This is a genomic window from Brevundimonas sp., assembly GCF_036963785.1.
Classification (GTDB): domain Bacteria; phylum Pseudomonadota; class Alphaproteobacteria; order Caulobacterales; family Caulobacteraceae; genus Brevundimonas.
Map to the genome: position 1 here is coordinate 56,189 of NZ_JBALUS010000003.1, position 55,608 is coordinate 111,796.

54 protein-coding genes, 1 tRNA gene and 1 pseudogene (2 of these 56 only partly in view) are annotated in these 55,608 nt (G+C 68.0%); 26 read left to right on the plus strand and 30 right to left on the minus strand.

Features of this window, described 5'->3' with window-relative positions:
- Positions 1–84, minus strand: the 5' portion of a protein-coding gene (locus tag V7672_RS06965) for a BLUF domain-containing protein (RefSeq protein ID WP_335623874.1). 348 nt of this gene lie to the left of the window's left edge; 84 of the gene's 432 nt are visible here — the first part of the coding sequence; the start codon lies at positions 82–84; its stop codon lies off the left edge, out of view.
- Between the two features lie 159 nt (positions 85–243).
- On the opposite strand from V7672_RS06965, the gene hslV reads away from it, so the two are divergent.
- The 6 genes from hslV to V7672_RS06995 all read left to right on the plus strand — a co-directional run bounded on the left by hslV (position 244) and on the right by V7672_RS06995 (position 4,317).
- Complete coding sequence (gene hslV / locus V7672_RS06970) at positions 244–819, plus strand: ATP-dependent protease subunit HslV (protein WP_335623875.1); 576 nt, start codon at positions 244–246, stop codon at positions 817–819.
- Positions 820–861: 42 nt separating this feature from the next.
- Positions 862–2,172 carry an ATP-dependent protease ATPase subunit HslU gene (gene hslU / locus V7672_RS06975; protein ID WP_335623876.1) on the plus strand — a complete coding sequence of 437 codons (1,311 nt, stop codon included), beginning with the start codon at positions 862–864 and terminating at the stop codon, positions 2,170–2,172.
- 156 nt (positions 2,173–2,328) lie between these two features.
- Positions 2,329–3,039: a PAQR family membrane homeostasis protein TrhA gene (gene trhA / locus V7672_RS06980; RefSeq protein ID WP_335623877.1), complete on the plus strand. Its 711-nt coding sequence runs from the start codon at positions 2,329–2,331 to the stop codon at positions 3,037–3,039.
- 76 nt (positions 3,040–3,115) lie between these two features.
- Entirely contained in the window at positions 3,116–3,778 is a 663-nt protein-coding gene (phaR, locus tag V7672_RS06985; protein WP_335623878.1) for a polyhydroxyalkanoate synthesis repressor PhaR, read from the plus strand.
- The gene (locus V7672_RS06990; protein WP_335623879.1) at positions 3,775–4,164 is read left to right on the plus strand and encodes a hypothetical protein; all 390 of its coding nucleotides are present in this window, start codon (positions 3,775–3,777) and stop codon (positions 4,162–4,164) included. Before phaR ends, V7672_RS06990 begins: the two co-directional genes overlap by 4 nt.
- A 27-nt stretch (positions 4,165–4,191) precedes the next feature.
- A complete protein-coding gene (locus V7672_RS06995; protein WP_260155554.1) occupies positions 4,192–4,317 on the plus strand; it encodes a hypothetical protein in 126 nt (41 codons plus the stop codon).
- Here V7672_RS06995 and V7672_RS07000 read toward each other — a convergent pair whose 3' ends face one another.
- Genes V7672_RS07000 through V7672_RS07015 form a run of 4 tightly spaced genes read right to left on the minus strand, consistent with a single transcriptional unit; the run spans position 4,318 to position 7,351 of the window.
- Entirely contained in the window at positions 4,318–4,743 is a 426-nt protein-coding gene (locus V7672_RS07000; protein ID WP_335623880.1) for a hypothetical protein, read from the minus strand. It abuts the gene before it with no gap.
- A 54-nt stretch (positions 4,744–4,797) separates the two neighbouring features.
- The gene (locus V7672_RS07005) at positions 4,798–5,565 is read right to left on the minus strand and encodes an ATP-binding cassette domain-containing protein (protein ID WP_335623881.1); all 768 of its coding nucleotides are present in this window, start codon (positions 5,563–5,565) and stop codon (positions 4,798–4,800) included.
- Complete coding sequence (locus V7672_RS07010; RefSeq protein WP_335623882.1) at positions 5,562–6,572, minus strand: hypothetical protein; 1,011 nt, start codon at positions 6,570–6,572, stop codon at positions 5,562–5,564. Before V7672_RS07010 ends, V7672_RS07005 begins: the two co-directional genes overlap by 4 nt.
- A 38-nt stretch (positions 6,573–6,610) precedes the next feature.
- On the minus strand, positions 6,611–7,351 hold the full coding sequence (locus V7672_RS07015; RefSeq protein WP_335623883.1) for a glycosyltransferase family 2 protein: 741 nt from the start codon (positions 7,349–7,351) through the stop codon (positions 6,611–6,613).
- A 101-nt stretch (positions 7,352–7,452) separates the two neighbouring features.
- Here V7672_RS07015 and V7672_RS07020 point away from each other — a divergent pair, with 101 nt between their 5' ends.
- From V7672_RS07020 to V7672_RS07035, 4 genes are all read left to right on the plus strand, one after another.
- Positions 7,453–9,132, plus strand: coding sequence for an ArnT family glycosyltransferase (locus V7672_RS07020; RefSeq protein WP_335623884.1), 1,680 nt, complete (start codon positions 7,453–7,455; stop codon positions 9,130–9,132).
- Positions 9,129–10,040 carry a hydroxymethylglutaryl-CoA lyase gene (locus tag V7672_RS07025; RefSeq protein ID WP_335623885.1) on the plus strand — a complete coding sequence of 304 codons (912 nt, stop codon included), beginning with the start codon at positions 9,129–9,131 and terminating at the stop codon, positions 10,038–10,040. Before V7672_RS07020 ends, V7672_RS07025 begins: the two co-directional genes overlap by 4 nt.
- Positions 10,041–10,514, plus strand: coding sequence for a hypothetical protein (locus tag V7672_RS07030; protein ID WP_335623886.1), 474 nt, complete (start codon positions 10,041–10,043; stop codon positions 10,512–10,514).
- A 285-nt stretch (positions 10,515–10,799) separates the two neighbouring features.
- Entirely contained in the window at positions 10,800–12,017 is a 1,218-nt protein-coding gene (locus V7672_RS07035) for an RtcB family protein (RefSeq protein ID WP_335623887.1), read from the plus strand.
- A 243-nt stretch (positions 12,018–12,260) separates the two neighbouring features.
- On the opposite strand, the gene V7672_RS07040 is transcribed toward V7672_RS07035, so the two are convergent.
- Positions 12,261–13,154, minus strand: coding sequence for a hypothetical protein (locus V7672_RS07040; RefSeq protein ID WP_335623888.1), 894 nt, complete (start codon positions 13,152–13,154; stop codon positions 12,261–12,263).
- A 4-nt stretch (positions 13,155–13,158) separates the two neighbouring features.
- Positions 13,159–16,317, minus strand: coding sequence for a bifunctional proline dehydrogenase/L-glutamate gamma-semialdehyde dehydrogenase PutA (gene putA, locus V7672_RS07045; RefSeq protein ID WP_335623889.1), 3,159 nt, complete (start codon positions 16,315–16,317; stop codon positions 13,159–13,161).
- A 151-nt stretch (positions 16,318–16,468) separates the two neighbouring features.
- Between putA and V7672_RS07050 the strand changes: the two genes are divergently transcribed.
- The gene (locus tag V7672_RS07050; RefSeq protein WP_335623890.1) at positions 16,469–17,557 is read left to right on the plus strand and encodes a glycosyltransferase family 4 protein; all 1,089 of its coding nucleotides are present in this window, start codon (positions 16,469–16,471) and stop codon (positions 17,555–17,557) included.
- Positions 17,558–17,715: 158 nt separating this feature from the next.
- Positions 17,716–18,225 (plus strand): class I SAM-dependent methyltransferase, encoded by a 510-nt coding sequence (locus V7672_RS07055; RefSeq protein ID WP_335623891.1) that lies wholly within the window; start codon positions 17,716–17,718, stop codon positions 18,223–18,225.
- A gap of 9 nt (positions 18,226–18,234) precedes the next feature.
- On the opposite strand, the gene V7672_RS07060 is transcribed toward V7672_RS07055, so the two are convergent.
- The 7 genes and pseudogenes from V7672_RS07060 to V7672_RS07090 all read right to left on the minus strand — a co-directional run bounded on the left by V7672_RS07060 (position 18,235) and on the right by V7672_RS07090 (position 27,627).
- A complete protein-coding gene (locus V7672_RS07060; RefSeq protein ID WP_335623892.1) occupies positions 18,235–19,287 on the minus strand; it encodes a substrate-binding domain-containing protein in 1,053 nt (350 codons plus the stop codon).
- 37 nt (positions 19,288–19,324) lie between these two features.
- Positions 19,325–20,149 carry a phosphonate ABC transporter, permease protein PhnE gene (gene phnE, locus V7672_RS07065; RefSeq protein ID WP_335624405.1) on the minus strand — a complete coding sequence of 275 codons (825 nt, stop codon included), beginning with the start codon at positions 20,147–20,149 and terminating at the stop codon, positions 19,325–19,327.
- Positions 20,150–20,323: 174 nt separating this feature from the next.
- Positions 20,324–21,184, minus strand: a pseudogene (gene phnD, locus V7672_RS07070) (phosphate/phosphite/phosphonate ABC transporter substrate-binding protein); the annotation flags it as partial.
- Positions 21,181–21,990: a phosphonate ABC transporter ATP-binding protein gene (gene phnC, locus V7672_RS07075; RefSeq protein ID WP_335623893.1), complete on the minus strand. Its 810-nt coding sequence runs from the start codon at positions 21,988–21,990 to the stop codon at positions 21,181–21,183. The pseudogene phnD and the gene phnC, both read right to left, overlap by 4 nt.
- Positions 21,991–22,098: 108 nt before the next feature.
- Complete coding sequence (locus V7672_RS07080) at positions 22,099–23,322, minus strand: DUF2254 domain-containing protein (protein WP_335623894.1); 1,224 nt, start codon at positions 23,320–23,322, stop codon at positions 22,099–22,101.
- A gap of 24 nt (positions 23,323–23,346) precedes the next feature.
- The gene (locus V7672_RS07085) at positions 23,347–25,113 is read right to left on the minus strand and encodes a PAS domain-containing sensor histidine kinase (protein WP_335623895.1); all 1,767 of its coding nucleotides are present in this window, start codon (positions 25,111–25,113) and stop codon (positions 23,347–23,349) included.
- 240 nt (positions 25,114–25,353) lie between these two features.
- On the minus strand, positions 25,354–27,627 hold the full coding sequence (locus V7672_RS07090; RefSeq protein WP_335623896.1) for a TonB-dependent receptor plug domain-containing protein: 2,274 nt from the start codon (positions 27,625–27,627) through the stop codon (positions 25,354–25,356).
- 238 nt (positions 27,628–27,865) lie between these two features.
- On the opposite strand from V7672_RS07090, the gene V7672_RS07095 reads away from it, so the two are divergent.
- Entirely contained in the window at positions 27,866–28,930 is a 1,065-nt protein-coding gene (locus V7672_RS07095) for a phytase (RefSeq protein ID WP_335623897.1), read from the plus strand.
- Here the strand turns inward: V7672_RS07095 and V7672_RS07100 are convergent.
- The 3 genes from V7672_RS07100 to V7672_RS07110 form a co-directional block, all read right to left on the minus strand.
- A complete protein-coding gene (locus V7672_RS07100) occupies positions 28,927–29,637 on the minus strand; it encodes a TMEM175 family protein (RefSeq protein WP_335623898.1) in 711 nt (236 codons plus the stop codon). The genes V7672_RS07095 and V7672_RS07100 overlap by 4 nt on opposite strands.
- A gap of 125 nt (positions 29,638–29,762) precedes the next feature.
- Positions 29,763–29,837, minus strand: a tRNA-Gly gene (locus V7672_RS07105).
- A 121-nt stretch (positions 29,838–29,958) separates the two neighbouring features.
- Positions 29,959–30,741: an SDR family oxidoreductase gene (locus V7672_RS07110; protein WP_335623899.1), complete on the minus strand. Its 783-nt coding sequence runs from the start codon at positions 30,739–30,741 to the stop codon at positions 29,959–29,961.
- 59 nt (positions 30,742–30,800) lie between these two features.
- Between V7672_RS07110 and V7672_RS07115 the strand changes: the two genes are divergently transcribed.
- The gene (locus V7672_RS07115) at positions 30,801–31,199 is read left to right on the plus strand and encodes a YkvA family protein (protein ID WP_335623900.1); all 399 of its coding nucleotides are present in this window, start codon (positions 30,801–30,803) and stop codon (positions 31,197–31,199) included.
- Here V7672_RS07115 and V7672_RS07120 read toward each other — a convergent pair.
- Positions 31,196–31,918, minus strand: a complete 723-nt coding sequence (locus V7672_RS07120) for a 2OG-Fe(II) oxygenase (RefSeq protein ID WP_335623901.1) — start codon at positions 31,916–31,918, stop codon at positions 31,196–31,198. The two genes, V7672_RS07115 and V7672_RS07120, sit on opposite strands and share 4 nt — an antisense overlap.
- Positions 31,915–32,916, minus strand: a complete 1,002-nt coding sequence (locus V7672_RS07125) for an NADPH:quinone oxidoreductase family protein (RefSeq protein WP_335623902.1) — start codon at positions 32,914–32,916, stop codon at positions 31,915–31,917. Before V7672_RS07125 ends, V7672_RS07120 begins: the two co-directional genes overlap by 4 nt.
- Positions 32,917–33,047: 131 nt before the next feature.
- Between V7672_RS07125 and V7672_RS07130 the strand changes: the two genes are divergently transcribed.
- Positions 33,048–33,923 carry an isoaspartyl peptidase/L-asparaginase family protein gene (locus V7672_RS07130; protein WP_335623903.1) on the plus strand — a complete coding sequence of 292 codons (876 nt, stop codon included), beginning with the start codon at positions 33,048–33,050 and terminating at the stop codon, positions 33,921–33,923.
- An 8-nt stretch (positions 33,924–33,931) separates the two neighbouring features.
- On the opposite strand, the gene V7672_RS07135 is transcribed toward V7672_RS07130, so the two are convergent.
- The 3 genes from V7672_RS07135 to V7672_RS07145 all read right to left on the minus strand — a co-directional run bounded on the left by V7672_RS07135 (position 33,932) and on the right by V7672_RS07145 (position 36,041).
- Positions 33,932–34,756 carry a S1 family peptidase gene (locus tag V7672_RS07135; protein ID WP_335623904.1) on the minus strand — a complete coding sequence of 275 codons (825 nt, stop codon included), beginning with the start codon at positions 34,754–34,756 and terminating at the stop codon, positions 33,932–33,934.
- A gap of 8 nt (positions 34,757–34,764) precedes the next feature.
- A complete protein-coding gene (locus V7672_RS07140; protein ID WP_335623905.1) occupies positions 34,765–35,208 on the minus strand; it encodes a DUF350 domain-containing protein in 444 nt (147 codons plus the stop codon).
- A 509-nt stretch (positions 35,209–35,717) separates the two neighbouring features.
- Entirely contained in the window at positions 35,718–36,041 is a 324-nt protein-coding gene (locus tag V7672_RS07145; protein ID WP_335623906.1) for a metalloregulator ArsR/SmtB family transcription factor, read from the minus strand.
- An 86-nt stretch (positions 36,042–36,127) separates the two neighbouring features.
- Here V7672_RS07145 and V7672_RS07150 point away from each other — a divergent pair, with 86 nt between their 5' ends.
- Positions 36,128–37,039 carry an acyl-CoA desaturase gene (locus V7672_RS07150; protein WP_335623907.1) on the plus strand — a complete coding sequence of 304 codons (912 nt, stop codon included), beginning with the start codon at positions 36,128–36,130 and terminating at the stop codon, positions 37,037–37,039.
- 277 nt (positions 37,040–37,316) lie between these two features.
- Complete coding sequence (locus V7672_RS07155) at positions 37,317–37,601, plus strand: hypothetical protein (RefSeq protein ID WP_335623908.1); 285 nt, start codon at positions 37,317–37,319, stop codon at positions 37,599–37,601.
- Here V7672_RS07155 and rlmN read toward each other — a convergent pair.
- The 3 genes from rlmN to glmS form a co-directional block, all read right to left on the minus strand.
- Entirely contained in the window at positions 37,573–38,724 is a 1,152-nt protein-coding gene (gene rlmN / locus V7672_RS07160) for a 23S rRNA (adenine(2503)-C(2))-methyltransferase RlmN (RefSeq protein ID WP_335623909.1), read from the minus strand. The two genes, V7672_RS07155 and rlmN, sit on opposite strands and share 29 nt — an antisense overlap.
- A gap of 120 nt (positions 38,725–38,844) precedes the next feature.
- Positions 38,845–39,723, minus strand: a complete 879-nt coding sequence (gene galU / locus V7672_RS07165) for a UTP--glucose-1-phosphate uridylyltransferase GalU (protein WP_335623910.1) — start codon at positions 39,721–39,723, stop codon at positions 38,845–38,847.
- A 19-nt stretch (positions 39,724–39,742) separates the two neighbouring features.
- Entirely contained in the window at positions 39,743–41,557 is a 1,815-nt protein-coding gene (glmS, locus tag V7672_RS07170; RefSeq protein WP_335623911.1) for a glutamine--fructose-6-phosphate transaminase (isomerizing), read from the minus strand.
- A 196-nt stretch (positions 41,558–41,753) separates the two neighbouring features.
- On the opposite strand from glmS, the gene glmM reads away from it, so the two are divergent.
- The gene (gene glmM / locus V7672_RS07175) at positions 41,754–43,103 is read left to right on the plus strand and encodes a phosphoglucosamine mutase (protein ID WP_335623912.1); all 1,350 of its coding nucleotides are present in this window, start codon (positions 41,754–41,756) and stop codon (positions 43,101–43,103) included.
- Here the strand turns inward: glmM and V7672_RS07180 are convergent.
- The 3 genes from V7672_RS07180 to V7672_RS07190 are packed head-to-tail and all read right to left on the minus strand — an operon-like array spanning position 43,100 to position 47,190.
- Complete coding sequence (locus tag V7672_RS07180; RefSeq protein ID WP_335623913.1) at positions 43,100–44,380, minus strand: cystathionine gamma-synthase family protein; 1,281 nt, start codon at positions 44,378–44,380, stop codon at positions 43,100–43,102. The two genes, glmM and V7672_RS07180, sit on opposite strands and share 4 nt — an antisense overlap.
- Positions 44,381–44,391: 11 nt before the next feature.
- Entirely contained in the window at positions 44,392–45,696 is a 1,305-nt protein-coding gene (locus V7672_RS07185; protein WP_335623914.1) for an FAD/NAD(P)-binding protein, read from the minus strand.
- A gap of 45 nt (positions 45,697–45,741) precedes the next feature.
- A complete protein-coding gene (locus tag V7672_RS07190; protein WP_335623915.1) occupies positions 45,742–47,190 on the minus strand; it encodes a phosphomannomutase/phosphoglucomutase in 1,449 nt (482 codons plus the stop codon).
- Positions 47,191–47,342: 152 nt separating this feature from the next.
- On the opposite strand from V7672_RS07190, the gene gpmA reads away from it, so the two are divergent.
- Genes gpmA through V7672_RS07220 form a run of 6 tightly spaced genes read left to right on the plus strand, consistent with a single transcriptional unit; the run spans position 47,343 to position 53,793 of the window.
- Complete coding sequence (gene gpmA / locus V7672_RS07195) at positions 47,343–48,068, plus strand: 2,3-diphosphoglycerate-dependent phosphoglycerate mutase (RefSeq protein ID WP_335623916.1); 726 nt, start codon at positions 47,343–47,345, stop codon at positions 48,066–48,068.
- Positions 48,065–48,691, plus strand: a complete 627-nt coding sequence (ribD, locus tag V7672_RS07200; protein ID WP_335623917.1) for a bifunctional diaminohydroxyphosphoribosylaminopyrimidine deaminase/5-amino-6-(5-phosphoribosylamino)uracil reductase RibD — start codon at positions 48,065–48,067, stop codon at positions 48,689–48,691. Before gpmA ends, ribD begins: the two co-directional genes overlap by 4 nt.
- Before the next feature lie 48 nt (positions 48,692–48,739).
- Positions 48,740–50,011 (plus strand): pentapeptide repeat-containing protein, encoded by a 1,272-nt coding sequence (locus tag V7672_RS07205; protein ID WP_335623918.1) that lies wholly within the window; start codon positions 48,740–48,742, stop codon positions 50,009–50,011.
- The gene (locus tag V7672_RS07210) at positions 50,008–51,237 is read left to right on the plus strand and encodes a pentapeptide repeat-containing protein (RefSeq protein WP_335623919.1); all 1,230 of its coding nucleotides are present in this window, start codon (positions 50,008–50,010) and stop codon (positions 51,235–51,237) included. Before V7672_RS07205 ends, V7672_RS07210 begins: the two co-directional genes overlap by 4 nt.
- Positions 51,238–51,286: 49 nt before the next feature.
- Positions 51,287–51,946: a ribulose-phosphate 3-epimerase gene (rpe, locus tag V7672_RS07215; RefSeq protein WP_335623920.1), complete on the plus strand. Its 660-nt coding sequence runs from the start codon at positions 51,287–51,289 to the stop codon at positions 51,944–51,946.
- Positions 51,946–53,793: a heparinase II/III family protein gene (locus V7672_RS07220; protein WP_335623921.1), complete on the plus strand. Its 1,848-nt coding sequence runs from the start codon at positions 51,946–51,948 to the stop codon at positions 53,791–53,793. The genes rpe and V7672_RS07220 overlap by 1 nt, the downstream gene beginning before the upstream one ends.
- A 13-nt stretch (positions 53,794–53,806) precedes the next feature.
- On the opposite strand, the gene V7672_RS07225 is transcribed toward V7672_RS07220, so the two are convergent.
- Both V7672_RS07225 and V7672_RS07230 read right to left on the minus strand, forming a co-directional pair.
- Positions 53,807–54,196, minus strand: coding sequence for a hypothetical protein (locus V7672_RS07225; protein WP_335623922.1), 390 nt, complete (start codon positions 54,194–54,196; stop codon positions 53,807–53,809).
- Positions 54,196–54,540, minus strand: a complete 345-nt coding sequence (locus V7672_RS07230; protein ID WP_335623923.1) for a DUF883 family protein — start codon at positions 54,538–54,540, stop codon at positions 54,196–54,198. The genes V7672_RS07225 and V7672_RS07230 overlap by 1 nt, the downstream gene beginning before the upstream one ends.
- Positions 54,541–54,697: 157 nt before the next feature.
- Between V7672_RS07230 and V7672_RS07235 the strand changes: the two genes are divergently transcribed.
- Together V7672_RS07235 and maiA are read left to right on the plus strand one after the other, a co-directional pair.
- Positions 54,698–55,363 carry a fumarylacetoacetate hydrolase family protein gene (locus V7672_RS07235; protein ID WP_335623924.1) on the plus strand — a complete coding sequence of 222 codons (666 nt, stop codon included), beginning with the start codon at positions 54,698–54,700 and terminating at the stop codon, positions 55,361–55,363.
- A 7-nt stretch (positions 55,364–55,370) separates the two neighbouring features.
- Positions 55,371–55,608: the start of a maleylacetoacetate isomerase gene (gene maiA / locus V7672_RS07240; RefSeq protein ID WP_335623925.1), read on the plus strand. 395 nt of this gene lie beyond the right edge of the window; 238 of the gene's 633 nt are visible here — the first part of the coding sequence; it begins with the start codon at positions 55,371–55,373; its stop codon lies beyond the right edge, outside the window.

Consider the following 55,608-nt stretch of genomic DNA (forward strand, 5'->3'; position numbering starts at 1 on the left):
CACACCCAGGACCTGGGCAACCGACAGCAGGCTGGTACCGAGCGAGCCCAGGGCCTCGCTCACATAGGTGATGCGATGGAGCATTGTTCTGCCTGAATGGGGAGAATAGCGGAGGTGGGGACGCTACACGGAATTGAATTCTAATGTAACGGTTTACATGGGCAAGATTATGGCCGTCATTAGTCTGTTACATTTCAGAACCTTGAGCTTGCGGGCGCTCAATCGCGGCCCCATTTGGGCAGAATGAGCCATACAGAGTCCTCCTCCGCTTCGCACGCCGGCCCGGGCTGGCACGGCACCACCATCCTCGCGGTCCGCAAGGGCGGCACCACTGTCCTCGCCGGCGACGGTCAGGTTTCGATGGGGCCGACCATCGTCAAGGGCGCGGCGCGCAAGGTCCGCACCCTGGCCGGTGGCCGCGTCATCGCGGGCTTTGCCGGAGCGACCGCCGACGCCTTCACCCTGCTGGAGCGGCTGGAGGCCAAGCTGGAGCAATATCCGGATCAGCTGGCCCGCGCCTGCGTCGATCTGGCCAAGGACTGGCGCACCGACCGCTATCTGCGGCGGCTGGAAGCCATGCTGCTGGTCGCGGACAAGACCTCGATCTTCACCGTGACCGGCGTCGGCGATGTGCTTGAGCCCGAACACGGGGTGGCCGCCGTCGGATCCGGCGGCAATTTCGCCCTGTCAGCGGCCCGCGCCCTGATCGAGAACACCGACCTTGATGCCGAAGACGTCGCCCGCAAGGCCATGGCCATCGCCGCCGAGGTCTGTGTCTACACCAACGGCAATCTGACCGTAGAGCGGCTGGACCGCTGACCCCCCTCGTTTTCGACCCGCTGTCTGACTATCTGCGAGCCCATGACTGATCTGTCCCCCCGCGAAATCGTCTCCGAGCTTGACCGCTTCATTGTCGGCCAGGCCGATGCCAAGCGTGCCGTGGCGCTGGCCCTGCGCAACCGCTGGCGGCGCAAGCGTGTGCCGGATGAGCTGCGCGACGAGGTCACGCCCAAGAACATCCTGATGATCGGGCCGACCGGCGTCGGCAAGACCGAGATCGCCCGGCGGCTGGCGAAGCTGACCGGGTCGCCCTTCCTCAAGGTTGAGGCCACCAAATTCACCGAGGTCGGCTATGTGGGCCGGGACGTCGACCAGATCCTGCGCGATCTGGTCGAGGCGGCCCTGATCATCGTGCGGGACCGGCGCCGGGACGAGGTCCGCGCCCAGGCCGAGCGGGCGGCCGAGGACCGGATTCTGGATGCCCTTGTCGGTGCCGGCGCCCAGGCGACCACGCGCGACGCCTTCCGCACCCGGCTGCGCAAGGGCGAACTGGACGACAAGGAAATCGATCTGGCGCTGGCCGATACGGCCTCGCCGATGCCCGGACTGGACCTGCCGGGCATGGCGCCGGGCGGCAATGTCGGCATGATCAATCTGAGTGAGATGCTGGGCAAGATGGGCGGCCCGCGCACCAAGACGGTGCGGCTGTCGGTCAAGGCGGCCCATGCGCCCCTGATCGCCGAGGAATCGGACAAGCTGCTGGATAGCGACAGCCTGGCGCGCGAGGCCGTGCATCTGGCCGAATCCGAAGGCATCGTCTTCATCGACGAGATCGACAAGGTGGCGGCGCGCCAGGACCGGGGGGGCGGAGACGTGAGCCGCGAGGGCGTTCAGCGCGACCTGTTGCCCCTGATCGAAGGCACGACAGTGGCGACCCGCTATGGCCCTGTGAAGTCGGACCATGTGCTGTTCGTGGCCTCGGGGGCATTCCATGTGTCCAAGCCCAGCGATCTGTTGCCCGAGCTTCAGGGACGACTGCCGATCCGGGTCGAGCTGAAGGCCCTGACGCGGGATGACTTCAAGCGCATCCTGACCGAGCCAGAGGCCAATCTGATCCGCCAGAACCAGGCCTTGCTGGCGACCGAGGATGTGACGCTGGAGTTCACCGACGACGCTATCGAGGCGCTGGCCGACGCCGCCGTCGCGGCCAACGGCGCGATCGAGAACATCGGGGCACGCCGCCTGATCACCGTGGTCGAACGGGTGCTGGAAGAGACCAGCTACAAGGCCGCCGACCTGTCAGGGCAGACGATCCGCTTTTACGCCGACGCCGTGCGCGAGCGGCTGGGCGACCTGACCGGCGACAGCGATCTGAGCCGCTACATCCTCTAGATCGCCGCGACATCCGGTGTGGCGCAACTGCCGCAGGGGGAATTCTTGTCGGCCGGGACGGAGCGGATTCAGGGTCGAGTCATTCCACTGACCTAGTGTCGGCCACAGTGACTGTCTCGACGCGTCTTCTTTCACGGCCTGAAGAAAGCACGGCCCATGACCCGGACACTGCCCACCCTGATCCGCCGCCTGATGCAGCCCGATGAGCTGGACATGGCCGAGCACTATGAGACGCGCGGCGAACGCCTGGCCGATCTGTGGGTGCATCTGGTGGGTCTGGGGCTGGCCGCGATCGGCGGCATTGTGCTGGCCGTCATGTCGTCGTTTTCGGCTGCGGGCGCGGGCCTGATCATCGCGACGGCGGTCTATGCCCTGTGCCTGATCGCCATGCTGACGGCCTCGACCGTCTATAATCTGACCCATCCGGGACCTGCCCGGCCGCTGCTGCGGCGGCTGGACGAGGCCGCCATCTTCCTGATGATCGCCGGCAGCTATACGCCCTTCACCACCCAGAGGTTCGAGGGGGCCTGGTCGACCGGCTTCACCGTGCTGATCTGGGCGCTGGCGCTGGGCGGTGTGGCCGCCAAACTGGTGCTGCCGCGCCTGTCCGATGCGATCTGGAGCACCGTCTATGTGATCTTCGGCTGGCTGGCCGTGCTGGCGCTCAAGCCCCTGCTGGATACGGTGCACCCGGCCGCCCTGACCCTGCTGGTGATCGGCGGGCTGGTCTATACTTCCGGCGTCTTCGTCTTCATCAGCCCAAAGGTGAAGTTCCGCCGGGCCATCTGGCACGGATTTGTGGTCGCCGGAGCCGGTGTGCACTGGGCCGCCATCCTGGTGGGCGTGGTGCTGGCACCCGCAACCTGAGCCCCGCGCGGTGGAGGCTGGCGTAAAGCGTCGGGCCGCGCGATAGTGACCCCGGTTTCACGACAAGGACATCAGCGTGACGGATGCCAAGCCCGGTGGCGACACGGTCGTCATCAAGAAGTATGCGAACCGGCGGCTCTACAATACCGCCACCTCTTCATATGTGACGCTCGATGATCTGGCCGCCATGGTGCGCGAGGGGATCGACTTCGTCGTCTATGACGCCAAGACCAATGACGATCTGACCCGGACCATCCTGACCCAGATCATCTTTGAGGAAGAAAGCCGGGGCGAGGCCCTGCTGCCCGTGCAATTCCTGCGGCGGCTGATCGGCTTTTACGGCGGTCAGATGCAGGGCGTCCTGCCCAGCTATCTGGAGATGTCGCTGGATTCCTTCTCCAAGCAGCAGGAGCAGTTCCGCACCCAGCTGAACCGGGCGTTCGGCACCGGCGCCGGCGCGGGCCTGATGGAGGACGCTGTCCGCCAGAATATGGTGATGTTCCAGAAGGCCATGACCCTGTTCCCGGGCTTCAACGCCTATACGCGCCCCGGAGCGGCCGAAGAGACCGCCGAGGCACCCGAGACCCCGTCCCGGGCGGCGGCGGCGGGCGGGACATCGGGCGGCGACCCGGCGCTGGACGAGATGCGCCGCCAGATGGACGAGATGCGGGCCCAGATCGAGCGGCTGGCCGAGGGCAGCACCCGCGGCGGCAAGAAGGGCGGATCGGATCCGGCATGACAGGGCGCATCCCGCCTGTAGGTCCGGCCCCGCCCGTCACGGGCGTCGTGCCGGACCGGCGTGAGGGCCGACGTCGCGAGGACGAGCGCCGCCAGGCGGACCGCCGGGCCGAGGGCCGCGCCCTGGTGCCCCGGGAAACCCCTGCCGGGGGCCCGGACGAAACTGCCGATCCGGCGGCAGGCCCTGCCGCCACCCCGCCTCCGGTTTCCCCACTCGGGACGGGGGCGTTCGAGGCCCAGATGCTGGGGCAGACGGGGGCCCGCAAGGGTCTGAGAGGCGGCCCGCCGGTGCTGGATGCCGCCCGTTCGGCCTATCTGGGCAATGAATACTCCGGCGCGAAAGACCGTCGCCCGCCGCCGGGCAAGATCGACAAGACCGAGGTCTGAGCGGCAGCCGGTTCTGCGGCATGACCCTTGCTGGATGCGGGCCCCCTGTCCCGTATCGGAGCCCGGATCATGTCTCTGGCCAATCTGTTTTCGTTTACCGCCCGTGCCACCGATGTGATGATCGTGGCCCTGGTGTTCAGCGTCTTCGGCTGATCAGGCGCCGCTGAAGTCGAGGTCCTTGCGGGCCGCGATGATCGTCACGATGAACCCGGCCAACACATCCAGCATGACCATCACCGTGATCAGGAAGAAGGTCGATGTGGCAAAGGTCGGGATCAGCAGGAACTGCACCAGGCAGACGACGAACAGGATCATCGACAGGGCGTGATTGACGATCGCCACCTTCTGGCTGGAGGTCGATTTCAGCAGCTCGAAGAACAGGAAGATCAGGCCGAGGAACAGGATCATGTCGCCCACGCCGACGCTCCAGCGCACACCCGAGGTCATCGGCAGGGAAAAGACCGCCTGGCGCAGCGAGGGATCGGCGCCCAGCGACGGATCACCGCCCATCAGCCCCGTCAGAACGACGATGTTGTAGAGCAGCCACGGCACGACCAGCAGCGGTACAGCAATCCACATGATCCGTTCCCTCCATGTCCGCAGGGCGGACGTCCGATCTGATAGTGGGACCTGTTAACCTTTACGGCAAGCCTGTTCCCCTGTGCCGTGTCCGTCACGGCCCGCACCGGAGCGGAGCAGGTCGATCGTTCGACGCTCGAACAGGCGGGGCTCGCGGGCGGCTTCGGCCAGTCGCTCCCGGTCCAGCGTCAGGGCGGCCCGGCCCTCGGCCAGCATCAACCCCGAATCGCACGCGGTGGCGAGGGTGCCCAGGTCGTGAAGCGCCGTGATCAGCGTCAGCCCGTCGTTGACGCGCCCCCGCAAGGCCTCCCGCAGATCGAACGCGGCCACAGGGTCGAGCCAGTTGAACGGCTCGTCGAGAATGGTCATCGGACGCCCTTCGACGAAGGCAAGGGCGATGGCCACGCGTTGACGCATGCCGGCCGAACAGTCCCCGACCCACCGTCGGCACAGGGCCCTGATGCCCAGGGCCGTGCCCACCGGGCCGAGGCGATCAAGGGCCACCTCTGCGTCTCCGCCCACCAGTTCGAGGAGATCGCGCACCCGCAGAGCCTCGGGCAACCGGTCGGCGGGGGGCGCAAACCCGAACTGCCGGGCTCGGGCCATCCGGTCCGCACCCAGGTCGACGCCCTCGACGAGGCAGCGTCCCTCGGCCAGCGGCAGACGCCCCGCCAGGGCCCGCAACAGACTGGTCTTGCCCGAGCCATTCGCGCCGATCAGGCCGAACCAGGCGCCGGACGGCACCGACATGTCGACTCCGCCGACCACCCGCTTGCCCGAGCGCTCGACCGACGCCTGTGTCAGCTCGACCGCGACGGTCATGCCAGCCGCCATGTGGCCGGGACGGACCGCCGGGCCAGCCCCCAGAGGATGGCGAGGACGACCAGCGGCACCGCGGGCGGAAAGGTCAGCCCGGCCAGCGCACAGGCCACCACGCAAAGGCCGAGGACAAGGTCGGCGATGCGTCGATCATGGACCCGGTAGGCGAGGACGCGCGCAGCCATCAGGGCGAGCGCCGCCGCACCCGCACCGGCAATGGCGAGACCCGCCATCCCCCGGGACAGGAGGACGGCCGCAGGGAGGGTCAGCGCCAGACACAGGAGCAACGGGCGGGCCTGCCGGCCGATGATCCGCCCTGCCGGGTATCCGGACAGGGTCATGAACCGCACCGCCGCATCATCGACGGTCGTGAGCATGAGCGCCGCCCCCGCGCCGAGAATCCCGGCAAAGGCGGCGCCGCGGGCGACATCGAAAGCCCCGAGCGCCGGAAGGATCAGGATCAGCATTCCCGCCGCCAGGGCCCCGGACACCGGTCGCCTCAGGAAGGCCTGCAGGGCTCTGGGCACAAGGTCTTTGGCCCGCGCGCCGGGCCGGGGCAGGACGGCCCGCACCCCATGTCCGAGAGCGGCCCCGGCCAGATAGGCCGCCGGGGCGACCAGCGCGGCGTCCGGCCTGCCGATCAGGGCCACCAGCAACACAAGGGCGCCCCCCGCCAGATGAAGCACCAGACCGAAGTCACGCCGGGTTACGCGGTGCAGTGCGTCGGCAGCCAGAACACCGTCAGACGCATGAAACGCCAGCCGCCGGTGAACCAGATCCGCCAGCCCCATCCCGACAAGGGCAGAGGCAATGCCGACCAGGCCGATGGCTATCGGAAGGGGACGGCCAGCCAGAAGATGGTGCAGAGCCACAAGGGCGATCACCGCCATTGCGCCCACGAACAACCGGTCACCCCGGCGGCTCAGGGCCGACCGCAGGCTGTTCCCGGCGATCATCCGGTCATGGCGGACAAGGGGCGAGCGCAAGGCGTCAGCGATCATCGTCTTCACACCCCTCCTCGTCGTGCCGGTGCCGAGACCGGAGCGCCTTATTCGCGGCCCTCGACCTCGGTGACCTGTCCCGGATTCCGGGAGCGCGATTTCAGCCACATGACGCCCAGAAGGTCCGACAGGCTGGCCATCAGCCTCTCCCAGTTGGTGTATTTCGACTGGCCGGAATCGCGCGCCCTGTGCGTGATGGGCAGATAGCGGTTCTGGTAGCCCTCGCGGATCATCAGGGCCGGCAGATAGCGGTGGATGTGGTCGAAATACGGAAGCCTGAGGAAGACGTCCCGCCGGAAGGCCTTCAGCCCGCAGCCGGTGTCGTCGGCATCGTCGCCCAGCAGGCGCTTTCGAATGCGGTTGGCCCAGCGCGAGGCCCACAGCTTGGCGCCCGTGTCCTGACGCCGCTGGCGAACACCGCCGACCAGGGCGACCTCGGGTGGGGCGGCCAGCAGGGCATCGACCAGTTTCGGCGCCTCGGACGGCGGATTCTGGCCGTCCCCGTCCAGGGTCACCACCACTTCGCCGCGCGCCGCCAGAATGCCCGTACGCACGGCGCGGCTCTGGCCCGCATTGGCCCCGTGCGACAGGACGCGCAGCGCCGGAAAGCGGGTCTTCAGGCCCTGCAGGATGGCCAGGGTCTGGTCGCGGCTGGCATCATTGACCAGCACCATCTCATACGCCCGGCCCGAAAAGGCCTCGGCAATCTCGGTGACAAGGGTTTCGACCGCCCCTGCCTCGTCATGCACGGGAACGACCACGGAAATGCGGGGGAGCTCGGCTGTCATGGTCGCTCTCTAGCCCGTTTTGCGGCGAAGGGGGAGGGCGGGCCCTCACGGTCGCGCGAGACGGCTGACGCGATCCGAAACCGCGTGATAGAAGCGTGACCATGACCGGTTTCGATCTTGCTCATCGACTGCGCGGCTGGCGCGGTCTGGCCCTGGCGGCAATTGTGGCGCTGGTTGCGGGTTTGCCCAGCCTGATGCTGCTGCCGCCACTGGATCGCGACGAGAGCCGCTATGCCCAGGCCACCTCGCAGATGCTGGAGACCGGCGATTACGTCGACATCCGCTTCCAGGACGAGCCGCGCTGGAAAAAGCCCATCGGCATCTACTGGATGCAGGCCGCGGCTGTGGCCGTGACCGGCAGCGTCGAGGCGCGAAACATCGTGCCCTATCGTCTGCCCTCCCTGCTGGGGGCCATGATTGCCGCCATCGCCTGTGCCTGGGTGGGGTCGGCCGTGTTCGGCACCCGCACCGGCGTGCTGGCCGGCGCCATCATGGGGGCCAGCTTCCTGCTGTCGACCGAGGCCGGGATCGCCAAGACCGATGCCGTGCTGGTGGCCAGCGTCACGGCGGCCATGGCGGCCCTGATGCGCATCTATCTGGCGGTGCGGGCCAATGACCCGCCCAACCGGGGCCACAAGCTGATCTTCTGGGGGGCGCTGGGCCTGTCGATCCTGGTCAAGGGGCCGATCGGCCTGATCGTCATCGTGCCGGCCATCCTCGCCCTGTCGCTCTGGGATCGGGACATTCGCTGGCTACGGCCCCTGGGCTGGGGCTGGGGACTGGCGCTGGTGGCGCTGATCGTCGGGCCCTGGGCCCTGGCCATCACGGTCGCGACCGACGGCGGTTTCTGGCGCGAGGCCATCGGCGGCGATCTGGCGCCCAAGATCGCCGGCAGCCACGAGAGTCACGGCGCGCCTCCCGGGATCTATCTGCTGCTGCTGCCGCTGTTGTTCTTTCCCGCCACCCAGATGCTGCCGGCCTCCATTTCGACGGCCTGGCAGCGGCGCAGCGAGCCGGCCATCCGCTTCCTGATCTGCTGGCTGGTGCCCGCCTGGCTGATCTTTGAGCTGGCCCCGACCAAGCTGGCCCACTACACCCTGCCGACCTTCGGGGCGCTGGCCCTGCTGGCGGCGGTCGCCCTGACCCGGCCGATCGGCACCCTGTCACGAAGGCTGGGTGCGGTGCTCGGCCTGATCGCTGCCGGTTTGATCGTGGCGGTCACCGTCTATGGCGTATCGAACTATGCCACCTCGACGGCCCAGACCTGGGCGGCAGTCACCATGGTCACCGCCGTGGCGGCAGCAGCCATCGGCGGCTTCCTGTTGCTGAACAAGGCGCCGGTCGCAGGACTGGTCGCCGCGCTGGCGCTTGGCATCGTCAGCCACGCCGCCCTGTCCGGCACCATCCGCCAACTGCGCCCGCTGGCCATCGCCCCCCAGCTGACCCGCGTCCTGAAGGAGGCCAATCTGCATCCGCGTCAGGGCCTGACCACCAGCCCCGTGGCCATCACCACCTTCCATGAGCCCAGCTTTGTCTTTCTGACCGGCCGCGCGACCCAGCTGACCGATGCTGAAGGCGCGGCACGGGCCCTGGCCGAAGGGCGCCCGGCCATTGTCGAAGCCCGCGATGCCGAAGCCTTTGCCCAGGCCGCCGCCCGCCTGGGCGTGACCGGACGCGCGGTCGGAGAGGTCAGCGGCCACAACTATTCGACCGGGGATGACGTCAATCTGACCGTCTATGCTCCGCCGGGCAGCGAGGTCAGCCCCGGATCGGCCCGATGAGCCGCCCGATCCAGATCGTCGAGGTCGGGCCCCGCGACGGCCTGCAGAATGAAAAGGCGGTGCTGGAGCCATCCGTCCGGGCCGAACTGACCCGCAGGCTCGAGGCCGCCGGCGCCCGGCGGATCGAGGCCGTCAGCTTCGTCCATCCCAAATATGTGCCGCAGATGGCCGGCGCCGAAGAGGTCATGGCCGCCCTGCCCCCGGAGCCGGGCCGCAGCCGCATCGGCCTAGTCCTGAACGGCCGGGGTTATGACCGGGCGATCACGACAGCCGTCGATGAGGTCAATGTTTCGGTCGCCGCCACCGATGGATTCGGCCTGAAGAATCAGGGGCTGGACCGGGCCGGACAGCGCGCCATGGTCGAGGCCATCGTCGCCCGCCGCCATAATGCCGCGCCCGGAGACGCCGCGCCGTCGCTGTCGGTGACCCTGTCGTGCGTCTGGGGCTGCCCGTTCGATGGCGAGGTCAGCGTCGATGAGGTCGCCGATATGGTCGGGGCCTATGCCGCCATGGGCATCCGCGAGATCGCCCTGGCCGACACCATCGGGGCCGGCGACCCCTGGGCGGTCACCAAAAAGGTCGAGGCCGCGCGGAAGGCCGCGCCCGACGCCACCCTGCGCCTGCATTTCCATGACACCCGGAACACCGGTCTGGCCAATGCCCACGCGGGGATCGAGGCCGGAGTCGACGTTCTGGACGCCTCGGTCGGCGGCATCGGCGGCTGTCCGTTCGCGCCCGGCGCCACGGGCAATATCGCCACCGAGGACCTCGTCTATATGCTCGAGCGGGCCGGGTTCGACACCGGCTATGACCTCGACGCCCTGATCGAAACCGCCCGCTGGATCGGAGAGGCAATCGGCCGCCCCGCCCCCAGCGCCCTCAGCCGCGCGGGGGGATGGCCGGCGTAAATGACTGCACAGGCGAACCGGGAGGCACGTTTTAGATGGGCGATCGGCCTATTGGCCACTGTTGCACTATCAGCGCTCCCGGCACCACTTCGGCAGCCGACCCAAATGGCGGCGGCCTCAAAATCCGAAATCCTCTTGTCGGGGTTCGAGGCCCATGTGTTGAAGGCGTCCCACGCCATGGTCGAAGTCGAGATCAGATGGGCGATCAGCAATCTGCAAGGACCGCCCTTTGCGTTGATCAATATGCCAGAGGTCGCACTGACCACGACCGGTCAAATCCACCGGCTTGAGCCGCTGGTCAACGGAGCACCCGTTAGGGATCAGACCGTTCCCGCTGGCGAGACCGCCACCCTGAAGGCGACTGTTCGTATCGCCGACGCCGCGTGGGCGCGGGGATGCTGGACCGTGGGATATGCAATAGCCGGCTCCTTCGAGCCGGAGTGCATAAACCGGAGCGACGCTTCGGCGAACTAATTTCGGAGAGGGCTAGCCGCCCCGCCCTGTTTCGGCTAACAGCGCCCTCCCGAAACCGAGACACCCATGTTCACCAGAACCGCCCCTTCGTGCCTGCCCATGTTGCTCGACCGCCAGCCGGTCGAGGGCAATGGCGCGTGCGCGGGAGGGATCTGGTAAGCGACGGGGCGCAACGGCTTCGGTTTTTTCCAACCCCTCCTGCTTTCCGGCGGAGGGGTTTGTCATATCCAGACAGGCGTCCTCTGACCGGTTCGGGAGAACCAGACAGAAGAGGAGACGTCGGCCATGTCCGGCTATGACGTAATCGAAAGCGAGCGGGTGCCGATCAAGGCCTGGACCCGCGGGGTGCCGATCGAGGATGCGGCGCTTCAACAACTGAAGAATGTGGCCGCCCTGCCCTTCATCCACAAGCACGTCGCGGTCATGCCGGATGTGCACTGGGGCAAGGGCGCGACCGTGGGCTCGGTGATCCCGACGGTGGGCGCCATCATTCCGGCGGCCGTAGGGGTCGACATCGGCTGTGGCATGATGGCGGTGCGGACCTCGGTCCGGGCCGAACACCTGCCCGACGATCTGTCCGGCATCCGCTCTGCCATCGAGGCGGCGGTGCCCCACGGCCGCACCGACAACGGCGGGCGCAACGACAAGGGCGCCTGGCAGTCCGAGCCGCCGCCGTCCACGGCCACCCGGTGGGAGGCGCTGAAGGCCGGCTATGAGGCGGTGGTCGACAAGCACCCGAAGGCGGCGCATCCGCGCGGCTTTGGCCACCTCGGGACCCTGGGCACGGGAAACCACTTCGTCGAGCTGTGCCTCGACGAGGCCGGCGACCTGTGGGTCATGCTGCACTCGGGCTCGCGTGGGGTCGGTAACCGGTTCGGTTCCTACTTCATCGAGCGGGCGAAGCACGAGGCGCGGCGCTGGTTCCTGAACCTGCCGGATCAGGATCTGGCCTATTTCCCGGAAGGCTCCGAGGGCTTCATCGACTACATCCGCGCCGTGTCGTGGGCGCAGAAATACGCCCGCGCCAACCGCGAGGTGATGATGGAGCAGGTGCTCGGTGTACTGAAGGTCTTCTGGCCGGATCTGGAGACGACGCAGGAGGCGGTCAACTGCCACCACAACTACGTCTCGAAGGAGCGCCACTTCGGCAAGGACGTGTTCCTGACCCGGAAGGGCGCGGTCTCGGCCAAGGACGGTGAACTGGGGATCATCCCCGGCTCGATGGGGGCGAAGTCCTTCATTGTGCGCGGCAAGGGCAATGCGGACTCGTTCTGCACCTGCTCGCACGGCGCCGGTCGGGCCATGAGCCGGACCGAGGCGAAGCGTCGCTTCACGGTCGAGGACCACATCCGCGCGACCCAGGGCGTCGAGTGCCGCAAGGACGCCGAGGTGATCGACGAAACGCCGATGGCCTACAAGGACATCGACGCGGTCATCGCGGCCCAGGCCGACCTGATCGAGGTCGTGCACACCCTGCGTCAGGTGGTGTGCGTCAAGGGATGACGGGAGCCGGTTTCGCGCAAGCGGAGCCGGCTTTCGTCGTTCTGCCCCTGACGATCGATCAGCCCCGCGTCGCCCTCAGCCCGTCGATGAGGGTTCGGGCCACGATCCGCGTCAGGGTTTCGGTGCTGGTGCCGGCCTTGTCAGGCTGCAGCCGCCGGTCGATCAGCAGGACAGTTTGGACCTGTCTCGGCGAAAAGGAGATACCGCGAGAGGATGGTGAGCGCGCCGAGCAGGGTTCAGGCACTATCTCCTGAAAGCGCCGAGCGAGACCGCACCCGTTTTCCACGACCGCGTCAGGAACTGGTTCTCCGAGGTCATGCAAACGCTGAAGGGGCGACGGAGAACACGACGGCGCCCGATGACCTCGAATGTCTTCGGATCGAGCTTGAGGACGTCCCGGCTGAAGGGTCGTGCAACGGCCAGAACGCTGCCCCAATCATAGTTTCCTATGAACTGAGCCATATTGGGGGGCTTGGGGGGCTGCAACACCTCAGAGGTCTGGATAAGGCCTTGCGTCGCATCGACCAGACACAAGCTGTCATAGTTCGTGGCGGCAAAGGTGGTGTCCGAAAGACGCGTGAGGTTCCCGGCGCCGCCATGCCCCGACAGCTGGATCTCGTCCAGCTTCTGACCCGTGTGAATATCGAGCACCACAAGTGTACTGCTGCGGGTAATGGCGACGAGAATGACCCCCACCGCCGGCATCGCCAGACACTCGGTCGGTCCCTGATAGCCGAAGTCGTATTCACCTTCGAAGAACCAATTGAGCTCGTGTCGGGTGACCGTTTGGGCCGGTCCGTCGACGATGATCAGATCCGTGTGATTCCGCTTGCCCTTCACGAGAAGCGGCAGGGGCTCGATCCACAGGGCGCTGTCGCCATCGAATCGCCAGTCGTCCTCCGCCGTCCAAAGGCGACTGAGCTCGACGTGTGCTTCGGCGCACGCCCGGATGGATATGCCATGGGTGTCCCGGACCCGCATCAGTCCATCGCCGTGCCTTCGAACCCGCACATATCCGCCACCCGGCACAGAGACCCAGCGCTGTCGCCGCGCCTTCGTGTCCCACGACCAGATTCCGGAGCCCCTTCCAAAACCCGTGCCGTCGAAGACCGTGGCAGTGGCGGGGTCGAGGAACATTGCCCTACAAATTCATCAGCGCCGGGTCGCCGCCCTGGGCTGCGATGTTGTTCGAGATGGCCTTTTCGGCCGCGAAGCGGATCAGGCTGTGGGGACCGCCGGCCTTGGGACCGGTGCCCGACAGGCCCTCGCCGCCGAACGGCTGGACGCCGACCACCGCGCCGGTCATCGACCGGTTGATGTAGACATTGCCGGCGGGCACCAGGCGGATGACCTGATCGGCGAAGGCCTCGATCCGGCTGTGCACGCCCAGCGTCAGCCCATAGCCGCGACCGGCCAGCTTTTCCGTGACCGACTTCAGCTCGTTCGGGCCATAGCGATAGATGTGCAGGATCGGGCCGAACACCTCGCGCTCGAGGAAGTCGGGCGTGGGGATTTCGGCGATCACAGGGGCGAACAGGTCCCCGCGGCCGGCGTCGTCCGGAAGGTTGCCGCGGGCGATGACCTTGCCCTCCTTCTCCAGCCGGGCGACGTGATCCTCGAGGATCTTGCGGCTGTCGGCGTCGATCACCGGACCGATGTCGGTCGAGGGATCGGCCGGATCCCCGATCACAAGCGCATTCAGCGCCCCCTTCAGCCCGTCGATCAGGATCTGGGCGCGGTCCTTCGGCACATAGAGGATGCGGAGCGCCGAGCAGCGTTGGCCGGCCGAGCCGAAGGCCGAGACCAGCACATCGTCGATCACCTGTTCGCGCAGGGCGGTGGTGTCCACGAACATGGCGTTCAACCCGCCGGTTTCGGCGATGAAGGGCAGGATCGGGCCGGGCCGGGCGGCAATGGCCCGGTTGATGGCCCAGGCGGTTTCGGTGCCGCCGGTGAAGGCGACGCCGTTGATCCCGGGGTGCGACACCAGCTTGGAGCCAACCGTCTCGCCCCGACCCGGCAGCAGGGCCAGAACATCGGGCTCAAGGCCGCAGCGATGGAACAGGCGGACCGCCTCGGCGGCGATCAGCGGCGTCTGTTCAGCGGGCTTGGCCACCACGGCATTGCCGGCGGCCAGCGCGGCCGCGACCTGACCCGTGAAAATGGCCAGCGGGAAATTCCACGGGCTGATGCAGGCAAAGACGCCGCGGCCGTGCAGCATCAGCTTGTTTGTCTCACCCGCCGGACCGGTCAGGGTCTCGGCCCCCCCGAAATCCCGCTCGGCCAGCATGGCGTAGTAGCGACAGAAGTCGGCGGCTTCGCGCACCTCGGCCACACCGTCGTTCAGGGTCTTGCCCGCCTCGCGGCTGAGCAGGGCGACCAGACGATCGAGGTCGGCTTCAAGCCCGTCGGCCATGGCGCGCAGCACATGGGCGCGGGCATGGCCGCCCTTGCGGTCCCAGGCCACCTGGGCGCGGCCCGCCTGTTTGATGGCGGTGTCGATCTCTTCCGGAGACGCCTCGGACACATGTCCCAGAATGTCGTCGCGCCGGTAGGGATTGGTGACATCCTCGGCATGGACGCCGGCGTGCATCAGGCCGCCGATCATCGGACCGGACGTCAGGCGTTCGCGATCGACCAGTTCGAGGGCCTCGGCGTGGGTCTCGCGATCGCTCTTGCGGGTGTAGTCGCGGCCGAGCGAGTTCAGACGGTCGCCGTACATCGCCCGAGGCACCGGGATGCGGGCGTGGCGATCGGGCTGGGCCTCGACCAGCGAGACGGGATCGGTCGCGACCGATATGGCCGGCACCCGCTCGTCCATCAGCACATGGACGAAGGACGAGTTGGCGCCGTTCTCCAGCAGGCGGCGGACGAGATAGGGCAGCAGCTCCTCGTGCCCGCCGACGGGGGCATAGGCGCGCACCACCGGACGGTCGTCCTTCCAGCGCGCCTCGGCCGCGTCATAGAGCGCCTCGCCCATGCCGTGCAGACGCTGGAACTCGACCTTTACATCGGCGCGGCGTGCCATGCGGTGGATCGCGGTCAGGGAGACGGCGTTGTGGGTCGCGAACTGACCGTACAGATGCGGGGCCGCATCGATGATGGCCTGGGCGCAGACCAGATAGTTCACGTCGGTCGCGGCCTTGGTCGTATAGACGGGATAGTCGGTCCGCCCCATGACCTGGGCGCGCTTGATCTCGGTGTCCCAATAGGCGCCCTTGACCAGGCGGACCATCAGCCGCCGGCCCGAGGTGCGGGCCAGTTCGGCGACGCGGGCCACCACTTCGGGGCCGCGTTTCTGATAGGCCTGGACAGCGAGGCCGAGGCCCTTCCACTCCCCGAGATCCGGGTCATGCGCCAGCCGGTCGAGCAGTTTCAGCGAGATGACGAGGCGGTCGGCCTCTTCCGCATCCATGCAGAAATTCATGTCGTATTCGGCGGCGATCAGGGCCAGCCGCTTGATGCGGGGATAGAGCTCGTCCCAGACGCGGGCGCTCTGCACCGCCTCATAGCGGGGCGACAGGGCCGACAGCTTGACCGATACGCCGTGGCCGGTCTGGGGGCCCTTGGACTCCGGGCGCTGGGCCCGTCCCTTGCCGACCGCATGGATGGCGTCGGCATAGATTTTCTCATAGCGCTCGGCATCGGCCACGGTACGCGCGCCCTCGCCCAGCATGTCGAAGCTGCACAGCCACTTTTCGCGGCTGGCGCGCTTGAGGGCGCTGCCGATGGTGCGGCCCACGACGAACTGCTCGCCCATCATGCGGACGGCGGCGGCCACGGCCTGGCGGATGACCGGCTCGCCGACCCGGCCGGCGACCCGGCGCAGGAATCCCGGAAGGTCGCGGCGGGCATCCTCGTCCACCTCGACCAGCCGCCCCGTCAGCATCAGGCCCCAGGTGGAGGCGTTGACGAACAGGCTGTCCGACTGACCCATGTGCTTGGCCCAGTCGGCCGAGCCGATCTTTTCCGCGATCAGCTTGTCGCGCGTGTCTTCGTCGGGCGTGCGCAGCAGGGCTTCGGCCAGACACATGAGGGCCAGACCCTCTCGCGTGCCCAGCGAGAACTCCTGCAGGAAGCTCTCGACCACGCCTTCGAGGCGATAGTCCTTGCGGGCCGACTCGACGAGGGTGACCGCTTCGTCCACGGCGGCGGCGCGTTCCTCGCCCGAAAGCGGGATCTCGGCCAGCAGGGCGCGGACCGACTGGGTCTCGTCGATGAATTTCGCGTCGTCGAGCGCGTCCCAGTCCTGCGAGAGGGTCGTTTCGTCGAAGCGGGCGGAAAGGTCGTTCAGGGTCATCCGGCCCCCTTAGCGACTTCTTTCAAGGAGCGGGAGGGGGGCCTGGCCAAGTCTTTGCCGCCACGCTTGAAGCGGATCCCGGCTCGCCTTCGCTCCCGCTTCAGGTTAAGTCTCGACCTCTTCGAGACACAAAGGCTGCAACGGCCCCTCCATGCGCATCATTCTGGCCACCGACGCCTGGGAGCCCCAGGTCAATGGCGTCGTCCGAACCCTGACCCGCACCGTGTCGGAATGTCGCGGCATGGGCCATGAGGTCGAGGTCATCGAACCCAGCCAGTTCAAGACCATCCCCGCCCCGACCTATCCGGAGATCCGGCTGGCGCTCGGCGCCGAGGAAGAGATCCGCGAACGCCTGCGGGCCTATGAGCCCGACGCGGTCCATATCGCCACCGAAGGACCGATCGGCATCGCCACCCGGCGGATTTGCGTCGAATGGAAACTGCCGTTCACGACCAGCTATCACACCAAATTTCCGGAATACATCTCGGCCCGTTTCCCGGTCCCGGTGCAGGTCGGCTATGCCTATATGAAGTGGTTCCACAAGCCGTCGGGCCGGCTGATGGTGGCCACACCGACGCTGCGGGACGAGCTTCTGGAACGCGGGTTCCGCAATGTCTCGCCCTGGTCGCGGGGCGTCGACACCATACTGTTCAACCCCGACCTGCCGCGCATCTATGACGAGCTGGGCGGCAAGGACTGGGCGCGGCCCTTCTGGCTCAACGTCGGCCGTGTGGCTGTCGAAAAGAACATCGAGGCCTTCCTCGAAACCGACCTGCCGGGCACCAAGATCGTGGTCGGTGACGGACCGGCCCGTGCCGAGCTGGAACAGAAATATCCCGAGGCCAAATTCCTCGGCGCCCGGTTCGGCGAGGAACTGGCCCGCTGTTTCCGCGACGCCGATGTCTTCGTCTTCCCCAGCTGGACCGACACCTTTGGCCTGGTGATCCTGGAGGCCATGGCCACGGGCACGCCGGTCGCGGCCTATCCGGCGCACGGCCCGATCGACATCATTCCGGGGTCGGGCGCGGGGGCCATCGACGACGACCTCCGGGTCGCCTGCATGGCCTGCCTCGACCTCGACCGGGCCCAGGTTCGGGCCTATGCGGAGAAGTTCAGCTGGCGGGCCTCTGCCGAGCAGTTCGTAGAGAATCTCGAGCCCTATCCCGAGCCGGAGCGGGGCCGGTTCTGGCGCCGCCTGCGCCGCATCACCCGCCTGCGCCGCCGATCCCAGGCCGCGTGATGCTGCCGCTCGCGCTTACGCGGTGGATCTACCGCCGGCGCCTCGCCGGTCGCCTGCGCCCGAACGCGGCATCCCGCTTCGGTCTGGTGTTCCATGATCGGCGCTGGGAGTCGGCCGAAAGTGCCTCTGGCCCCGGGTCGGAACGCGCCTCGGAGCCCGTGCGCCACACGCTCGAAGTGCTGGAACGGATCCTCGGGGAGCGGGACGTCCACTCCATCGCCGACGTGGCGTGCGGCGACTTCAACTGGATGCCCATGCTACTGGGCGCCCATCCCCGGGTGGCCTATGTCGGCTATGACGTTGTGCCGGAGCTGGTGCGGCTGAACCGGCGCCGTTACCCCCATGTCCGGTTCGAGACGCTGGACATTACGCGCCGGGCGCCCGAGCGCGCCGATCTGGTGCTGTGCAAGGACCTGCTCAACCACCTGGACGAAGCGGATGTTCACAGGGCCCTCCGGAACATGGTGGCCTCCGGAGCGCGCTATCTTCTGATTACCAGCAATCGCGACCACGCAAACGCCGCGCTCTCCCCGCGCCACCCGCACGGCTCTCGTCATCTGAATCTGCAGGCACCGCCCTACAGCCTTCCCGAGCCGCTGGAGGCCGATCACTATCTGGCGCTATGGGAGACGCGCGCGGTCGCAGAGCATCTGGCCGCGCGCGCCTGAGCCGGGCCCTTAGTCCGCCGGGCGGGTCATCGGGGTGTGAGCGCGGGCGATCTCGCGCTGGGCGGCCAGTTCGGCCTGGGGAAGCGGCACCAGACCGCGATCCTGCAGATAACCGCCGGGGCCGGACGCGGCGTCCGAGACGAATTCGGCAATGAACTGGTCCAGGCCCGGCGTCACGCCGATGTGGGCCTTCTTGATGTAGATATACATCGACCGGCTGATCGGATATTCGCCCGACGAAATCGTCTCGAGCGTCGGATAGACGCCATTGACGCTGGCCGCCTTCACCGATTCCGAATTCTGTTCGAGGAAGGAATAGCCGAACACGCCGACCGAGCCCGGCGTGCGGGTCAGGGTCTGGACGATGGCGTTGTCATTCTCGCCCGAGTCGACCCAGACCTGATCTTCGCGCAGGGTGTGGGCGCGGGTTTCGAACGCGTCCTCATCGCTTTCCGACAGGGCCGCCAGCGTCGGATTGGCCATGGCGGCCGGCGCCATGCCGAGCTCAAGCCAGGAGTCGCGCGTGCCCGAGGTCGGCGGCGGGCCATAGACCAGAATGCGGGTGGACGGCAGGCCTGAGCGCACCTGATCCCAGCTGATGTTGGGGTTGGCGACAAAGCCGCCCTCGCCCGGCACATCCTTGGCCAGCGCCAGATACAGGTCATCGCCCTCGAAGGCGAAGTCGGCGCCGGTGCGGGCGGTGGCGATAACCAGTCCGTCAAAGCCGATCTTGAGCTCGATGATCTCTGTCACGCCATTGGCGGCGCACATGTCGTATTCCGACGGCTTCATCCGGCGCGAGGCATTGGCGATGTCCGGCGTCTGCGCGCCGATGCCCTGACAGAAGGCCTGGATACCGCCGCCAGTGCCGAGCGATTCGACGCGCGGCATGGCCCCGCCGGTGCTGCGGGCGAAATTCTCGGCCACGCGGGTGGTGAAGGGGAAGACCGTCGAGGAACCCGCAGCCCAGATGCCGTCACGGGTGGACGACCCGCCCTGATCGCCACAGGCGGCGAGGGCCAGGGCGGAGACAGCGGCAAGGGTCAGGAAGCGGAGACGCATGGAAATTACCTCGTATGCGGATGAGAGCCTGGCGCCCTTAAAGCAGACGTTTGCGCATGGCTTGTGACAGCATGTCGATCAGGGTCACCGCCACGATGATGATGATGGCGATGGTCGAGACCGTATTGTAGTCGAAGGCCTGCAGGCTTTCGAACAGGACCTGGCCGATACCCCCCGCACCGATCAGGCCCAGCACCGTGGCGGCGCGGCTGTTCGATTCGAAACGGTAGAGGGCAAAGCTGGTCCACAGCGGCGCCACCTGCGGGATGACGCCCCAGGCGATTTCGTGCAGGCGTCCGGCCCCGGTGGCCTTGACCCCGTCGATGGGGCCGGCGTCGATCGACTCGACCGCTTCCGAGAACAGCTTGGCCAGCACACCGGCGGTGTTCAGGCCGATGGCCAGCACACCGGCCAGCGGCCCCAGACCCACGGCGACGATGAACAGGGTGGCGCTGACCAGATCGGGGATCGACCGCAGCAGGTCCATGAAGCGACGCACCGGCCAGACCAGCCAGGGCGGCGACAGGTTGCGCGACGCCATCAGGCTGAGCGGCACGGCGATGAAGACGGCCAGGAAGGTGCCCCACAGGGCGATCTGGATCGTCAGCCACATCTGGCCGACCAGCAGTTGCCAGTTCGAGAAGTCGGGCGACAGGAAGTCGCGCCCGTAGTTCCGCATGTTCTCGCTGTTCGACAGCAGATTGCCGAGGTTCGGCATGTCCACGCGCCCGAAGCTGGCGATCAGGATGATGGCCAGACCGCCCCAGAGCAGCAGGTCGAGCGACCAGGCCGCCGTGGATTTCTCGGGCGGCGGCGGCACGGTGGCGGGGTCGCGCGACGCAGGCGCGGCCGGGCGACGCATATTGGCCAGCAGGGCGAAGACGATCAGCAGGCCGACCAGACCGAACGGCCCCCACTGGCGCGCCAATTGGACCAGGTTCAGGGCTTCGGGCGGAGCAACCTCGGGGGGCGTGCCCTCGCGCCGGGCCTGATCGGCCTTCATCTCGCGGATCGGGTTCAGATAGCTGTTATCGGCAGCCCGGAACTGGGAATAGTTCAGCCCCTGCATGATGCGACGTTGGCGTTCGGCCTCGGGACCGAAGCCCTGACCATAGCCCGTGAAGAATTCGGCGATCTCGGCCTTGAGCCAGCGCGGCAGGTCGCCCTTGACCAGAATGCCCGATTCCGGGATCGGCGGGGATTCCCAGATGACCTCGATCTGGGAGGCAATCTCGGGATTCTGGCGGGTCAGGAAGACGGTATTGACCGAGTTCGAGGTTGCGACATCGACCTGCCCATTGGCCGTGGCAAACGAATTGGCCTGGTGGTTCGCCGAGCGCACCGTGGCGAAACAGGCCCGCGGATCGATGTTTCGCGGGCTGAAGAAGTAGGTCATGGGCGCAAGCGTGCCCGAGGTCGACTGGGCGTCGCCCAGGCCGAAGTTCAGCGAGCGGTCGCAGCGTTCGATATCGGCGATGGTGATGCCGGACCCGCGGCGCACGATCAGGGTGGAGGTGTAGGAGTCCTTGCCGTCGACATCGACGGTCCGGGCGATCACCTCGGCCCCGGCGCGGTCGATGGCCTGGACGGCCGGCAGGGCCGAGAACCAGCCGATCTGGGTCTGGTTGGCGCTCATCGCCTCGACCAGAACCGAATAGTTGGAGCCGAAGATCGGTTCGACCGGAATGCCGAGGTGGCGCTCAAGGTCGTCCAGAAGCGGCGTCCACAGGGGGCCGGACGACGCCTGCCCCTCGGCCGAGAGGATCGAGAACACCAGCTTGTCCGGCGCGTCGGGCCGGGCCGGCGCGGTCTGGGCATGGGCGGGCAGGCCGAGCGTGACGACGGCGAGGGCGGCCGCGAGGGCGGGCGCCATGCGGGCGAACAGGGCGCGGATCATACCTTGGCCTCCCAGAAGGCATCCTCGAACTCGGGGCCATAGATGTCGATCAGACGGTCGTGGTCCAGCCCGGTGGCCGGGCCGTCATAGACCAGCTTGCCACCCTTCAGCGCCACGACGCGGTTGCAGTAGCGGATGGCGTAGTCGACCTGGTGCAGCGTCACCAGCACGCCCATGCCGTCGCGGGTGTTCAGTTCGACCAGCATCTCCATGACCTTGCGGGCCGAGACCGGGTCCAGCGAAGCGACGGGTTCGTCCGCCAGAATGGCGCGGGCGCCCTGGACGATGGCGCGGGCGATGGCACCGCGCTGTTGCTGGCCGCCCGACAGGGTGTTGGCGCGCTGGGCCGCATAGTCGGCGACGCCGACGCGGTGCAGGGCCGCCATGGCGCGCGTGCGGTCCTCCTGCGGCCAAATGCCCAGCAGGCCCTTCCAGGCCGGGATACGGCCGAGTGCGCCCAGCATCACATTGGTGAACAGGCTGAGGCGGCCGACCAGATTGAACTGCTGAAAGATCATGCCCAGCCGCGAGCGGGCGCGGCGCACGGCCCCGGTGGTGCGGCCATTGGCCTGAACCGTTTCACCGAACACCTCGATGCGGCCGCCGCGATCAATATCGACCAGACCGGTGATGGAGCGCAGCAGCGTCGATTTGCCCGAGCCGGATGGACCGATCAGGGCCACCATCTCGCCGGGCTCAACCGTCAGGGACACGCCATCCAGCGCCTTGAAGGCGCCGAACGTCTTGGACACGTCTTGCACGGAGACGAAGCCGGTGGACTCGGCGGGCGCAGCGGAGGAATTCATGAGCGGGCTGTTCGTGGTTAGACGGACGCCCGGGACGTGGCGCAGCCTGCGCACGGGCAGGTCTTAATGGCAGGCGGCGGCCATGCCGTCCAGACCACACAGGACGGATCAGACCTTTACCGCCTCGATCTGTGACCGGTCGGCCCGGGTTGAGGGTCCCCCCCGCACCCGCTCCAGCTGGTCCCGGGCCATCCGGCGCGCGGGCTCGCGGAACGGGCCGGGATGGGCCGCCAGACTGGCCAGCACCTTGCGCAGCCGGACCGACGCGCCGACATCGCCTGCGCCATAGCGGGCTGTGGTCGCCAGCACGTCCTCGAGCAGGTCCGCAGGATCAAGCGGCGAGGCGAGGAGGCGATCGCAGCTGACCGGGTCCGGGGTGGTTCGGGCCTGCTCCCATTCATCCAGAAGCCTGAGCCCCGCCGAGACCACCTGTATGGCGGTGCCGGGATCATTGATGCCGGGCGACAGGGCGCGGGCTGCGATCTCGCCCAGGACGATCAGGCCGTAGCGGGGGTCCTGATCGAACGAGCGGGTGTGGCCGACGGCAAAGGCCCCCTGCCAGTCTTCGAGAGCTTCATCGGTCAGGGTCTCCACCCCGACCCGCGCCAACGGTTCGCCACGCCGCACCAGGGTGCCCGGCATGGCGAGGATTTCCACGCGGCAGTCCGCATCCTCGGCCAACGCCTGAAGGCGTTCGGGATCGACGTTCTGGACATAGCCGGTGCGGAGAGCCGCAACCGTTGCGCCCGACTCCAGCTGCCCCTCCAGACCGCCCAGAAACGGGCGGGCGGCGCGGCGGCGCAAGGCCTGGGCCGCCTCGGTCTCGACCCGGTCGATCATGTGGCCGACCCGGGCCAGTTGCGCCAGGGTGTTGATCCAGGCCAGCAGCCGGAAGGCCACAAGGCCGACGACGACCAGGCTGGTCAGGAACAGGATGGCCCGACCACCGGCCCCGTAATATTGCGCATTGATCGCCGTGACCGCGACGATCGCATAGAGGAAGGCCCCCACGAAGGTCGACAGGGCCTTCTGGGTCCGGTCATCGGCCGTGACGAGGGCGGCGACGCGCGGCGTGGCGGAACTGGAGACCGAGGTATAGGCCGTCACCATGGCCCCCACCGAGAAGGTGGCCACCGCCAGCAGGCTGGAGGCCAGAATGGTCAGGATCTCCTCGACCGATTCATTGCCGATGCGCTCCGCCATTTCCGAAGGCACGAACGGTGCACCCCAGGCGGCGATCAGCGCCGCGCCGACCCCGAACCCGGCATAGGCGGTCGCCCGCACCCACAGCTGGCGGGTCATCCGGCGCCAGTAGAACAGCCAGCGGTTCATGAGGTGGGGCGGAGAGGCATCCGCCTAGCTTGCCTGACTTTGATCCAGAGACACAAGCTGATCCGCCGGCGCTTCGGGAAGAGACAGGCTGACCTCGGCGCCCCCGCCGGGCGCGCGGTCGATCGACATCCGACCCCGGACCTGCCGGGCAAAGGCGTGGGCCTGGGCCAGGCCGAGGCCCTGCGCGCCCGGCTTGGTCGTAAAGAAAGGTTCGACCGCACGGGTGCGGGCCTCATCGGAGAAGCCCGGCCCGCTGTCGCGCACCGACAACAGCCAGCCGCCCTCCATCTTCGGTTCCAGACGGACGGCCACCGATCCCCGACCGTCGACGGCCTCGATCGCATTGGCGACCAGCGCCCGGACAGCCCCGTCAAAGATCACGGGATCCAGCCGCACCGGGGCCGGTACAGACGGAACCTCGACCATCAGGTCAACGCCCGGGCCGACCTGGCTTCGCAGCCGTGTCTCCAGCCCCTTCAGCAGCAGGGCCACATCCATGACCTGCACGGGGGATTCGTCCTCACCCTCGCTGAAGGCGCCCAGACGCCGGGTCAGATTCTCGCCCCTCTGGCCGGCGGCCAGGGCCGCTTCGCCCAGACGGCGAATACGGCTGGGGTCGTCGGCCTGTTTCAGCATCATGTCGAGCGCGCTGGTCATCACCCCGATCAGGGCGTTGAGGTCATGGACCAGCCCCCCGGTCAGGCGGCCGACATCGGCCAGCCTCTGGCTGCCTTCGCGCTCCAGCCGCGCCTCGGCCTCGGTCCGGCGAAGGGCCTCGCGCTCGCTGTCCAGCTCGGCCCGCACCGCAACCAGCTCAGCCTCGAGTTCGGCCTGACGGGCGGTCGCGGCGTCAAGCTCAGCCGGATCGATCTGCGGCGTCTGCTCGACCGGCGTTTCCATTTCGGGTTCGGGTTCGCGCCGCTCTCCGGCCAGCAGCAGGGCATCGACGCGCCCGTCGTTGTCGGTCAGGGGCAGCATCCGCCAGCGCACCTCGCCGGCATCGATGACGGGTGTGTCCTCGGGCGAGGCCGCGAGGCCGGCGCGGATCGCCTGATGCGCCGCCGCACGGTCGGCCTCGGCCAGGAAGACATCCATGAACGACCGGCCCACGGGGGCGTCGGCCCCATGCGCCAGAGCCTCGGCCACGGGATTGACCTCCCGCACCTGTCCCTCGGCATCGACGACGACGAGGGCGCTGGAGGCCGCCTCGAACACCCGACGGACATAGCCCGGGTCGGTGACCTCGACCGGCGCTGTCTCAATCTGGGGCGTCATCAGCCCCTCGGTCTCGACAATGGCGGCCATGGAGCCGACCACCTGGCCATATTCGTTCTCGATCGGCATGGCGGTGACCGAGACCAGCATGGTCCTGCGGGTCGCCGGATTGGCCAGCAGATGCTGGAAGCCCTTGACCGTCTGGCCCCTCAGCGCGCGGGCGCTGGGCAGAAGGTCCGGCGGCACGGGCCGGCCGTCGGGAAAGGTGATGCCCCAGGTCGCCGAATGGAACCGCAGACCCAGCAGTTCAGCGTCCCGGCGTCCCAGCAGCTGGTGGGCGGCGCGGTTTGCATAGACGAATTTGCCCTGGCTGTCGGTCTCGACCAAGGCCACCGGAACAGCATTCAGGGTCTCGAACAGACGCTTGTCGGCACTCTCGGCGGCCTTTTGCACCAGGTCCAGCTCGGACGAGGTCGAGACGTGGCGCACCCTGTGGGTCACGGCAAACCATGCGCTGAACAGGGCGACACAGACCGAGACTGCCGTCACGGCCCAGAGCACCAGGGTCCAGTTCACCTCACCTTCCAGAAACATTGACGGCCTTGATCCCGATTTGAAGCAGTTGCGCGGTTCAGGCACGACACCGTGCAAGAGGCGAACCGGTTCCGCGTCAGCTCCCTCGCAAGGCGACTAGACCGCCGCAGCAGCCGGGTCCAGCGACCTGCGGTCACGATCCGGCGAGATCATGCAGCGCCCATGGCAAAGGGGCCGGACGTCTCCGCCCGGCCCCCTGTCATTGCAGATCCGTCAAAGGCCTCAGAAGGCGATGCGCATCACCAGCTGGTAGACCGGGCCGGCCGACTCGGTCTCGACTTCATATTCGTCGTAGTCGCGGGCCAGTTGATCGCCGACGCTGTCAAACTTGTCGAACACCTCGTCCTTGGAGGAGTCCAGCAGGTTCGACCCGGTCAGACGCACGACGACATTCTCGCCGATCTGCTTTTCGAGGAAGACCTCGAGGTCGGCGCCGTAGGAGGTGACGACCTCTTCCGTCAGAACCCGGTCCTGGGCGTCGCCCTGTTTCCGGTAGGTGGCCCCGAAGGCCGCGCCCCAGGTCGGCAGGTCCTGGGTGAAGCCCAGGCTCAGCACATAGTCCGACTGCCCGTTGAAGCGGCGCTCGCCGGCGAAGTCGGTGATCTCGCTGTCCAGCCAGGAGTAGTTGAGGAACACACCGGTCGACTCCATGCCGACGAAGTCCAGCGGGGTCGAGAGGTCGAACTCCAGCCCATAGACCTTGCCGTCGCCGACGTTGTCGACCGTGTAGACGAAGGTGCCGGGGCCCTCGGAACCTTCGACACCGGTGTTGGTCTCTTCGACCAGATCGGTGATGTCGCGGTAGAAGGCATTGATGCCGACCACGCCACGACGGCCCAGACGACGCTCGAAGCCGAGGTCGAAGCCGACCGCCGTCTCCGGCTGCAGATCCGGGTTGCCGACGAAGTCGCTGTCGCCGAACTCTTCTTCCAGCAGCGCGGGCGACAGACGATCAAAGTTCGGGCGGCGCACGGTGCGCGCGGCCGAGAAGATCACCCGGTCGGTGTCATTCAGACGCCAGCGCAGGCTGAATGAGGGCAGGAATTCGCCATAGTCGTTCTCGGTCACCTGCTGGGCCGCCGGAACCGTCCGGTCGGTGATGGTGACGTCGGTCGACTCATAGCGCAGACCGGCCTCCCAGCGCAGGTTTCCGGAGTTGCCCGACACCATGACATAGGGGTCGATGCGGTTTTCCTCGATGGTGGCGTCGCCCCCCTCGACCGGGCTGAAGGGGCCATAGTCCGGCACGGTCGGCCGGGGCGCCGGAGCGTTGGGCACATTGAAGCGGATCCGCGGGGTTTCCTCGATCAGGCTGTCGCGGGTCTTCCAGTTGGCCTGCAGGCCGAACTCCAGCTCCATGTCGTTCGACAGGTCGATCTTGTGCTCGATCGCCGCCTTCCACTCCTCGTCCTGGATGTCGACGCGCTCGGAATCCAGGGTGAAGCGGTCTTCGTCCGGGAAGGGGTTGGAATCGCGCAGATACTCGGACTCGGCCTCGAATTCGTACTGCTGGTCGTCGATGGTCGCATAGGCCAGTTTGAAGGTCGTCTCGCCCCCGAACATCTGGCGCTCGTAGCGGCCGCGCAGCGACAGGTTGTCGGTGCGGATGTCGAGGTCGTTGTCATTGACCACCGCCAGATTGGCCTCGGTCTCGATGCCGCCCTCATATTCCAGGGAATCTTCGTCCTGGAAGCGGTCGGTGCGAACAAAGACGCCCGCGATGTCCAGCATGCCGCCGGCCAGCGGCACTTCGTATGAGGCGTTGAAGGCATAGTCAGTACCGTCGCGGACGTCGGTCTGAACCTCGGTGTTGTCGATGGTGCCACCCGGCTCGTCATAGCGGATGCTGTACTTGTTCTTGGGGTTGCGGCGGTCCTGGACATTGGCCCCGACCAGCAGGCGACCCTCGCCGACCTGACCCCCCCAGACGGCGCCATAGGTGCCGCCGAACTCGCCATATTCGCTGTCCGGGAACATCAGGGCGCCCAGACGGATGTATCCGCCATCCAGCGACAGGGCATCGCGCAGAACGATGTTGATCGTGCCGGCCACGGCGTCGCCCGACCGGTTGGCGGAGGAGGAGCGAACCACCTCGACGCGCTCGATCAGCTCGGCGGGGATGCGGTCCACGAAGAAGGAGCGGTCGACGCCCGAGCCGGGCACTTCCTCGCCGTCGATCAGAATCTTGGTGTAGCCGGGGTCAAGGCCGCGCAGGCGGGCACCGTCGGACTCGAGCACGTCGGACAGAAAGGTCACCGACGGAACGCGGCGCAGGGCGTCGCCCACGGTCAGCGGCTCGAACCGCTGGAAATAGTCGAGGTCGTAGGACAGGGTCGGCACCACATCATCCGTGCGGTTCCGCATGGCCGGCTGACCGGTGACGATCACATCCTCGACGGCGGTGACCGGACCGGTGGGTTCCGCGTCCTGGGCAAAGGCGGCACCCGCCGCCAGAACGGGCGCCAGCGCGGCGCCCACGAGAAGCTTCAGTTTCATGATGTCGTCCCCTGGGGCGGACGTTGTCTCGTCCCTGGCCCCGGAGTGGCCGTTAGCGCCGCCCGGCAACGCCCGAACGACAGATTTCCGACCCGAGCTTGACGGTACGGATGCGGCCTTGTGACAAGTCTTCTGATAACGGAGTGATTTTCACACCATCTTGATATCTATCGTCTTTTTTCTTGATTGTGACAGTCTGCCGTGTACAGGCGGCGCAGACCCTTTCCGGAGCCTGACCATGCGCACCCTCGGCCTGATCCTGACCACCACAGCCCTCGGCCTTTCAGCCTGCGCCACGATCGAGGATCGCGGGCCGCAGGGCATTTTCGCCCCGGGCGACCCGGCAAAAGCCGTTATGGCGGCTGTCGAGACGGTCGTGACCACCGATCCGGAGGTCGACGCCGACGATCCCGCCCTGTGGGCGGACCCGCGCGATCCCTCGCGGGCGGTGATGTTCGGCACCGACAAGTCGGACGGCCTGTATGTGCACAATATGGACGGTTCGGTCCGCCAGTTCCTGCCCTCGGGTCCGGTCAACAATGTCGACCTGCGGGTCGACTTCCCGACCTCGGCCGGCGAGCGGGTGCTGGTGGCCGCCAGCAATGACGCGCCAGGGGCCAATGGCGTGAACCTCTATCTGTTTGATCCGGCGACCCTGACCACGGCGGACTATGGCTTCCTGCCCACGACCTACGAGCCCTACGGCTTCTGCATGGGGCGGCGGGACGACGGCTTCTATCTCGTCGTGACCACCAAGGCCGGCACGGTTCACCAGATGTCCGTTGCCGACGGGCCGCAGGGCCCGGTGATCGGGCCCGAGCGGGTCCTGACCCTGGGCAGCCAGCTGGAAGGCTGCGTCGTCCATGACGCCGCCGACATCGTATATGTCGGGGAGGAAGATGTCGGGGTCTGGCGGTTCGTCTTTGATCCGTCGGGACCAACCAACGCCCTTGAGGTCGCCGGCGTGGACCGTATCCGCATCAAGGACGACGTCGAGGGGCTGACGATCCTCCGGGACCGGGGGGTCGACTATCTGATCGTGTCCAGCCAGGGCGACAGCACCTATCCGGTCTATCGGATTCAGGGGCAGCGCCACTTCTATGTCGGTCGCTTTGCGATCGTCGACGGTCCCGAGATCGACGCGGTCACCCAGACCGATGGCCTGAGTGCCTTCTCCGGTGCGATCGGCCCCTTCCCCGAGGGCGCGATCGCCTTCCACGACCATGAGGACGCGCCCAACCCGGGTCAGCAGAACTTCAAGATCGTCGACTGGCGCGTAATCCGCGAGGCCCTGGGGCTCTAGACAGGGGCCTCCGGACGAGGGCTCTGGACGGGCACCGGCTCGTCCCCGACCGGGCGCTTGCCGATCCGCCAGTAGTAGAGGCCGATGCCGGCCGGGATCAGCCAGTAGGCAAATCCCGGCAGCCACGGCGTGTGCCGCAACAGGGGCAGGGCGGCGAGTGTGGCCGAGGCCAGACCGGCCGAGCCGCAGATAACCCAGATGTCCCGTCCACGGACGAGCGCAAGCCGGGACGGTACATCGACCGCCGTGGTCCGCGCCACGTGATGCAGCAGCACATAGAGGCCGCTCAGAAAGGCAAACCCCAGCCCGTAGCTGACGAAGATGCCGCGCAGGTCGCCGAGGGTGGTGATCCGCTCGCGGCCGGGCACCAGACCGCCGGTCATCCAGCTGGCGCCCGTCTCGGCCAGAAGGCGCAGGGGAAAGACATAGATCATCACGGTGAAGACGATCATGAGACTGATGAGGGTGATGGCGCCGTCACGGGCGGCGGTCATCCGCCCGAAGCGCCGGTGCGCGGACCAGAACAGGGCCAGAAGGGCAAAGCCCACGGCAAAGGCCGGCACCCGCCCGAGCGCCATGTCCAGATCGGCATAGGTTTCCAGCGGGCGCGAGCCGGAAATGACCAGCAGGGTCAGGGCAAAGGCGAATGAGGCGTCGACGAAGGCATCCAGCCGGCGCGCGGCGACCTCCTGCAGAGACTCGGACATGACAGACCCTCCCCGAACGGGAAGGTGATCCGCAATCTGTCGGGGATCAAGCGGGCAATCAGGCGGGGCCATGGCCGTAAAAACGAAAAGGCCCCGCCGGAGCAGGGCCTTCTGGTCGGTTCGACTGGAGCGGGCGAGGCGATTCGAACGCCCGACCCTCACCTTGGCAAGGTGATGCTCTACCCCTGAGCTACGCCCGCACTCTCAGTCGAGAGCGGGGCGTATAGCCGAGGGGGGCCGGGGCCTGCAAGGGGGAAGATCGCAAAATCATCCGATCCCGCGCTCAAGCAGCGAGCCGCCGCGCGGCGAGCGGTAGCGCGCTTATCTCGGCGCAAGCCGAATGGCGCCGTCGAGGCGGATGCATTCGCCGTTGATATAGACGTTCTCGGCCAGATGCAGGGCAAGCGACGCATAGTCCGCCGGGGTGCCGAGGCGGCTGGGGAAGGGAATGGCGGCGGCCAGGGCGTCCTGGATCTTCTGGTCCATGCCGGCCATCATCGGCGTCCACATGATGCCGGGCAGGATGGTGTTCACGCGCACACCTTCCTGGGCCAGGTCCCGGGCGACCGGCAGGGTCATGGCATAGACGCCCCCCTTGGAGGCCGAATAGGCCGCCTGTCCGATCTGGCCGTCCTGGGCCGCGACCGAGGCGGTGTTGACGATCAGGCCGCGCTCGCCGTCGGCCATCGGTTCGGCCGCCACCATGCCCAGCGCCGACTGGCTGAGCACCCGGAAGGTGCCGAACAGATTGATGCGGACGGTGCGCTCGAAGGCCTCCATGTCATGGGCGCGCAGCTCGCCCGTATCGCGCTTGCGGCTGACGGTCTTCTGGCCCGTGGCGATGCCGGCGCAGTTGACGGTCAGGCGCTCCTGGCCATGGGCGGCGCGGGCCTTTTCGAAACCGGCCGCCACATCCGCGTCCGAGGTCACGTCGACCTTGCAGAAGACGCCCCCGATCTCGGCCGCAATCTTTTCGCCGGCTTCCTCATTGAGGTCGAACAGGGCGACCCGCACCCCTTTGGCCGCCAGCGCCCGGGCGGTGCCCTCGCCAAGGCCCGAAGCGCCGCCGGTGACGACAGCGGCGATGGAGGAGTCGAGTTTCATGGGGAGTCCTTTGTCAGATCGGGATTGAACCGGAAGGGGTGTGGGACGATTTAGGGGTGATGGTCCGTCCTGCCAAATCCTCATCCGCCGAAATCGCCCGGGGCAAGGCCCTGATCCCTCGCGTCGACAAGCTTGACGAGGTCAAGGTCGAGCGCCGCTTCTGGCCCAAGGTGCAGCGCAGCCTGGCGCGCATCCCGTTCGCCGATCATCTGCTGAGCGTCTGGTATGCCGCCCGGGACCCGCAGACGCCGGCCGGGGCCAAGGGCATGATGCTGGCGGCGCTGGCCTATTTCGTCATGCCGGTCGATGCCATTCCCGATGTTCTGGTCGGGATCGGCTTTACCGACGACGCCGCGGTGATCACGGCCGTGGTCGCCACCCTGTCAGCCCATATCCGGTCGCGCCACCGCGAGGCGGCCCGTCAGGCGCTGGCCCGTCTGGCCCGGACCGAAGACTAGCTGCCGGGCGGACGCGTCCGCCACCAGCCGGTGATGGAATAGCGCGGCGCCGCCGCGAACGGCGCGACCATCGAGACGGCATGGTCCTGGGGCACCTTGAACAGGTTCAGCGTGCCGAAGGACGGGGTAAAGGTCTCGGTCACCGCCCCCTCCCCGTCGAGGAACATCAGCAGTCCGCCCCACTCGGCCCGCCAGCGCGGCGACAGGTTCAGCACATAGGCATAGAGCCGCCCGGCATCCTCATGGGCGTCGGTGTGGCCATTCAGGAAATGCCCCGGCAGGTAGCGCGTCGGCTGGGCGTCGACATAGGCGATCCGGTCATCGCCGGTCAGCTCGCGCGCAAACTGCAGAAACGGGTCGCCGTTGAACAGGTCGTGCAGCTCGAACAGCACCGACGGCAGCGGCAGACCCATGGCGCGCGCCTGGCCCAGCTTGATCCGGTCGAAGATGAACTGGAAGCCCTCGGTCGCCTCCTCATGGGCCATGCCATACAGGCGCGCCTGTTCGGCGAGCGGCTCGGCCTCGAACACGGCGACCGGGACGTCGGCATTGTAGGGGTTCTGGATGGCGCGGTTCCAGACCATGTCCGGCCCGGTCAGGGCCTCGTGCAGGGCTTGCGCGCCGTCGCCCAGCAGGCCGGAGACCCGGGCGCGACCGGTTGCGGCCAGTCGCTCGGCCGCGCCTGCCAGATTCAGATCCGGAGCAAGGGCGAGGGTCACGGCCCGACGGTCACCACGATCTTGCCCATGGCCGAGCGGTCGCCCAGAGCCTGGATGGCTTCGTGCGCCTTGTGCAGGGGGAAGGTGCGGCTGACGCGCGGGCGAATCTTGCCCTCGCTCCACAGCGTCATCAGGTCGGCCATATTGGCGGCATGGCCCTTGGGATCACGCATGACGGCCGCGCCCCAGAAAACGCCAATCACGGCCACCGACTTCAGCAGGGTCAGGTTGAGCGGCAGCGACGGGATGCCGGCCGGGAAACCCACCACCAGATAACGCCCGCACCAGTCCATGGCCCGAAGCGCCGGCTCGGCATAGTCGCCGCCCACGGCGTCATAGACGACATCGGCCCCGTCGCGCCCGGTGGCCAGCTTCAGCTCGCCCGACAGCTCCTTCTGGGCCGCCTTGTCCATGGGGCCGGAGGGGTAGATCAGACCGTTGTCTGCACCCAGTTCCAGCGCGAACTCGACCTTGTCGTTGGTCGAGGCGGCCGCCACGACGCGCGCGCCCATGGCCTTGCCCAGCTCGACGGCTGCGGCGCCGACACCGCCAGCGGCGCCCAGCACCAGCAGGGTCTCGCCCGCCTGCAGCTTCGCCCGGTCCTTCAGGGCATAGTAGCTGGTGCCATAGGTCATGATCAGGGCCGCGGCCGTCTCGAAGTCCATCGCCTTGGGAATCGGGATCACGCTGGCAGCGGGCACGGCAATCCGTTCGACGAGTCCGCCCCAGCCGGGCACCGCGATCACCCGGTCGCCCTTGTGGATGCCCTTGACCCCCTCGCCGATCGCCTCGACCACGCCGGCCACCTCGGCACCCGGCGCGAAGGGCCGCTCGGGCCGGAACTGGTATTTGTCCTCGATGATCAGGGTGTCGGGGAAGTTGATGCCCACGGCCCGGACCTCGATGACCACCTCGCCGGCCTTGGGTGTCGGGTCCGACACCTCCTCGACCACCAGGGTTTCCGGGCCACCGGGGGCCTTGGACAGGACTGCGCGCATGAAGAACCTTTCGGGGAGACGGAAGCGGGGCGGCCGGAGCGACTTGCCACCCCTGCCGGTCAGACGGTAACGCTCCGGCCCCACACTCCACAAGACATGAACCGGCCTGTCCGGCGCCCGGAGGCGTATTGATGACCCGACCCGCCCTGATCCTGCACGGAGGCGCCGGTGCCCGGCGCAGCCAGGACTATGCCGCCGAGAGGGCCGACATGGCCGCGGTCGTGCGCGCCATGCAGGCCCGGCTGGAGGCGGGCGAGGCTGCGCTGGACGTCGCGGTCGAGGCCGTCTGCCTGCTGGAGGATTCGGGCCTCTATGTCGCCGGGCGCGGCGCCTCGCCCAATCTGGACGGGGACTATGAGCTGGACGCCAGCCTGATGGACGGGGCCACGGGCCGCGCGGGGGGCATCGCCGCCCTGCAGGGCTTCCGCAATCCGGTGCGGGCCGCACGCGCCGTCATGGACCACACGCCGCACGTCCTGCTGGTCGGCGAGGGGGCGCGCCGGTTCTGCGAGGATCAGGGGCTGGAGACCGTGCCCGGCGGCAACGACTGGTTCACCCGGGCCGGACAGGGCGAGGACAACCATCCGCCGGGGACGCTGGCGCACGGCACGGTCGGCTGCTGCGTACTGGACACACAGGGACGGCTGGCGGCCGCCACCTCGACCGCCGGGGTGTTCGGCAAGCTGCCCGGCCGGGTCGGCGACACCCCCCTGCCCGCGAGTGGCACATGGGCGGATGGCCATGCGGCGGTCTCGTCCACCGGTCAGGGCGAATACTTCATCCGCACGGCGGCGGCGGCCCAGGTCGCCTGGCGCGTCGCCTCGGGCCAGACGGTGGCCGAGGCCGGACAGGCCGTGATCGACGCCATCGGCACCATGGGCGGCGACGGGGGCCTGATCGCCCTGGACCGCGCGGGGCGCCACGCCGACCCCTATAACAGCCAGGGCATGAAGCGGGCCTGGCTGACCCCCGAGGGCGAGATCGGCGTCGCGGTCTTCAACGACTGAGGGGCCGCTCAGGCTGACAGGCAGACCACCTGGGCGACGCGCAGGTCGCGGCGGAGGGCGTCGGCGACGCGGCCGTAGTTGGCCAGCGTGACGGGCTCGTCCAGCGGCCGGGCATCGCGGTCCGGCATGCCGCGGATGGCGGGGCCGAAGGTGTCGGGGGCCGTGGTATAGATCCGGCCCCGGCGCGGGGCCTCGGCGATGGTCACACCCAGCACCCGGCCCTGACGATCCAGCACAGGGGCGCCCGACAGCCCCGAGAGCGTGCCCTTCAGCCCCGCCGTCCGACCGACCTCGGCCCAGGCGAGGACCGGCTCGTCGCGCTGGCCGCGGCCGCGTACCCGGAAGGTCTCGCGGCCCAGCAGGCGCGACGTGACCTCACCCGCCCGCCCTTGGGGATAGCCGGGGTGAAAGCCGCGCTGGCCCTTGCGCAGTTCGGGGGCGGTGACCACCGCCAGCGGGTCGGGCCCGCCCTCGGTGATCAGGACGGCGACGTCGGCGCGCGGCGCAATGCGGACACTGGCGGCGACGGCGCGACCGCCGCCGACCATCAGGGCCGGCTTCGTGCAGCCCTCGACCACATGGCGGGCGGTGACCCAGCGGCCCTCGCCCGCGACCGAGAAGGCGGTTCCCGAGGCGGGCTGGAAGGGAATGTCCGGCGCATTCAGGGTGATGGCCGGGTCGAAGGGGGTGATGGGCCCCAGCAGGGCGCCCTCGACCTCATCCGGTTCGGGCGGCGGGGGCGGGGTGAAGACCTCCTCGCGCCGGTCAAGTGCCCAGATCAGGATCGCCAGCGACAGGAGACCGTAGAAGGCCCAGTCGGTCAGTCGCGACATGCCCCCCCCTAGCCCGCGAGGGCTGCGCCGAGGATCAGGGCGGTCGCCAGCTTGGCCCCGACCAGCAGCACGGCGGCCGAGATCTCGCCCTCGCGGATGCGCTGGGGCAGGCCGGTCAGCAGCATGTCGACCAGCCGGAAGACGAACAGCTGCAGCACCACGGTCGCCACGCCCCAGATGACGATGTCGCGGATCGAGGTCGAGACCGACAGGCTGATGGCCAGCGGAATGGCCAGGCCGATCAGCACGCCGGCAAAGGCGACGGCGGCGGCGGAATTGCCCTCGCGGATCAGGGCGACCTCTTTCCAGGGGGTCAGCAGGGCGTAGAGGGTCGTGCCGAGCACCAGGAGGGCGATGGTCACCGCCAGATGGGTCATCAGAACCGGAAAGCCCCGGGCAAAGGCCTGGACTTCGGGGCTGGTCAGGACGCTGGAGAGGGACGAGGAGTCCATGGAAGGGGTATGCGGGGCCTGAAGATCACGGAAGAAAAAACCGCCCTCCGTCCTTGCCTCAATCCAGCCCCAATCCGCAAGCGCGGCGGAGCCACAGTCTGTGACGAAAGGTTACGGGTGGGGTGGAGGAAATACCGTCTGAATCGTCTGGATGGTCTGAGTTCATAGTTACCGTCTGAACCGTCTGAACCGTCTGAACCGTCTGAATGGAGGAATCATGTCTGCGCTCGCGGTGGGTTTTGGCAACCGGACAGTATCGGCGACGCGCGAGCCAAGGCGGGGAGAACGGTGAGGGAAGGAGTTGGAGGCTTGATTCGGCTGGGGATTTGGGGCTCGAGTATCGCAGTATCCGTCTCCTCCCTAACGAAGTTGGGGAGGTGGATCGGGGGCGATAGCCACCGAGACGGAGGGGCTCTCGAGGGCGGGCCTGCGTTAAAGAGCCCCTCCACCGCTCCGCGGTCCCCCTCCCCACCTGAGGTGGGGAGGAGACAGGGGCGGCACATCCGCCCTCAGTCCGGCGTCGGGCGGGCGGGTCTGGCCGCGAGGGCGGCGCTTTCCTTCTTCAGCGGGCGCGAGACCGGGCAGACCTCCTGCACATAGCCGTTCAGGGTATTGGCCAGGGCGTCGGCGACCAGGCTGTAGTGAACGAACTGGCCCTTCTTTTCGCTGGTGACCAGACCGGCATTCTCGAGCACCGACAGGTGCTGGGACACGGCCGGTTTGGAGATTTCAAACCGGGCCGCGATCTCTCCCGCCGTCAGGTCGGCATGGGCCAGATAGGCCAGAATCTTGCGCCGCACAGGGCTGGAGAGGGCTTCGAATACGCGTTGCATCCTTGAGTATTTAAGCGATTTGCTAAGGGCTTGCCAGCCGCATTCGTATGTGTAAGCTATTACTTAAATACCGAAGGGCCAAGCAGATGTCAGACGTCCACGATCCGAATGCCGTCAACAGCCTTGTCGAACGGCCCGGGTGTAGCCCGGTCGAGGGCCGGGTGGTCTGGGACCCGGTTCACTCGCTCTGGAATGGGGGCATGCTGGCCGCCGCCGTCGTTCTGGCGCCGCTGACCTTCAGCTGGAGTGCGCTTGCCGTGTTCGTCGTCACGACCGGGGGCGCCCTGCTGCTGGGGCATTCCGTCGGCTTTCACCGGTGCATGATCCACGGCAGTTTCCAGTGCCCGCTGTGGCTGGAACACACATTGGTCTGGATCGGTACGGCCGTCGGCATGAGCGGCCCGTTCTGGATGATCCGGGCCCATGACCTGCGCGACTGGGCGCAGCGGCAACCAGACTGCCATCCCTATCTGGCCAACCGCGCGCCGATCCTGACCGATGCCTGGTGGCAGATGCATTGCCGGCTGGAGCTGGAGCGCCCGCCCGCGTTCGATCTGGGTCGGTTCCAGCGGGACCGGTTCTATCGGTTCCTCGAACGCACATGGATGCTGCAGCAACTGCCGATCGCGGGACTGCTGTGGCTGGCCGGTGGCTGGAGCTTTGTCGTCTGGGGCGTGTGCGTCCGGATCTCCGTCTCGATCATCGGCCACTGGTTCGTCGGGCGTCTGGCCCATACGCAGGGCCCGCAGAGCTGGCGCGTGCCGGCGTCGGGTGTGCAGGCCCATGACGTGCCGTGGGCGGCCATCCCGACCATGGGCGAGGCCTGGCACAACAACCATCATGCCTTTCCCGGCTCGGCGCGGCTGGGTCTGTATCCGGGCCAGAGCGACTGGGGCTATCGCTTCATCCAGCTGCTGGAACGGATGGGGCTGGCGTGGGACGTGCGCACGCCGGAGGTCATGCCGGGGCGGATTGCGCGGCTGGAGGCGGTGCGATGAGGATTTCCCGCCCGCGGGCGTTGCGGACGGGACTGGCTCGGGATTTGCGGACGCTGGAGATGATGAGGTCCAGGTCGGCGCTCAGGCCAGCGCGAGAACCATCATGACGAACTACGTTCTTGAGCGGCCTATTCTGGGGACGGCGGCGGGGAGCATGCTTGGTGGTTTGCTCACATCCGCTTGGCTCACATTACGGCTCTGGGCCACGCCTCCCGTCTCGGGACGACCCCAGCCCGACGCCACTCAGCTCGTAAACTGGGGCGGCTTGAGCTTCGTCATGGCGACGATCGTCTTTATGATTGGGTTACTCATCATCGGCGTCCCGGCATGGACAGCGCTGCATAGCCGGGGCTTTCGCGGACCCTGGATAGCGACTTCGCTCGGGGCAGCCTTAAGCTATGGCGCCACTGTGGTGTTCGACCTCACCAGTCATCACGTCGTATTCTACGAGCTCGGAGATGTATTGCTCGCTCTCGCCGGCGCCATCGTGGGCTGGACCATCCAGCGGATAGCCTATGCGCGAGCCGACCAGGTCAAGCCGCCGTCTGCTCCGCCCGTCTGACACTCGCCCGGACCTTTTCGCTTTCCGACTTCAGCTGGCCGCAGGCGGCGAGGATGTCGCGGCCGCGGGGGGTGCGGATGGGCGAGGCATAGCCGGCCTTGTTGAGGATGGCGGCGAAGCGTTCGATGGTCTTCCAGTCCGAACATTCATAGTCGGTGCCGGGCCAGGGATTGAACGGGATCAGGTTCACCTTGGCGGGGATGCCCTCGATCAGTTTCAGCAGGGCGCGGGCTTCCTCGGGGCTGTCGTTGACGCCCTTGAGCATGACGTATTCGAAGGTCACGCGGCGGGCATTTGACAGGCCCGGATACGCGCGGATGCCGGCCATCAACTGGGCCAGGTCATACTTCTTGTTGAGCGGCACCAGAACGTCGCGGAGGGCATCGTTGGTGGCGTGCAGGCTGATGGCCAGCATGGCCTGGGTGCGGGTGCCCAGAGCCTCGAGCTGCGGCACGACGCCCGAGGTCGAGACGGTGATCCGGCGGCGTGAGAGGGCGATGCCCTCATTGTCCGAGATGATGTCGATGGCGTCGGCGACGTGGTCGAGATTGTAGAGCGGCTCGCCCATGCCCATGAAGACGATGTTCGACAGGCGGCGGTCTTCCTTGGGCGACGGCCATTCGCCGAGGTCGTCGCGGGCCACCTGGACCTGGGCCACGATCTCGGCCGCCGTCAGGTTGCGGACCAGCTTTTGCGTGCCGGTGTGGCAGAAGGTGCAGTTGAGGGTGCAGCCGACCTGGCTGGACACGCACAGGGCGCCGGCGCGACCCACGTCAGGGATGTAGACGGCCTCGACCTCAATGCCCGGGGCGGTGCGGATCAGCCATTTGCGGGTGCCGTCGTTCGACACCTGACGCTCGACGATCTCTGGCCGGGCGAGGGTGAAGGCCGCGGCCAGCTTTTCGCGCGTGTCCTTGGCCACATTGCTCATGGCGGCGAAGTCGGTGACGCCGAAATGATGGATCCAGCCCCAGACCTGGGAGGCGCGCATCTTCGCCTTTTCCGGCGGGCAGATGTCGGCGTCGATCAGGGCCTGACGCAGGCCCTCCCGCGTCAGCCCCGAGAGGTTGACGGGCGCAGCCAGGGAAGGCCGGGCGCGGGAAAGATCGAGCGTGGCGCTCACGGAAAGCATCCTGTCGAGGCGGGCGGGGCGGGTGGAAAGGCGGGGCTTATAACACAGAACCCGTCACGATTAAGGCCCCGTCCCGGACAGCGGCTGCGGCGCTTGCGGGATGACAATCCGTCAGAGCAGGGCCGAGATAGCCTCTCGCGCGGCCTCGCCGAGGTCGGGGCGCTTCAGCGCCAGGGCGACATTGGCGCGCAGCAGGCCGATCTTGTCGCCGCAATCGTGGGTCACGCCTTCGTACTCATAGGCGGTGAAGGCCTGGTCCTGCATCAGCCGGGCCATGGCGTCGGTCAGCTGGATCTCGCCGCCGGCACCGCGGCCTTGCGTGGCCAGCAGGTCGAAGATCTGGGGCTGGAGGATGTAGCGGCCCGAGATCGACAGGTTCGAGGGGGCCTCGCCGCGCGGGGGCTTTTCGACCATGCCCTTCATCGAGATGCGGCGGCCGTCGCGTTCAGCCGGGTCGACGATGCCGTATTTGTGGGTGTCGGCCTCGGGCACCTGTTCGACGCCGATGACATTGCCGCCGACCTCGGCATAGACGTCGGCCAGCTGTTTCAGGGCGCCGGGCTGACTGTCGACGATGACGTCGGGCAGGATGACGGCAAAGGGTTCGTCGCCAATGATGTCGCGGGCGCACCAGACGGCGTGGCCGAGGCCCTTGGGCTGCATCTGGCGGGTGAAGCTCATCTCGCCGGCGGTGGCCAGTTCGCCGTTCATCATCTCGAGGATGTCGGTCTTGCCCTTGGCCTCCAGCTGGGCCTCCAGCTCGATCTGGTGGTCGAAATAGTCCTCGATGGCCTGTTTGGCGCGGCCGGTGACGAAAACGATATGCTCGATCCCGGCCTCGCGCGCTTCCTCGACGATATAGCTGAGGATGGGGCGGTCGACGACGTTCAGCAGTTCCTTGGGCGTGGTCTTGGTGCCGGGCAGGACCCGGGTGCCGAGACCGGCGACGGGAAGGACGGCCTTGCGCAGGCGGGCGGGGGTGGCGGGCATGGACGACTCCTGTACGGGATCACTCAACCGTGACGGACTTGGCAAGGTTCCGGGGCTGGTCGACGTCGGTGCCCTTATGGACGGCGGTGAAATAGGCCAGCATCTGGACCGGAATGGCATAGACCAGCGGCGCGATCAGGGGATGACAGTCCGGCGCCTCGATCCGGGCGATGCCGGTGCCGTGGGGCGTGGGGGCCGACAGCGGCGCGATCATCACCACCGGGCCACCGCGCGCGGCCACTTCCTGAAGGTTGGAGGCGGTCTTTTCGAACAGCTCATCCAGCGGGGCGAGGGCGACGGTGGGCGTTTCCTCGTCGATCAGGGCGATGGGGCCGTGCTTGAGCTCGCCGGCGGCATAGCCCTCGGCGTGGATATAGCTGATTTCCTTGAGCTTGAGCGCGCCTTCCATCGCCAGCGGATACATGGCGCCGCGGCCGAGGAAGAGGACGTCGGTGGCGCGGGACAGGTCATGCGCCACCTCGCGCATGCGATCTTCCATCTGCAGGGCCTCGGCGATCAGGCGCGGAGATTCGAACAGGGCCTGGACCAGTCTGGCCTCTTCGTCCGCGCTGATCCGGCCGCGGGCCACACCGGCGGTGACGGCCAGGGCCAGCAGGCCGGCGACCTGGGCCGTGAAGGCCTTGGTCGAGGCGACGCCGATCTCGGGCCCGGCATGGGTGGGCCACAGATATTGCGCCTCGCGCGCCATGGATGAGGAATGGACATTGACCAGGGCCGCGGTCGGCAGGCCCAGCCCCTTGCACCAGGTCAGGCAGGCGAGGGTGTCGGCGGTCTCGCCCGACTGGCTGACGGCTACGGCCAGGGTGTCGGGCATCAGGGCCGGCGAGCGGTAGCGGAACTCGGACGCGATCTCGACGTCGCAGGGCAGGCCGGCCAGTTTCTCGAAGGCATAGCGGCCGATCTGGGCCGCATAGAAGGCGGTGCCGCAGGCCACGATCTGGATGCGGGCGATCGATTTGAAGTCGACGTCCTGTTTGAGGGCCCGGCCGTTGACGAAATCCAGATAGGCCGAGAGCGTGCGCTGGACGCTGTCGGGCTGTTCGTGGATCTCCTTTTCCATGAAGTGGCGGTACTCGCCCTTCTCGACCTGGGCGGCCGAGGCGGAGACGATCACCTTCTGACGTTCGACCGGTTCGCCATCGACGTCGAACATGCGGGCGCCGGTGCGGTCGAGGGCGACATAGTCCCCCTCTTCCAGATAGCTGATGGTCTGGGTGAAGGGACCGACGGCGAGCGCATCCGAGCCCAGATACATTTCGCCCTCGCCCCAGCCCACGACCAGCGGGCTGCCGCGCCGGGCGCCGAGGATCATGCCGTCCTCGCCCTCGATCAGCACGGCCAGGGCATAGGCGCCCGTCAACCGGTCGAGGACCGACTTGAAGGCGACCACGGGATCATTGCCGCCGCCGAGAGCGCGATCCAGCAGATGGGCGACGACCTCGGTGTCGGTCTGGCTCTCGAAGGTGTTGCCGAACGCCTCCAGCTCGGCCTTGAGGTCGGCGAAATTCTCGATGATGCCGTTGTGGACCAGGGTCACGCGTCCCGCCTTGTGCGGGTGGGCGTTTGCGGTCGTCGGCGCGCCGTGGGTCGCCCAGCGGGTGTGGCCGATGCCGACGGTCGAGGACAGGGGCTCGGCCTTGAGCACGGCTTCCAGCGCGGCGATCTTGCCCTTGGCGCGGCGGCGCTCGATACGCCCCTCGACCAGGGCGGCAACGCCCGCCGAGTCATAACCCCGATATTCGAGGCGCTTGAGGCTTTCGATCAGCCGGGGCACGGCCGGGCCCGTGCCGGTGACGCCAATGATGCCGCACATAGGTTCGTCCCTTATCAAAGATCGTCAGAAAACCATGGCTTTACGCACAGCCCCGTGACGGTCTAAGCCCACTCCGCCCTCGGGGGGCGGCTCCCCCCTAGGCCAAGACGACGGGGCCTGACACCTAAATTGCGGTTTCGCAAGGTTTCTGTCTCTGATGTCGGACACGCCGGGGGGCCAGGAGTGAGGGATATTCATGGCTGAGAGACGCTATTTCGGGACCGACGGCATCCGGGGCCGGGCCAACACCCACCCCATGACGCCCGAGGTGGCCCTGCGGGTCGGGCTGGCCGCCGGGCGGATGTTCATGTCCGAGGATGACCGGCGCCACACGGTGGTGATCGGCAAGGATACCCGTCTGTCCGGCTATATGATCGAGCCCGCCCTGGTGGCCGGCTTTGCCAGCGCCGGTATGGATGTGATCACCTTTGGGCCGCTGCCGACGCCGGGCGTGGCCATGATGACCCGCTCGATGCGGGCCGACCTGGGCGTGATGATCTCGGCGTCGCACAATGCCTTCATCGACAACGGCATCAAATTGTTCGGGCCGGACGGCTACAAGCTGTCGGACTCGGTCGAGCTGAAGATCGAGGCGATGATGGACGCCGATCTGGACGCCGATCTGGCGCCCGCCGACCAGCTGGGACGGGTCCGGCGGATCGACGACAGCCAGGCGCGCTATATCGAGGTGGCCAAGGCGACCTTCCCCAAGGCGCTGAGCCTGAAGGGTCTGAGGGTCGTGATCGATTGCGCCAACGGGGCCGGCTATCGCGTCGCCCCGACCACCCTCTATGAGCTGGGCGCCGAGGTTTTCCCGCTGGGGGTCGAGCCCAACGGCCTGAATATCAATGCGGATTGCGGCTCGACCTATCCGCAGGCGCTGAGCGCGGCGGTCAATCTGCACCGCGCCGACATCGGCATTGCGCTGGACGGCGACGCCGACCGGGTGATCATCTGCGACGAGAAGGGCCAGGTCGTGGACGGCGACCAGATCATGGCGCTGGTCGCGCGCGACTGGGCCACCCAGGGGTTGCTGATGGGCGGCGGGGTCGTCGCCACGGTCATGTCCAATCTGGGACTGGAGCGGGCGCTGCTGGCCGACGGTCTGACGCTGGAGCGGACCAAGGTCGGCGACCGCTATGTCATGGAGCGGATGCGCGAGGGCGGCTTCAATCTGGGCGGCGAACAGTCGGGCCACATCATCCTGCGCGACCACGCGACCACCGGCGACGGCCTGATCTCGGCGCTGCAGGTGCTGGCCGTGCTGGTCAAGAGCGGGCGCAAGATGAGCGATCTGGCCCGTCAGTTCGATCCGGTGCCTCAGATCCTCGAGAACGTCCGCTATGCCGCCGGCAAGCCGATGGAGTCAGCGACCGTCAAGGCCGCCATCGCCGAGGGCGACGCGCGGCTCAAGGGTCAGGGCCGGGTTCTGGTGCGCAAGTCCGGGACGGAGAAGCTGATCCGCGTCATGGCCGAGGGCGATGACGAGGCCCTGGTGCGCTCGGTCGTCGACGACATCTGTGCCGCCGTGAAAACAGCCGGCTAGACCGCGGCGAGGGCCTGTTCGAGGTCGACCCACAGGTCCTCGACGTTTTCGACGCCGACCGACAGGCGGATCAGGTCATCGCCGATGCCACAGCGGCCCTTGGCCTCGGACGAATAGTCCGAATGGGTCATGCTGGACGGGTGGGAGGCGAGGCTTTCGGAGCCGCCGAGGCTGACGGCCAGTTTGAACAGCCTGAGGGCATTCAGCATGCGGAAGGCCTCGGCCTCGCCGCCCTTCAGCCGGATGGAGAAGGTCGAGCCGGGCCCCTGGCACTGGGCCTCGAAGATGGCGCGCTGCTCGCCGGCGCCACCCCCGGCGACCAGCACATCGGTGACCTTGTCGTGGGCGCGCAGACGCTCGCTGAGCACCCGGGCGTTGTCCTGGGAGCGTTCCATGCGCAGGTGCAGGGTCTCGAGGCTGCGGCTGAGCAGCCAGGCGGTATGGGGATCGGTGGCGGTGCCACAGATGGTGCGCATCTCGGCGATGCGGGCCATGACCTCGGTCGTGCCCAGACACCCGCCGGCGATCAGGTCGGAGTGGCCCCCGACATATTTGGTCAGCGAATAGAGCGACAGGTCCGCGCCGAGCTCGAGCGGGCGCTGCCACAGGGGACCGAGGAAGGTGTTGTCGACGGCAACAATGGGGCGTTCGGCCTGATCCAGCCCCCGGGCTTCGGCGACGGCGGCGGCGATATCGACGACCTGATTGGTCGGATTGGACGGCGTTTCCAGATAGACGACGGCAAGGCGCCCGCCGCCTTCCACCGCCTTGGCGGCCGTGTCGCGAATGGCCTGTTTCAGGACTTCGGTGCCGCCCGTGGCCAGCACCTGGGCCACCTTGACGCCATAGCGGGGCAGGATGCGGTCAAACAGATATTCGGTGCCGCCATAGGCCGGAGCGGCATAGAGAACGGTGTCGCCGGGACGCGTCAGGGCCAGCATGGCCGTCGAGATGGCCGCCATGCCGCTGGAAAAGACCAGGGCCCGGTCTGCCTTGTCCCAGACGGCCAGGCGATCCTCGAGGATTTCGAGGTTGGGATTGTTGATCCGCGAATAGATCAGGCCCAGCGCCTCGTCCGGCTCCTTTTCGCGCAGACCATAGGCGACCTCGAAGAAGCGCTTGCCGTCTTCGGCGGACTTGAAGACGAAGGTCGAGGTCTGGAACAGCGGTGCCTTGATCGCCCCCTCGGACAGGGTGGGGTCGTAGCCAAAGCCCATCATCAGGGTCTCGGGCGCCAGATCGCGACCGCCAAGCGTGCGGGATTTGTGGTGGCTCATGCGAATACTCCTTACTCAGCCAACGTCCCGGCCAGGACCTCGATCCGTTTGCGGATGTCGGGGACGGCGACGGTTTCCCAGAAGGTGGCCCGGGCGGGGGGGCCCAGGACCATCAGCGTCGGATCGGGGGTGCCGTCGGCCGTCAGCACGCGTCCGCTGTCATCCAGATCCAGTCCCAGCCGCAGGGGGTCGAGGCGGGCGCGGCCGGTCGAGATCAGCGGCCCCGTCAGCGGATCGCGGGCGGGATCGTGGCCCGGGCCCGTACAGTCGATCAGCCAGTCCGCGGCTACGCTCTCGGTGACGGTTGCGCCCTTGGGCCGGAAGGTGAGGGTCACGCCATCACCGGCAGGCGCCACCGAGACCACCCGCCCGGCGGTGACGGTCAGACGCCCGGCGTCGGCCAGGGCCTGGATTTCTGCTGCAATGGCGGGGGCGATGCGGTGACGATGCACATCCCAGAAGGGGCGCAGGTGGCGCACCCACCGGGCGCGGGTGGCGGCATCCGCCGCGCGCCACAGATCGCCGGTGACCGGGCGCAGACCCTCCATCAGCGCCCGCCACTGACCCTGCTTCGCCAGCCGACGGGCCGCAGACAGCCGCGCCGAGGCGGGGCCGTCGGCCAGCTCGGGCAAGACCGGCAGCGGGGCCTCGGGGTGATCGTGATGGGCGCGCGGGCCCAGCCCCCGACGGGACAGGGCGAACAGCGGCCCGCGCCAGCCCCGGGCCTTCAGCCAGACCGCCATATCGACCATGGTCAGGCCGGTGCCGATGATGGCGACGCGGTCGTCGCCGCGGATCCCGTCGAGCGCGCTCGGCGCCCAGGGGTCAGCGATGATCCGCCGGCTGTCCGCCGACGCTGTGCGGGGCGCGGGATTGCCGGTCGCCAGCACGATGGCCCGGCCGGACACGCGGCGGCCGTCGTCGAGCAGGACGGTCTTGCCCTCGATCACCCCGGCGCAGCCCTGCACCCGGGTGACCCGCCCGGGATGCGATGCCTCGACCGCGCGCAGACGGTCCTGGACGTAGAGGCCATAGAGCCTGCGGGGCGCGAAGCCTTCCGGATCGGCGCGGTCTGGATGGTTGAGCCCCAGCCAGTCGACGAAATCGCCGGGCCGGTCCTCGACGGCGCTCATCCGGTTCGAGCGTACATTCAGCAGGTGGCCGTCAAACGGGGTGGAATAGGCCACGCCGAGGCCGAAATCGCCGCCGGCATCGATCAGGGTCGAGGTCACGCCCCGTTCAGCCAGACGCGCGGCGGCCATGGCGCCGGAAAATCCGCCGCCGATGATGACGATCTGGTCGCTTGAGCTGGTCACCCGTCCTCCCGGTCGAGGGCCTAATGGACCGCTGCGCGGGTGCGGTCAAACTTCCTGATTCCAGCCCCCGACCTCGGGATGGGCGGCCAGCCGGGGTTTGACCTCGTCATGGAAAAGCGCCCGCATGTCGGCCTCTGACGTCAGGCTTTCGACCACCACGACCAGCTCGGGCTTGTTGGAGGAGGCGCGGACCAGCAGCCAGGCACCGCCCTCCAGCTCGACCCGGATGCCGTTGACCGTCACCAGCTCCAGAATACCCCGGCCCAGCACAGTGCCACCGGCGGCCGCCAGCGCCCGGTATTCCGATGCGATCCGCTCGACCACCGCATATTTCTCAGTATCCGGACAATGGGCGTTCATGGTCAGGGAGGTGAAGGCCTGCGGCAGGTCGGCCTCCAGTTCCGACAGGCGGCGGCCACCCGCCCGGTCCAGCAGGCGCAGGATTTCCCGGGCGAACACAAGGGCGTCGTCATAGCCACGGCCGAGCGGCGGGGCGAAGAAGACGTGGCCCGACTTTTCAAAGCCGACCAGCGCGCCTTCGGCGGCGACCGCCCGCTTCATATGGCTGTGGCCGGTCATGCCATAGACGACGCGCGCCCCGGCGGCCGCCAGCACGGGGTCGGTTCGGTAGAGGCCGGTCGACTTCACATCGACGACAAAGGTCGCGCCGGGATGATCTGCGACCAGATCGCGCGCCAGCATCAGCCCCATGCGGTCGGCGAAGATTTCGCGGCCCCGATCATCGACCACGCCGCAGCGGTCGCCGTCGCCGTCAAAGCCCAGGGCCAGATCGGCCCCCGTCTCGCGGACCCGTTCGGCCATGGCGTCCAGCATGACGCGGTCTTCGGGGTTCGGGTTGTAGCGAGGGAAGGTCCAGTCGAGGTCGGTGTCCATCTCGATCACCTCGGCGCCCATGCGGCGCAGGGCCTCGGGGACAAAGGCTCCGGCCGTACCATTGCCGCAGGCGGCGAGAACCCGGATCGGCCGGGACAGTTTCGGCCCGGACGCGACCTCGGCCTGATAGCGCTCGGCGAAGTCCTGAACGGTGACGACGTGCCCGCCGGGTCGCTCGATCCGTCCGCCCTCGAGCGCCAGAGCTTTCAACCGCGCCATTTCCTCCGGGCCGAAGGTGAAGGGCGGATGGGCGCCCATCTTGACCCCGGTCCAGCCGTTTTCGTTGTGGCTGGCGGTGACCATGGCGACGGCGGGCACGCCGAGGGCCTCGCGGGCGAAATAGGCGATGGGGGTCAGGGTGAGGCCGATGTCGTGGACCTCGGCCCCGCCGGCGACCAGACCCCGGATCAGGGCTGATTTCACATCCCCGGAATAGCTGCGGAAATCGTGGCCGGTGACCAAGCGCGGGCTGTCCAGCTCGTGCAGCAGGGTGGCCAGCGCCAGCCCCAGGGTCTCGACACCCTCAAGGTCCAGATCGGGGCCCAGAACCCAGCGGGCGTCATATTCGCGAAAGCCGGTCGGAGCGATCAGGCCGGGCATCAGACACCTCGGGGCAACAGGGAACAGCGGAGGGCTATAGGAGAAAAGGGGCGGGCCGATCAAACGGCCTGCGAAGGATCGCGACCTGCGGCCCGGCTTGACCCCCGCCCGGGGGACGCCTAGGCGAAAACCCTTGTCATCCGGAGATCTGCATGCCCCGCCTCGTCCTTTTGCGTCACGGCCAGAGCCAGTGGAACCTCGAGAACCGCTTCACCGGCTGGGTCGACGTCGACCTGACCGATCAGGGCGAGGCCGAGGCCAGAAAGGGCGGCGCGCTGATCTCGGAGGCCGGTTTCACCCCGGCCGTCATGTTCACCTCGGTGCTGAAGCGGGCCCGGCGGACCGGGGATCTGGCGCTGGCGGCGGCGGGTCTGAAAGACGTGCCGATCGTGCGCGACTGGCACCTGAACGAGCGGCACTATGGCGGACTGACCGGCCTCAACAAGGCCGAGACGGCCGAGCAGCACGGCGAGGATCAGGTCCGGATCTGGCGCCGCAGCTATGATGTGCCGCCCCCGCCGATGGAGGCCGACCATCCGCACAGCTTTGCCGGGGACCCCCTGTATGAGGGCCAGACGATCCCCGATACCGAGAGCCTGAAGACCACGCTGGACCGGGTGCTTCCCTATTGGGACGCCGAGATCGCGCCGCGCCTGAAGGCCGGAGAGGATGTGCTGATCACCGCCCACGGCAATTCGCTGCGGGCCATCGTCAAACATCTGTTTTCTGTGCCGGACGACCGGATCGTCGGCGTCGAGATTCCGACCGGCAATCCGCTGGAGATCGATCTGGACAGCGATCTGGTGCCCACGGCGGCCCGCTATCTGGACACGGGGCGGGCGGCAGACCTTCCGCCGCTGCCGGAGACGCAGGCGTGAGCGCGCCCGACGACGCCCGCCATATGGCCCGCGCCATAGAGCTGGCGCAGGCGCGGATGGGGGAGACCTGGCCCAATCCGGCGGTCGGCTGTGTGCTGGTCAACGACGGCGAGGTGGTTGCCGAGGCCGCCACCGCCCAGGGCGGCCGGCCCCACGCCGAGGAACAGGCGGTTCCCGCCGCCGGCGACAGGGCGAAGGGCGCGACGGCCTATGTGACGCTGGAGCCGTGCGGGGCGCGGTCGTCGGGGCGCAAGTCGTGCGCCCACTTCCTGGCGGAGGCCGGGGTGTCGCGGGTGGTGATCGCGGCGCTCGACCCCTCGCCCTTTGCCTCGGGCCGGGGCACCGAGCGCCTGCGTCAGGCCGGGCTGGAGGTCGAGACCGGCCTGATGGCCGATGAGGCGCTGGCGCTGTGCGAAGGGTTTTTGCACCGGCTGGAGACCGGCCGGCCGCTGGTGCGGATCAGCGAGACGGGGGACGGGTTTGATGCCCGCTTTACCGCCTCGCCGCGCGCCGATCTGATGGGCGAGCTGAGCCGGCTGGGCGAGGCCGGCTACACGCGGTTGTGGGTGTCGCCGGGCGAACTGGCCGACAGCCTGAAGGATCAGGGCCTGCTGAAGGTCTGAGGCCGGACAGCAAACCTTCCTTAAGCGTAATCGTGTCAGCGTGCGGCCATGGCCCAGGCTGCTGAACCTGTCGCACGGCGACGGCTGACCCAGAGCGAGGTGGACGCGATCTGCGCCCGCCACGATCGCCTGTGGCAGGCCCGGCCCGGCGGAGCGCGGGCGGTGTTCGCCTGGATGGACCTGAGCGGGCTGGACCTGAAGGGTCGAAATCTGGCCGATGCCGATTTTTCCGCCGCCGATCTGACGGGCTGCGACCTGTCGGGGGCGCGCCTGGACAATGCCACCTTCTTTGGCGCGGACATGCAGGATGTGATGCTGGCCGAGGCGTCCATGCGGCGCTCCGACCTGCGGGGGGCCTGTCTGAGGGGCGCCGATCTGACGGGGGCCGACCTGTTCGAGGCGGATCTGCGCGAAGGCACCATTGCCGCCGCCGATGCCCGCATGGGTTTCCGTGTCATCGAAGCCCGGGCCCGGCATGAGACCCAGGCCCACGGGGCCTGTCTGGCCGGGGCCAATCTGGAGCGCTCGCGCCTGACCGGCGTGGTCGCCGTGGCCGCAGATTTTACCGATGCGGTGATGAAGGACTGCAAACTGGTGCGGGCCAATCTGAAACAGGCCAGCTTCAGGGGGGCCGATCTGGCCGGGGCCGACCTGTCCGGCGCGGACCTGTCAGGGGCGGACCTGCGCGACGCGGTGCTGGTCGGCGTCAACCGCCAGTCCTGGCGGACGGACGGCGCCCGTATGGAAGGCAGCCTGACCGATGACCGGTCTTCCGGTGATCCGGTGTCGCGCCTGCCGGCCGCCGACATGCTGCGCGACCATGCCCTGTGGTGCGAAACCGGGGGAGTCGAGGGCAAGCCCTCCGTGTTCGACAGCGTCGACCTGCGCTCGCTGAAGTCGATCCGGGGTCTGAACCTGACGGCGCTGTCGGCGCGCGGTGCGATCTTCTATGGCCTGGACATGGAGGGGGTGCAGATGCAGGGCGCTCATCTGGAAGGGGCCGACCTTCGCGCCTGTAGCCTGCGGGGGGCCGACCTGCGCGGGGCGCGACTGGCCGGAGCGCGGCTGAACGGCGCCGATCTGCGTCAGGCCCAGTTGGGGCCTCTGCTGTTGTCCGCCGACCGAATTCTGCCCGCCGATCTGACCGGCGCCATCCTGCGCGGGGCGGACCTGTCGGGGGCGGACCTGAGAAATGGCCGTCTGACCGGGGCCGACCTCAGCCGGGCGCGCCTGCATGGGTGCCAGATGCGACTGACCGATCTGTCCGGCGCTGTCCTGACCGGGGCGCTGGGCCTGAATTCCGAAGGAATACCTGCATGAGTTTCACGCGCCGCGCCCTCGGACAAGGTGATGTGGAGATGCTGGTCATGGCGCATGAGCGCTTTGTCGAAGGCCGGGCAGGCGGTCGGCGGCTGGCGCTCAAATTCATGGCCCTGGACGGGCTCAATCTGGCGGGACGCAATCTGGAGGAAGCCGACTTTACCGGCTGTTCCCTGCGGGGGACGAAACTGTCCGGCGCGCGACTGAACCGCGCCGTCCTGTTCTGCTGTGACCTGCGCGAAGCCGATCTGAGCAGTGCCCAGCTGGCGCGTGCCGATCTTCGCGGGGCCTGTCTCAGGGGCGCGGATCTGGCGCGGGCGGACCTGACCCAGGCGGATTTCCGCGAGGGCGTGATCGCCGTCCCGCACGCGACCAAGGGGCTGTCATCGGTCAAGCACGAGACCCATCAGGGCAATGCCGACGGCGCCAGCTTCACCGGGGCCACGCTGAACGGGGCAACCCTGGAGGGCTTCAGCGCCTTCAAGGTCGACTTTACCGACTGCGCCATGAAGGACACCCGCCTGACCCGCGCCAACCTCAAGGACGCCGACCTGTCGGGCGCCATGATGGAAGGGGCCGACGTCGGGGGGGCCAATCTGTCAGGGGCCCGCATGATCGGCGCGGTCCTGACCCATGTCGCCTTTGACACGGCGCGTACGGAACGGACCGACATGACCGGCTGTCTGCGCGAGCCGACGCTGGAGGCCATTACCGAGGCCGATGCCCTGCTGGAGCAGGCGCTGGATGCCAATGCCTGGGCCGAAAGCGGCGGGGTGCTGGGCGCGCCGGCCAATTTCGAGGGCAAGGACCTTCGCCCGCTGGGGGCCCGGCTGAAGGGGCTGAAGCTGCCTGCGCTCAATGCCAAGGGCGCCTGCCTGGTCGGCATGGACCTGTCGGACGTGGCACTGCAGGGCGCCAATCTGGAGGGGGCGGACCTGAGGGGCTGTAACCTTCGCGGGGTAGATCTGCGGGGCGCGCGCATGATGCGCGCTCTCCTCAGCCACGCGGATCTGGACGGGGCGCTGCTGGCGGCCCTGCCGCTGGGCGGGGGGCGGTCGATGCCGACCAATCTGTCGGATGCCGGGCTGCGCTATGCCCGTCTGGTCGCCACGGACTTTACCGGGGCGGTGATGGACCGGGCCGACCTGACCGGGGCCCGGATGGACGACGCCGTGCTGAGCGATGCCCAGCGCGCCAGCCTGACGATGCGGCGCGCCGCCGCCTGAGACATGCGCGGGTCTTGCTCCGGGGCGGGCCTCGGCCTATCCCGGGGCCATGAGCGCACCCCTGATCTGTCCGTCCATACTGGCCTCTGACTTTGCCCGGCTGGGCGAGGAGGTCGCTGCCCTGGAGGCCGCGGGCGCCGACTGGGTCCATGTCGATGTCATGGACGGCCATTTCGTACCCAATCTGACCATCGGCCCGGACGTGGTGAAGGCGCTTCGCCCCCACACCCGGCTGCCGTTCGACGTGCACCTGATGGTGGCGCCGGTCGATCCGTGGCTGGAAGCCTATCACAAGGCCGGGGCCGATGTGCTGAGCGTGCATCCGGAATCCGGGCCGCACCTGCACCGGACGCTGGGCCGGATCCGGGAGCTGGGCGCCAGGGCGGGCGTGGTTCTGAACCCGGGGACACCCGTCGGGATTCTGGACGAGGTGATCGATCTGGTCGATCTGGTGCTGATCATGTCGGTCAATCCGGGCTTTGGCGGGCAGAAATTCATCCCGGCCTCGCTCGACAAGATCGCGCGGGTCCGCCAGCGGCTGGATGCCGCCGGATCGAAGGCCACCCTGCAGGTCGATGGCGGGGTGACGGCGGACAATGCGGCAGACTGTGTCGCCGCCGGGGCCGATGCGCTGGTAGCGGGCACGGCCGTATTCCGCGGGGGTCCGTCGGCCTATGCCGACAATATTGCGGCGCTGAAGGGCCGCTGATGGCGGGGATCGGCCCGTTCGCCAGGCCCGAGGCCTCGGTTCCCGAAGGCCAGATTCCCGGCCTGCGCGGGGCACCGCCCCGGACGCCGGTCAGGCCGTCGGGCGCCCGGCCCGGTGCCCGTATTTGGCCGCTGGTAATCGGGCGGTTGATGACCCGCCAGATCTGGATCGAGCTTTATGGCCTGCCCGGCTATGGCCAGACGCTGAAGGGCAGGCCCTGGGGGCTGAAGCCCTCGGCCTTTGCGGCCACACCCCGCGATTTTCGCCCGCTTGAGGCCCCCGGCGCCGGCAAGCCCATCCTGCAGGGGCGCTTTACCCTGGCCGGGATCAGCCTGGATGTCCCCGCCCCTCAGGACCCGTGGGACCGGGCCAGTCCGTCGCGCGGCTTTGCCGAGGCGCTCCACAGTTTCGACTGGCTGCCCGCCCTGATGCAGGAGGGCGAGGCCGGGGCGCGCGAGGCGCTGCGGCTGACTCTGGCCTGGGGGCGGGTGTTTCACCGTTGGGCGCCGTTTGCGTGGGACCCCGACCGGATGGCCCGGCGACTGCTGCATCTGGCCCCGGCCCTTCGGCGCATGGGGGCCGTCGCCACCGATACCGAGCGCGGCCTGCTGGCCGTGCTGGTCGCGCGGCAAGCCCGTCAGCTATTGCGCCCCCCGGGGCCGGCGGCGGGAGCGGCGACCCGGGCCGTGGCCGTGGCTGTCACCGGATGTGCGCTGGCCGGTATGTCCGGAGCGCGCCTGCGCCGGCGTGCCCTGAAGCGGCTGCCGCGGGCCCTGTCGCGCACGCTGAGACCCGACGGTGCCCATATGTCGCGCAGCCCGGAAGCGGGGCTGGAGCTGCTGTTTGATCTGTTGACGCTCAAGGACGGGCTGACGCAGCTGTCCGAGCCGGTGCCCGAACCGCTGGAGGCCGCACTGCAAAGGCTTGCGGTCGCGACTCAGGCCCTCACCCTGCCCGACGGGCGTCTGCCGGGCGTTCACGGGGGCGGGGTCTCGACTGCAGCACGGGTGACGGCGGCCCTGTCCGCTGCCGGACTGGCCCCGGTCGCCGAGACGACCTCGACCGCCCCGCCCCAACCCCCTGTGGGGGGTCTGGCGCGGATGCGGAGCCCCTTGCTCAGCCTCGTGGTCGATGTCGAGGCACCGCCGCGCGGGGCCTGGACCGAGGCGGCCTGCGCCCAGCCGCTGGCGCTGGAAATTGTCTGTGGTCGCGACCGGCTGATCACCGGCTGTGGGTGGACGCCCCGGGCCTTCGAACGTCAGGGGCTGAGGCTGACGCCGGGCCATTCGACCCTGACCCTCAGCGAGACCTCGCTGGGTGAACCTCTGGGCGGCTGGCAGGCCGACCTTCTGGGGCCTCGCCTGTTGACCCGGCCCTACGCCGTTCATCATGAGGAGCGGCAGGGTGACGGCGCCCTGTGGCTGGAAGCCCAGCATGACGGCTGGGCGCCGCTGACGGGTCTGGCCCACCAGCGTCGTCTGTATCTGGATCAACGGCTGGATGAGTTGCGCGCCGAGGAACGCCTGTTCCCGGCCGACCATGCCCCCAGCCCGCCGCCGGTTCTGGCCGCCCCCTATGCCGTGCGGTTCCAGCTGGAGCCGGGCGTGCAGGCGTCTTTGGCGCGCGACCGGCGCTCGATCCTGTTGCGCGGCCACTCGGGGCGGGGATGGTGGTTCCGCACCGACGGGCCCGATGTCGCCATCGAGCCTTCGGTACACAGTGTCGAGGGTCAGACGCGGCGCGCCCTGCAGATCGTCGTCCGGGGCTCCGCCCGCACGGACGCGGAAACGCGCATCCGCTGGAAACTCAATCCCGCAGGCGCGTCAGGCGATCCGGTGGTGGAATAGGGCCGCGGTCGCCTCAGCGATGACGGCTCTTTTCGGTGAAGGCGGCCGCCACCATGGTGGCCAGCGCCGGATTCCGGAGGAAGATGAACCCGCCTGCCAGCGTCGCAACCGAGGCCAGGATGGGCCGGTTGCGGAACAGCTGGAAAGCCCGGCCGGCAAGACCGTCCGTGAGGCTGGACTCGTCTTCTTCGTCGTCACCCTCGGCCTTCTTGAGGAAGACCATAACCACGGCGAGCGCCGCCAGGGCGAACAGCAGGAACGTCACGGCTGCTGCCGCCATGGGCACGATCACCACGGACAGGGCGAAGAAAACCACCGCCCCGAAACAGAGCACGGCAACGAATGCGGCTCCGGCCGCCACCGCAACGGCGACGGCCTTCTTGACGAGTCCGCGTCCCAGCATCAGTGGCGACGACCGGCCAGCAGCATGCCGATCACAACGCCGATGCCGAGCGCGATACCGGTCGATTGCATCGGACGCTCCTGCACCCGCTCGACCAGATAGCGCTGGGCTTCGTCGAAGCGCTCAGCGGCATCGTCATAATATTCGCGGCCGCGCACGCGGGCCTGCTCATAATAGGCTTCGGCCTGACCGCGGACTTCGTCTGCCTTGTTGCGCAGGCGGGCCTCGGCGGCCTCGGCACGGGCACGCAGGCGTTCACCCTCTTCGCGGGCCCCCACCTTGATGTCTTCCTTGAGGGTTTTCAGGTCGTTCTTGATGTCTTCGCGGGCCTTTGTGGTGGCCATGGTGACGCTCCCGGTCTGTAAGCTTGACGATAGTAAGAGATATAAGGAGCCAACGCTACCGACGCCAGCGGGTTCCCGCATTGCAGCATGAACGGCGACCCTCGCGCAGACTGTCGGGCCGTTGCGGAGGTCGAAGACCCGCCTTAAGCGTGACGCCATGATCCAGTGGCTGATCCCCCCGCCCGAGACCCCGTCCCTGCCCGTCGCTGACAGCGCCCGGCGCTATGCCGTCCGGCGGATCCTGTGCGTCGGCCAGAACTATGTCGACCATGCCCGCGAAATGGGGGCCGACCCGGATCGGCCGGCGCCGTTCTTCTTCTCCAAGCCGGCCATGGCGCTGGTCACCGATGGCGGCGATCCGCTGTTTCCGTCGATGACCGGAAACCTGCACCACGAGGTCGAACTGGTGCTGGCGCTGGGCGAGGCGGCCGAGATCGTCGGCTGGGCGGTCGGGTGTGACCTGACCCGCCGCGACCTGCAGGCCGAGGCCAAGGCCAGGGGCCGCCCCTGGGACGCGGCCAAGGGGTTCGATCAGTCCGCGCCCTGCGGCGCCCTGACGACCGGACCCGGACCGGATGCCGCCTCGGCCATCCGGCTGTCGGTCAATGGGGAGGGGCGTCAGTCGGCGCGCCTATCCGACATGATCTGGGCCCCGCATGAGATTGTGGAGCAGGCCGCGCGCCTGTGGGACCTGGGCCCGGGCGATCTGATCTTTACCGGCACGCCGGCCGGGGTGGGGCCGGTTCAGACCGGCGACCGTGTCGAGGCTGTGATAGAAGGGCTTGCGCCCTTGTCCTTCACCATGGGGCCGCCCCGGAGCTGAGGTTTTCATGATCCTGCACGGCTATTTTCGATCGGGCACCAGCTACCGGACCCGTATCGCGCTCAATCTCAAGGGGCTGAGCTATGAGACGCGCGGCATTGACCTGCGCACCGGGGCCCAGAAGTCCGACGCCTATCTGGCGCTCAACCCGCAGGGGATGGTGCCGGCGCTGGAGACGCCCGAGGGGGTGCTGGTGCAAAGCCCGGCCATTCTGGAATGGCTGGAAGAGCGCCATCCGCGACCGC

What these genes read in the sequence shown, in the direction of transcription:
- hslV (WP_335623875.1), top strand. Translation starts at nt 244, where the DNA reads ATGAGCCATACAGAGTCCTCCTCCGCTTCGCACGCCGGCCCGGGCTGG.
- hslU (WP_335623876.1), top strand. Translation starts at nt 862, where the DNA reads ATGACTGATCTGTCCCCCCGCGAAATCGTCTCCGAGCTTGACCGCTTC.
- trhA (WP_335623877.1), top strand. Translation starts at nt 2,329, where the DNA reads ATGACCCGGACACTGCCCACCCTGATCCGCCGCCTGATGCAGCCCGAT.
- V7672_RS06990 (WP_335623879.1), top strand. Translation starts at nt 3,775, where the DNA reads ATGACAGGGCGCATCCCGCCTGTAGGTCCGGCCCCGCCCGTCACGGGC.
- V7672_RS07000 (WP_335623880.1), bottom strand. Translation starts at nt 4,743, where the DNA reads ATGTGGATTGCTGTACCGCTGCTGGTCGTGCCGTGGCTGCTCTACAAC.
- V7672_RS07005 (WP_335623881.1), bottom strand. Translation starts at nt 5,565, where the DNA reads ATGACCGTCGCGGTCGAGCTGACACAGGCGTCGGTCGAGCGCTCGGGC.
- V7672_RS07015 (WP_335623883.1), bottom strand. Translation starts at nt 7,351, where the DNA reads ATGACAGCCGAGCTCCCCCGCATTTCCGTGGTCGTTCCCGTGCATGAC.
- V7672_RS07020 (WP_335623884.1), top strand. Translation starts at nt 7,453, where the DNA reads ATGACCGGTTTCGATCTTGCTCATCGACTGCGCGGCTGGCGCGGTCTG.
- V7672_RS07025 (WP_335623885.1), top strand. Translation starts at nt 9,129, where the DNA reads ATGAGCCGCCCGATCCAGATCGTCGAGGTCGGGCCCCGCGACGGCCTG.
- V7672_RS07030 (WP_335623886.1), top strand. Translation starts at nt 10,041, where the DNA reads ATGACTGCACAGGCGAACCGGGAGGCACGTTTTAGATGGGCGATCGGC.
- V7672_RS07035 (WP_335623887.1), top strand. Translation starts at nt 10,800, where the DNA reads ATGTCCGGCTATGACGTAATCGAAAGCGAGCGGGTGCCGATCAAGGCC.
- V7672_RS07040 (WP_335623888.1), bottom strand. Translation starts at nt 13,154, where the DNA reads ATGTTCCTCGACCCCGCCACTGCCACGGTCTTCGACGGCACGGGTTTT.
- putA (WP_335623889.1), bottom strand. Translation starts at nt 16,317, where the DNA reads ATGACCCTGAACGACCTTTCCGCCCGCTTCGACGAAACGACCCTCTCG.
- V7672_RS07050 (WP_335623890.1), top strand. Translation starts at nt 16,469, where the DNA reads ATGCGCATCATTCTGGCCACCGACGCCTGGGAGCCCCAGGTCAATGGC.
- V7672_RS07060 (WP_335623892.1), bottom strand. Translation starts at nt 19,287, where the DNA reads ATGCGTCTCCGCTTCCTGACCCTTGCCGCTGTCTCCGCCCTGGCCCTC.
- phnE (WP_335624405.1), bottom strand. Translation starts at nt 20,149, where the DNA reads ATGCGTCGCCCGGCCGCGCCTGCGTCGCGCGACCCCGCCACCGTGCCG.
- phnC (WP_335623893.1), bottom strand. Translation starts at nt 21,990, where the DNA reads ATGAATTCCTCCGCTGCGCCCGCCGAGTCCACCGGCTTCGTCTCCGTG.
- V7672_RS07080 (WP_335623894.1), bottom strand. Translation starts at nt 23,322, where the DNA reads ATGAACCGCTGGCTGTTCTACTGGCGCCGGATGACCCGCCAGCTGTGG.
- V7672_RS07090 (WP_335623896.1), bottom strand. Translation starts at nt 27,627, where the DNA reads ATGAAACTGAAGCTTCTCGTGGGCGCCGCGCTGGCGCCCGTTCTGGCG.
- V7672_RS07095 (WP_335623897.1), top strand. Translation starts at nt 27,866, where the DNA reads ATGCGCACCCTCGGCCTGATCCTGACCACCACAGCCCTCGGCCTTTCA.
- V7672_RS07100 (WP_335623898.1), bottom strand. Translation starts at nt 29,637, where the DNA reads ATGTCCGAGTCTCTGCAGGAGGTCGCCGCGCGCCGGCTGGATGCCTTC.
- V7672_RS07110 (WP_335623899.1), bottom strand. Translation starts at nt 30,741, where the DNA reads ATGAAACTCGACTCCTCCATCGCCGCTGTCGTCACCGGCGGCGCTTCG.
- V7672_RS07115 (WP_335623900.1), top strand. Translation starts at nt 30,801, where the DNA reads ATGGTCCGTCCTGCCAAATCCTCATCCGCCGAAATCGCCCGGGGCAAG.
- V7672_RS07125 (WP_335623902.1), bottom strand. Translation starts at nt 32,916, where the DNA reads ATGCGCGCAGTCCTGTCCAAGGCCCCCGGTGGCCCGGAAACCCTGGTG.
- V7672_RS07130 (WP_335623903.1), top strand. Translation starts at nt 33,048, where the DNA reads ATGACCCGACCCGCCCTGATCCTGCACGGAGGCGCCGGTGCCCGGCGC.
- V7672_RS07135 (WP_335623904.1), bottom strand. Translation starts at nt 34,756, where the DNA reads ATGTCGCGACTGACCGACTGGGCCTTCTACGGTCTCCTGTCGCTGGCG.
- V7672_RS07140 (WP_335623905.1), bottom strand. Translation starts at nt 35,208, where the DNA reads ATGGACTCCTCGTCCCTCTCCAGCGTCCTGACCAGCCCCGAAGTCCAG.
- V7672_RS07145 (WP_335623906.1), bottom strand. Translation starts at nt 36,041, where the DNA reads ATGCAACGCGTATTCGAAGCCCTCTCCAGCCCTGTGCGGCGCAAGATT.
- V7672_RS07150 (WP_335623907.1), top strand. Translation starts at nt 36,128, where the DNA reads ATGTCAGACGTCCACGATCCGAATGCCGTCAACAGCCTTGTCGAACGG.
- V7672_RS07155 (WP_335623908.1), top strand. Translation starts at nt 37,317, where the DNA reads ATGGCGACGATCGTCTTTATGATTGGGTTACTCATCATCGGCGTCCCG.
- galU (WP_335623910.1), bottom strand. Translation starts at nt 39,723, where the DNA reads ATGCCCGCCACCCCCGCCCGCCTGCGCAAGGCCGTCCTTCCCGTCGCC.
- glmS (WP_335623911.1), bottom strand. Translation starts at nt 41,557, where the DNA reads ATGTGCGGCATCATTGGCGTCACCGGCACGGGCCCGGCCGTGCCCCGG.
- glmM (WP_335623912.1), top strand. Translation starts at nt 41,754, where the DNA reads ATGGCTGAGAGACGCTATTTCGGGACCGACGGCATCCGGGGCCGGGCC.
- V7672_RS07180 (WP_335623913.1), bottom strand. Translation starts at nt 44,380, where the DNA reads ATGAGCCACCACAAATCCCGCACGCTTGGCGGTCGCGATCTGGCGCCC.
- V7672_RS07190 (WP_335623915.1), bottom strand. Translation starts at nt 47,190, where the DNA reads ATGCCCGGCCTGATCGCTCCGACCGGCTTTCGCGAATATGACGCCCGC.
- gpmA (WP_335623916.1), top strand. Translation starts at nt 47,343, where the DNA reads ATGCCCCGCCTCGTCCTTTTGCGTCACGGCCAGAGCCAGTGGAACCTC.
- V7672_RS07205 (WP_335623918.1), top strand. Translation starts at nt 48,740, where the DNA reads ATGGCCCAGGCTGCTGAACCTGTCGCACGGCGACGGCTGACCCAGAGC.
- V7672_RS07210 (WP_335623919.1), top strand. Translation starts at nt 50,008, where the DNA reads ATGAGTTTCACGCGCCGCGCCCTCGGACAAGGTGATGTGGAGATGCTG.
- rpe (WP_335623920.1), top strand. Translation starts at nt 51,287, where the DNA reads ATGAGCGCACCCCTGATCTGTCCGTCCATACTGGCCTCTGACTTTGCC.
- V7672_RS07220 (WP_335623921.1), top strand. Translation starts at nt 51,946, where the DNA reads ATGGCGGGGATCGGCCCGTTCGCCAGGCCCGAGGCCTCGGTTCCCGAA.
- V7672_RS07225 (WP_335623922.1), bottom strand. Translation starts at nt 54,196, where the DNA reads ATGCTGGGACGCGGACTCGTCAAGAAGGCCGTCGCCGTTGCGGTGGCG.
- V7672_RS07230 (WP_335623923.1), bottom strand. Translation starts at nt 54,540, where the DNA reads ATGGCCACCACAAAGGCCCGCGAAGACATCAAGAACGACCTGAAAACC.
- V7672_RS07235 (WP_335623924.1), top strand. Translation starts at nt 54,698, where the DNA reads ATGATCCAGTGGCTGATCCCCCCGCCCGAGACCCCGTCCCTGCCCGTC.